General features: G+C 56.0%; 46 protein-coding genes (2 of these 46 cut by a window edge). 24 read left to right on the forward strand and 22 right to left on the reverse strand.

The window, feature by feature from the left end:
* Positions 1–536, forward strand: partial view of a TerC family protein gene (locus H6F46_RS04455; protein ID WP_190353725.1) — the 3' portion only. The gene continues 253 nt to the left of window position 1, outside the view; 536 of the gene's 789 nt are visible here — the last part of the coding sequence; the start codon falls outside the window, past its left edge; the stop codon is at positions 534–536.
* Positions 537–862: 326 nt separating this feature from the next.
* Here H6F46_RS04455 and H6F46_RS04460 read toward each other — a convergent pair whose 3' ends face one another.
* Together H6F46_RS04460 and H6F46_RS04465 are read right to left on the reverse strand one after the other, a co-directional pair.
* A complete protein-coding gene (locus H6F46_RS04460) occupies positions 863–1,024 on the reverse strand; it encodes a hypothetical protein (RefSeq protein WP_190353726.1) in 162 nt (53 codons plus the stop codon).
* Positions 1,025–1,965: 941 nt separating this feature from the next.
* Positions 1,966–2,115, reverse strand: coding sequence for a hypothetical protein (locus H6F46_RS04465; protein ID WP_158234537.1), 150 nt, complete (start codon positions 2,113–2,115; stop codon positions 1,966–1,968).
* Positions 2,116–2,560: 445 nt separating this feature from the next.
* Here H6F46_RS04465 and H6F46_RS04470 point away from each other — a divergent pair, with 445 nt between their 5' ends.
* From H6F46_RS04470 to H6F46_RS04480, 3 genes are all read left to right on the forward strand, one after another.
* Positions 2,561–3,328 (forward strand): Crp/Fnr family transcriptional regulator, encoded by a 768-nt coding sequence (locus H6F46_RS04470; protein ID WP_190353727.1) that lies wholly within the window; start codon positions 2,561–2,563, stop codon positions 3,326–3,328.
* 368 nt (positions 3,329–3,696) lie between these two features.
* Positions 3,697–4,797: a hypothetical protein gene (locus tag H6F46_RS04475; RefSeq protein WP_190353728.1), complete on the forward strand. Its 1,101-nt coding sequence runs from the start codon at positions 3,697–3,699 to the stop codon at positions 4,795–4,797.
* 134 nt (positions 4,798–4,931) lie between these two features.
* Positions 4,932–6,863 (forward strand): ABC transporter ATP-binding protein, encoded by a 1,932-nt coding sequence (locus H6F46_RS04480; protein WP_190353729.1) that lies wholly within the window; start codon positions 4,932–4,934, stop codon positions 6,861–6,863.
* Between the two features lie 60 nt (positions 6,864–6,923).
* On the opposite strand, the gene H6F46_RS04485 is transcribed toward H6F46_RS04480, so the two are convergent.
* A complete protein-coding gene (locus H6F46_RS04485) occupies positions 6,924–8,798 on the reverse strand; it encodes a hypothetical protein (RefSeq protein ID WP_190353730.1) in 1,875 nt (624 codons plus the stop codon).
* 491 nt (positions 8,799–9,289) lie between these two features.
* Entirely contained in the window at positions 9,290–10,225 is a 936-nt protein-coding gene (locus tag H6F46_RS04490) for a hypothetical protein (RefSeq protein WP_190353731.1), read from the reverse strand.
* A gap of 718 nt (positions 10,226–10,943) precedes the next feature.
* Here H6F46_RS04490 and pap point away from each other — a divergent pair.
* Together pap and H6F46_RS04500 are read left to right on the forward strand one after the other, a co-directional pair.
* Positions 10,944–12,431 carry a polyphosphate:AMP phosphotransferase gene (gene pap / locus H6F46_RS04495; RefSeq protein ID WP_099535018.1) on the forward strand — a complete coding sequence of 496 codons (1,488 nt, stop codon included), beginning with the start codon at positions 10,944–10,946 and terminating at the stop codon, positions 12,429–12,431.
* A 372-nt stretch (positions 12,432–12,803) separates the two neighbouring features.
* Positions 12,804–13,202, forward strand: a complete 399-nt coding sequence (locus tag H6F46_RS04500; RefSeq protein WP_099535019.1) for a hypothetical protein — start codon at positions 12,804–12,806, stop codon at positions 13,200–13,202.
* A 342-nt stretch (positions 13,203–13,544) separates the two neighbouring features.
* Here the strand turns inward: H6F46_RS04500 and H6F46_RS04505 are convergent, their stop codons facing one another.
* Positions 13,545–14,531 (reverse strand): Sll0314/Alr1548 family TPR repeat-containing protein, encoded by a 987-nt coding sequence (locus H6F46_RS04505; RefSeq protein ID WP_190353732.1) that lies wholly within the window; start codon positions 14,529–14,531, stop codon positions 13,545–13,547.
* Between the two features lie 126 nt (positions 14,532–14,657).
* Between H6F46_RS04505 and H6F46_RS04510 the strand changes: the two genes are divergently transcribed.
* Entirely contained in the window at positions 14,658–15,293 is a 636-nt protein-coding gene (locus H6F46_RS04510; protein ID WP_099535021.1) for an ABC transporter ATP-binding protein, read from the forward strand.
* Positions 15,294–15,369: 76 nt separating this feature from the next.
* Here the strand turns inward: H6F46_RS04510 and H6F46_RS04515 are convergent, their stop codons facing one another.
* Positions 15,370–17,133: an ATP-binding protein gene (locus H6F46_RS04515; RefSeq protein ID WP_190353733.1), complete on the reverse strand. Its 1,764-nt coding sequence runs from the start codon at positions 17,131–17,133 to the stop codon at positions 15,370–15,372.
* 1,021 nt (positions 17,134–18,154) lie between these two features.
* On the opposite strand from H6F46_RS04515, the gene deoC reads away from it, so the two are divergent.
* From deoC to H6F46_RS04545, 6 genes are all read left to right on the forward strand, one after another.
* Positions 18,155–18,892, forward strand: coding sequence for a deoxyribose-phosphate aldolase (gene deoC / locus H6F46_RS04520; RefSeq protein ID WP_190353734.1), 738 nt, complete (start codon positions 18,155–18,157; stop codon positions 18,890–18,892).
* Positions 18,889–19,791, forward strand: a complete 903-nt coding sequence (gene recO, locus H6F46_RS04525) for a DNA repair protein RecO (RefSeq protein WP_190353735.1) — start codon at positions 18,889–18,891, stop codon at positions 19,789–19,791. Before deoC ends, recO begins: the two co-directional genes overlap by 4 nt.
* 74 nt (positions 19,792–19,865) lie before the next feature.
* Positions 19,866–21,374: an MFS transporter gene (locus H6F46_RS04530; RefSeq protein ID WP_190353736.1), complete on the forward strand. Its 1,509-nt coding sequence runs from the start codon at positions 19,866–19,868 to the stop codon at positions 21,372–21,374.
* A gap of 256 nt (positions 21,375–21,630) precedes the next feature.
* Entirely contained in the window at positions 21,631–22,776 is a 1,146-nt protein-coding gene (locus H6F46_RS04535; protein ID WP_190353737.1) for a glycosyltransferase family 4 protein, read from the forward strand.
* Positions 22,777–22,917: 141 nt separating this feature from the next.
* Positions 22,918–23,826, forward strand: coding sequence for a carbohydrate ABC transporter permease (locus tag H6F46_RS04540; protein ID WP_190353738.1), 909 nt, complete (start codon positions 22,918–22,920; stop codon positions 23,824–23,826).
* 28 nt (positions 23,827–23,854) lie between these two features.
* Positions 23,855–24,358 (forward strand): hypothetical protein, encoded by a 504-nt coding sequence (locus H6F46_RS04545; protein ID WP_190353739.1) that lies wholly within the window; start codon positions 23,855–23,857, stop codon positions 24,356–24,358.
* A 63-nt stretch (positions 24,359–24,421) separates the two neighbouring features.
* On the opposite strand, the gene H6F46_RS04550 is transcribed toward H6F46_RS04545, so the two are convergent.
* The 7 genes from H6F46_RS04550 to H6F46_RS04575 form a co-directional block, all read right to left on the reverse strand.
* Positions 24,422–25,645, reverse strand: a complete 1,224-nt coding sequence (locus H6F46_RS04550; protein ID WP_099535028.1) for a Coenzyme F420 hydrogenase/dehydrogenase, beta subunit C-terminal domain — start codon at positions 25,643–25,645, stop codon at positions 24,422–24,424.
* Positions 25,646–25,847: 202 nt separating this feature from the next.
* Positions 25,848–27,503, reverse strand: a complete 1,656-nt coding sequence (locus H6F46_RS04555; protein WP_190353740.1) for a radical SAM protein — start codon at positions 27,501–27,503, stop codon at positions 25,848–25,850.
* A gap of 100 nt (positions 27,504–27,603) precedes the next feature.
* Positions 27,604–28,572, reverse strand: coding sequence for a DUF362 domain-containing protein (locus tag H6F46_RS04560; RefSeq protein WP_190353741.1), 969 nt, complete (start codon positions 28,570–28,572; stop codon positions 27,604–27,606).
* A 79-nt stretch (positions 28,573–28,651) separates the two neighbouring features.
* Complete coding sequence (locus H6F46_RS19525; RefSeq protein ID WP_190353742.1) at positions 28,652–29,728, reverse strand: glycosyltransferase family 4 protein; 1,077 nt, start codon at positions 29,726–29,728, stop codon at positions 28,652–28,654.
* Between the two features lie 235 nt (positions 29,729–29,963).
* Positions 29,964–31,376, reverse strand: coding sequence for an aspartate ammonia-lyase (locus H6F46_RS04570; protein WP_190353743.1), 1,413 nt, complete (start codon positions 31,374–31,376; stop codon positions 29,964–29,966).
* Positions 31,377–31,525: 149 nt separating this feature from the next.
* A complete protein-coding gene (locus tag H6F46_RS19530) occupies positions 31,526–31,654 on the reverse strand; it encodes a hypothetical protein (RefSeq protein ID WP_255508890.1) in 129 nt (42 codons plus the stop codon).
* A gap of 56 nt (positions 31,655–31,710) precedes the next feature.
* Positions 31,711–32,322 carry a DUF3611 family protein gene (locus H6F46_RS04575; RefSeq protein ID WP_190353744.1) on the reverse strand — a complete coding sequence of 204 codons (612 nt, stop codon included), beginning with the start codon at positions 32,320–32,322 and terminating at the stop codon, positions 31,711–31,713.
* A gap of 414 nt (positions 32,323–32,736) precedes the next feature.
* Between H6F46_RS04575 and dxr the strand changes: the two genes are divergently transcribed.
* Complete coding sequence (gene dxr, locus H6F46_RS04580) at positions 32,737–33,909, forward strand: 1-deoxy-D-xylulose-5-phosphate reductoisomerase (protein ID WP_190353958.1); 1,173 nt, start codon at positions 32,737–32,739, stop codon at positions 33,907–33,909.
* 147 nt (positions 33,910–34,056) lie between these two features.
* Here the strand turns inward: dxr and sppA are convergent, their stop codons facing one another.
* Positions 34,057–34,899, reverse strand: coding sequence for a signal peptide peptidase SppA (sppA, locus tag H6F46_RS04585; RefSeq protein ID WP_190353745.1), 843 nt, complete (start codon positions 34,897–34,899; stop codon positions 34,057–34,059).
* Between the two features lie 93 nt (positions 34,900–34,992).
* Here sppA and H6F46_RS04590 point away from each other — a divergent pair, with 93 nt between their 5' ends.
* From H6F46_RS04590 to H6F46_RS04605, 4 genes are all read left to right on the forward strand, one after another.
* On the forward strand, positions 34,993–36,069 hold the full coding sequence (locus H6F46_RS04590; protein WP_190353746.1) for a DMT family transporter: 1,077 nt from the start codon (positions 34,993–34,995) through the stop codon (positions 36,067–36,069).
* A 212-nt stretch (positions 36,070–36,281) separates the two neighbouring features.
* Positions 36,282–37,256 (forward strand): hypothetical protein, encoded by a 975-nt coding sequence (locus tag H6F46_RS04595; protein ID WP_190353747.1) that lies wholly within the window; start codon positions 36,282–36,284, stop codon positions 37,254–37,256.
* Positions 37,257–37,311: 55 nt separating this feature from the next.
* Complete coding sequence (locus H6F46_RS04600; RefSeq protein ID WP_190353748.1) at positions 37,312–38,088, forward strand: hypothetical protein; 777 nt, start codon at positions 37,312–37,314, stop codon at positions 38,086–38,088.
* Positions 38,085–39,932: a hypothetical protein gene (locus H6F46_RS04605; protein ID WP_190353749.1), complete on the forward strand. Its 1,848-nt coding sequence runs from the start codon at positions 38,085–38,087 to the stop codon at positions 39,930–39,932. The genes H6F46_RS04600 and H6F46_RS04605 overlap by 4 nt, the downstream gene beginning before the upstream one ends.
* A 110-nt stretch (positions 39,933–40,042) precedes the next feature.
* Here the strand turns inward: H6F46_RS04605 and H6F46_RS04610 are convergent, their stop codons facing one another.
* The 3 genes from H6F46_RS04610 to H6F46_RS04620 all read right to left on the reverse strand — a co-directional run bounded on the left by H6F46_RS04610 (position 40,043) and on the right by H6F46_RS04620 (position 42,649).
* Positions 40,043–41,221 (reverse strand): bifunctional sterol desaturase/short chain dehydrogenase, encoded by a 1,179-nt coding sequence (locus H6F46_RS04610; RefSeq protein WP_099532761.1) that lies wholly within the window; start codon positions 41,219–41,221, stop codon positions 40,043–40,045.
* Positions 41,222–41,453: 232 nt separating this feature from the next.
* The gene (locus tag H6F46_RS04615; protein WP_190353750.1) at positions 41,454–42,134 is read right to left on the reverse strand and encodes a hypothetical protein; all 681 of its coding nucleotides are present in this window, start codon (positions 42,132–42,134) and stop codon (positions 41,454–41,456) included.
* Positions 42,131–42,649 carry an Npun_F5560 family protein gene (locus tag H6F46_RS04620; protein WP_099532763.1) on the reverse strand — a complete coding sequence of 173 codons (519 nt, stop codon included), beginning with the start codon at positions 42,647–42,649 and terminating at the stop codon, positions 42,131–42,133. Before H6F46_RS04620 ends, H6F46_RS04615 begins: the two co-directional genes overlap by 4 nt.
* 177 nt (positions 42,650–42,826) lie before the next feature.
* On the opposite strand from H6F46_RS04620, the gene H6F46_RS04625 reads away from it, so the two are divergent.
* Positions 42,827–43,606, forward strand: a complete 780-nt coding sequence (locus H6F46_RS04625; protein WP_099532766.1) for a photosystem II S4 domain protein — start codon at positions 42,827–42,829, stop codon at positions 43,604–43,606.
* A gap of 61 nt (positions 43,607–43,667) precedes the next feature.
* Here the strand turns inward: H6F46_RS04625 and H6F46_RS19535 are convergent, their stop codons facing one another.
* Positions 43,668–45,989 carry a hypothetical protein gene (locus H6F46_RS19535; protein WP_190353751.1) on the reverse strand — a complete coding sequence of 774 codons (2,322 nt, stop codon included), beginning with the start codon at positions 45,987–45,989 and terminating at the stop codon, positions 43,668–43,670.
* A gap of 370 nt (positions 45,990–46,359) precedes the next feature.
* Between H6F46_RS19535 and H6F46_RS04635 the strand changes: the two genes are divergently transcribed.
* Both H6F46_RS04635 and H6F46_RS04640 read left to right on the forward strand, forming a co-directional pair.
* On the forward strand, positions 46,360–47,154 hold the full coding sequence (locus H6F46_RS04635) for a ComF family protein (protein ID WP_190353752.1): 795 nt from the start codon (positions 46,360–46,362) through the stop codon (positions 47,152–47,154).
* A 114-nt stretch (positions 47,155–47,268) separates the two neighbouring features.
* On the forward strand, positions 47,269–48,735 hold the full coding sequence (locus H6F46_RS04640; protein ID WP_190353753.1) for a DUF697 domain-containing protein: 1,467 nt from the start codon (positions 47,269–47,271) through the stop codon (positions 48,733–48,735).
* Positions 48,736–49,068: 333 nt separating this feature from the next.
* On the opposite strand, the gene H6F46_RS04645 is transcribed toward H6F46_RS04640, so the two are convergent.
* A complete protein-coding gene (locus H6F46_RS04645) occupies positions 49,069–49,386 on the reverse strand; it encodes a DUF6679 family protein (protein ID WP_099532785.1) in 318 nt (105 codons plus the stop codon).
* Between the two features lie 331 nt (positions 49,387–49,717).
* Positions 49,718–50,755 (reverse strand): histone deacetylase, encoded by a 1,038-nt coding sequence (locus H6F46_RS04650; protein ID WP_190353754.1) that lies wholly within the window; start codon positions 50,753–50,755, stop codon positions 49,718–49,720.
* 1,224 nt (positions 50,756–51,979) lie between these two features.
* On the opposite strand from H6F46_RS04650, the gene H6F46_RS04655 reads away from it, so the two are divergent.
* Positions 51,980–54,508, forward strand: a complete 2,529-nt coding sequence (locus H6F46_RS04655; protein ID WP_190353755.1) for an amino acid permease — start codon at positions 51,980–51,982, stop codon at positions 54,506–54,508.
* Positions 54,509–54,588: 80 nt separating this feature from the next.
* Here H6F46_RS04655 and H6F46_RS04660 read toward each other — a convergent pair whose 3' ends face one another.
* Together H6F46_RS04660 and H6F46_RS04665 are read right to left on the reverse strand one after the other, a co-directional pair.
* Positions 54,589–56,337 (reverse strand): succinate dehydrogenase/fumarate reductase flavoprotein subunit, encoded by a 1,749-nt coding sequence (locus tag H6F46_RS04660; RefSeq protein WP_190353756.1) that lies wholly within the window; start codon positions 56,335–56,337, stop codon positions 54,589–54,591.
* A gap of 20 nt (positions 56,338–56,357) precedes the next feature.
* The gene (locus tag H6F46_RS04665; RefSeq protein ID WP_099532790.1) at positions 56,358–56,660 is read right to left on the reverse strand and encodes a hypothetical protein; all 303 of its coding nucleotides are present in this window, start codon (positions 56,658–56,660) and stop codon (positions 56,358–56,360) included.
* Positions 56,661–56,747: 87 nt separating this feature from the next.
* Between H6F46_RS04665 and H6F46_RS04670 the strand changes: the two genes are divergently transcribed.
* Together H6F46_RS04670 and H6F46_RS04675 are read left to right on the forward strand one after the other, a co-directional pair.
* Positions 56,748–57,047, forward strand: coding sequence for a hypothetical protein (locus H6F46_RS04670; RefSeq protein WP_099532791.1), 300 nt, complete (start codon positions 56,748–56,750; stop codon positions 57,045–57,047).
* Between the two features lie 36 nt (positions 57,048–57,083).
* Positions 57,084–57,671, forward strand: partial view of a transglycosylase domain-containing protein gene (locus H6F46_RS04675; protein WP_190353758.1) — the 5' end (the start) only. It continues 1,674 nt past the right edge of the window; 588 of the gene's 2,262 nt are visible here — the first part of the coding sequence; the start codon lies at positions 57,084–57,086; its stop codon lies beyond the right edge, outside the window.

Raw genomic sequence — 57,671 nt, forward strand, 5'->3', positions numbered from 1 at the left:
TGGGGGCCCTCTATCTCCTGTGGCTCAGCTTCAAGTTTTTCACGGGGGAAAATGACGACGACGGCGAGGGCCACAAGGCATTTCGGTTCCAAAATCTTTGGCAAGCCGTTCCCACCATTGCCTTCACCGACCTGGCCTTTTCCCTGGATAGCGTCACCACCGCGATCGCCATTTCTGACCACACCTGGCTGGTGCTGACGGGGGGAACCCTAGGAATCATCACCCTGCGCTTCATGGCAGGGCTGTTTATCCGTTGGTTGGATGAGTATGAAAACCTGGCGGCCGCTGGCTATGTCACCGTTGGGTTTGTCGGTGCACGTCTGTTTTTGAAGGCGATCGAGGGAGCCTTGGGGGTCGATCTTTGGGTTCCGCCCGATTGGATGACGATCAGTTTCATCGCCATCACCTTCATTTGGGGATTCTCGGTGCGCAAGGAGTCCGTGCAAACGGAAACGGTTACCGCAGAGTCGATCGCCCCCAACCCCAACTCCGAAGCCCAAGACCAACCAGCGCCAGAGCCGATCGACCAGCGCTAGGGCTTCTGGCTCAGAAATTCTCAGTAGAGCCAGGCAAATCTAAATAGATCCAAATAGATCCAAATAGAGATCTAAACAGATCCAAAATCATTCCCAAAATCCGAAGGATTCCGAGCTGCTCCGCCGGATCTTTCGGATTTGCTGTTTGGAGGTGGACTCCAATTTGCGTAGGTGAAAAAATAAACCGCCTAGCACAGTATTCCAGGGCGATCACTCAAGCGTTGAGCAGGCATGGCAGACCCACAGTTGGGTATTGAACGAACCAAAGCCGCGATCGCAGGATGGACTGAACTAGGCGGATAACCAACCTAACGGAGCAAAGAACCTTAGGAGTCGAGACGCTGCCGCGAAAGGGCTTGCAACTGTTGCAACAGGGACTCGATATCCGCTTGCAGGTGCAGGAACTCAATTTGTTGCTTGACATCGAAGGGCAACTGCACTGCCTCTGCCGCCGCCGGTTTACTTACCACAGAAGACGCACTAGCCATAGGTTTATTGAAGAAAAATGAAGATCGTGGTGGTTTGAAGCAAGTATTTTGGCGCAATTCTAACGCGAAGTTTACAATTGTCCACCCCTCGTTACGAATTAACCCCGTCTGAGACAGACCCCGATCGAGACTCTATGACCCACAGTGCGGGCCGATCGCCCCATTTCCCGTGCTTCGGGTGTGGGTTTCCGATCCGGAACCTCACCCCCACCAAGTCCCCGGGGGATCGTTAACCTGTTGCCAGGGGCCGCGGTCATTTTGCACAGGCCGGTTTCTCATTCTGTGGCTCAACTCCACGTCCTCAACCCATTGCTTAATTTGATCAACTAATCGAATAGTCAAGATCAGCTAATCGCTAGACCAATTGCCTAATTAAATTCACCAGACCTCGTTCACGAAACCCCCTTTCCTCCAGATCGACTGATCAACGATCATCTTGTAGGTTGGATTGAGGCACGAAACTCAACAACAGCAAGGGTTGTAGTGATCTAAACCAATTGCCTGATTAAGCCGATCGCCCCGTTGAAAGATCGCCACAGAAAACCGCCGAAGCCTCCAGGCATTCAGCGTTTTCAGGACATTATTCGCAGGAAAAGTACGCTCAGGAAAATTGTTTGCGGGAAATCAATCTTCAGAGACTGAATCAAGATGGATCAGTCGCAAAGGTGTTCTGTCGCAAGCCGCCTTTCTCTTGAAGTGCTGAAGGCTGGGACGACAAAATCAGCATTATTGATTTTTCTCGATTAATTTTGTCTCGATCGACTGCATCTCGATCGGATCTGGTGGCCGGCTTCGGTGGGTTGAACATACCCCTTGATCAGAAAGAGTGCCGACGACTGTCCGTGTTTCGTCTCGGCACTCTTACTGGTTCGCTCCTCACACACCACCAGAATGATAGCCGAGGAATTTGAATCTGTCACCCCATCGCCACCCAAAATCCATCAGAAATTCACGTCCTTGTCATGGAAACCCATCCCCATCAAGGGTTGGGGCATTTGAGAAATTTTTTCGCGCGTCATGATTTTGGGGCTGAGTCGGCGCAAATCCTGTGGATCGCCCCCCGATCGCGTTGTATCGATCCAAGGAACCAAAGGAACCAACTGAACTAAGGCGGTTTTCTCAAAATATCACCCAAAACATCTACTCATCGATATAAACCGATGAAATAAATCGAGATCAAATGGGCCAAGTCAATGTCAAATCAGCAAACCCAACCGGCCGATCGAGCAGTTCATGCCACCCAGATCAGGGATTGTGGCTTGTTTGACTAAGCCCAGGAAAACTGTGAAAAAATTGGGCAGATATCTACCCGAGTTTTTCCCGAGTTTTGAATATACTGGGCAGCAATGGAACTTTGATACATCCTCCATCCCAAATCAAAACCAGCAGCCCGAAACTAGAACCCATGAGATTTTGGGTGCAATGTAAACGAGCTGTTTCAGGAATGGGGCCTCCGTATTTTCACGGTTATGATACGGGTGATCCCTTGGGCTATCTACGTTCGATCGCTGTCCCTTTTGCACTGGGTTTCCTGTCATGTATTCGCCTCTGACGCAGTCCGAATTTGATCGCCCCTTCCTGACTTGGCAGCGTGTGCTGGATTGGGCCCAGGATCACTACCGCTGCCGCACTTTCGGCAAAGATGAAAAGATTCCCACTCGCCCGGGCCTCTTGTATCTCGTAGAGCGCGGTGCGGTGCGACTGGTTGGCTCGTCGGTCATGACCGCCACGGCTGCCATTCAAGATCAAGATGAAGACGAGGACGGACTCGATCCCGCAATGGATGAGGCTTTTCTGGGGTTTGTGGGGCCTGGGCAGCCCTTTGAAATCATTGCCCAGTCGCCCTTCGCGCTCCAAAGCTACGCCCATGTGGATCGCACCAGTGTGCTGTGGATGTATTGGAACGACTTGGAAAACTGGCCCCACTTCCGCCGCGAAGTGCTGGATGCGTTCCGTCAACAGCACCAACGGAAGCTGCTTTGGTTGAGCACCTTGGGCCAACGCCGCACGATCGATCGCCTGTTGGGTTATCTGACCCTCCTGATTGAGGAGTTTGGTCAAACCTGTGACGATGGCTATTACTTGCCCTGGACACTGACCCATGCCCAAATTGGCAGTGCGATCGGCTCAACGCGAGTGACCGTGACCCGCCTGATGGGGAAACTGCGGAAGCGCGGTCTGATTAGCACCCACGGCGATGGTTTGATTTGCTTGCCAGCGGAAGTGATGGGTAAATCCTTGCGAGATGTCAGCCCCAAAGCAACCCTGATTACCGAGTCTCTGCCCCTGGCTGCGGCTGTGTAGGCGAGATGACCCGATCGGGACGATAGCGGGGCTATGGCGAGGCCATGTGGGCATTTTCGCTGTTCTTATCACTGTCCTATTCACTGCCCCAATTGTTGGTCATTCCCAAGGATCCTCGGCTGAGGGAGCAGCAGCCTACGGCAAACCTGCACCGCTGAAGCAAAATAGAGACGGTTCTGGTTGAAAGTGACGGAAACGAAAATCAATGGGCCGGATTCTGAAGCATGGATTCAGAGTCCGGTTTCGATCGCTTTCCCGTGAGTTCGCTTTCGGTTTAGAACTTTGGTTCGCATCGTCGCTGGGAGGGGGAAAATGCCAAACCAGGACGATTGCTGTTGCTCTTTTTTGGTACTGCTGCACCAGGGCCTATGACGGCGCAATCTTCGGTTCTTGATCTTGCTCGCCAGGGAGATCCCATGGCGATCGCCCGGTTGATGAATCAATCCCTTGAGCCTGCCGGGGTACAAGTCCGCACGGATCTGATCCAGGATTGCCTGACGGTGATGGCGGTGGGCGAGTTGGGGCCGCCGGATCAGGACTTTTTGGTGGATTTTGTGCGGCGGGGAATGCTGGGGCTGGCTGCGCCCGTGGTGCGGCGGGTGGTGGTGCAGGGCTATGCGCCCGGAGCGGCGGCTCCCAGTTGGCAGATGGGCATTGATCTGCAAGAGGCCGGGACGATCGCGCCTCGCCCATTGGTGACCCAGCCTTCGAGTCGATCGCGCCGGGCCGGAGGGGCACGTTCTGGGCAACCCTCGGAGCGATCGGTTGTTCATACCGTGGCCGCCACGGATGCCACCCTGTCCACACCACGGGTCATCGGCTGGGTGAGCATTCTGGCCTTGGCGATCGGGGCCACGGCGGCGGCCCGCTGGGCCATCGCTTGGCTCGGAGAAACCAACATTTACGAAGTGGCCTACGTGGGCCATTTCCTCCGCAGTTTGGAAATTTTGGAACTGCTGAATCTATTGGTGTTTGCCGTGTTGGGCATGGGCGCAGGCATCGCGGCCGGTGTGTTGCCGCCTCCTCGGGGCCAACAACTCACCGCACTCGTGTTGGCCGTGGCCGTGCCCGGTCTGTTTGCCATTGCTCCGGCCGTGCGGCAACAGGCCTGGATTAACCGCGCCGCCGACCATCAACGGATCACGCCCGAGCAAGCCAAAATTCAAGTTGAGCGCTTTTTGAGCAAGCAGGTGGGACAAAGCGGCCTTTGGGGGTTTTATACCTACTCAGCTCGCTATCCAGAATTGCCCTTGGCTCCGGATGCCATGCGGGAAATTCCCACCATCGATCGACAGGTGAAAGCCACCTTGGCCAATTTGCTGCGCTGGCAAACCAAATCCATTGAGCAACTGTTGGAAGGTTGCACTTGGGGCGTGCGGGGTTTTTATCTCCTGTTGGCCGTGCTCACCACCTTGACCCACTTCCAACAGGGCTTGCGCTACGGGTGGCGTTGGTTTGGCTGGCGCTAGGCCGATCAGCCGATCAATCGTTCGGAAAGAGATTCAGAAATTCAGTTGGTAGAATCAGGGCAAATTTCCTGGGTGGATAGTTTCACTGTCGCCCGCTCGATCGCACCCTTTGGCAACGCACCCTTTGGCAACCTATGACCCTCTCCCCCGTCCTTGACATTCGCAATTTGCAAGTGGAATTTGGTGCCGGTGAGTCGGCCATGCGAGCGGTGGATGGGTTGTCCTTGCAGTTACAGCCCGGTCAAACCCTGGGACTGGTGGGGGAATCTGGCTCGGGAAAATCCGTCACGGCCTTGGCGATCGCGGGGTTGCTGCCCGAATTGGGTCGCGTCAGGGGGGATGGCATTTGGTATCGAGAACCCAATGCCGAGGAGGCGGTGAATTTGCTGAAGCTTTCACCGGAAGCTCTGCGGCGTTACCGAGGGCGACGGATTGGCATGATTTTTCAGGAACCCATGAGCGCCCTGAATCCGGTCTATACCTGTGGGTTTCAGATCATTGAGGCGATTCGATTGCACCGGGGCCTTTCGGAGGCGGCGGCTCGACAACAGGCGATCGCCCTGTTGCAGGAGGTGAAGTTATTGCCGCCGGAGCTGGAACTGCGGGCCCAAATTCGCGATCAGTGGCGCAACGGCAACCCCAGCGATCGGGAATTGCAACAGGCCGTGACCCAACGGCAACAGGCCATGCTCGATCGCTACCCCCACCAAATGTCCGGTGGTCAGCTCCAGCGGGTAACGATCGCGATCGCCCTGGCCGGCGACCCGGCGATTTTGATTGCCGACGAACCCACCACCGCCTTGGATGTGACCGTGCAGGCGCGGATCTTGGAACTGCTGCGGGAGTTGCAACGCCACCGCGCCATGTCCATCCTGTTCATCACCCACGATTTGGGGCTAATTGCCGAACTGGCGGACGATGTGGCGGTCATGTACCAGGGGCAGTTGGTGGAGCAGGGATCCGTGGAGCAAATTTTTACCGCCCCCCAACATCCCTATACCCAAGGGCTGCTGGCCTGCCGGCCGCGGCCAGAATTGCGGCTGCGCTATTTGCCCACGGTGGCGGACTTTTTGAGTGCAGCAGCGCGAGATTCAGCCCCGATCGAACCGGGTTCATCTGCCGGCTCATCTGCCACATCCCTTGCGCCCCAGGCCCCGATCACCCTGGCCATTCCACCGGACGAAACGAGCGATCGACTCACCAAACTCCAAGCATTGCCGCCCCTGCTGTCCGTGCGGGATTTGCGCGTGGCCTACGCGGTCAAGGGCTGGCTGGGCATGGCCCAACGGCACGCCTTGGCTGTGAATGGTGTGTCCTTTGAGGTGTTTCCTGGGGAGACCTTGGGCCTGGTGGGTGAAAGTGGTTGCGGCAAAAGCACCCTGGCGCGATCGCTCCTGCGGTTGATTGAACCCATGGGTGGCCAAATTCGCTTTGATGACCAAAATATTTTGCAGCTCAAGGGCAAAGCGCTACGGGCCCTGCGGCGCGAAATGCAAATTATTTTCCAAGATCCCTTCAGTTCCCTGAATCCGCGAATGACCATCGGGGCCGCGGTCATGGAACCGATGCTGATCCATGCCCAAGGCAAAACCAACCACCCCCTACCCGCCCGCAAAATGTATCGCGAGCAGGCGGCCTACCTCCTGGAGCGGGTGGGTCTCAAGCCCGACTGGATGAACCGCTATCCCCACGAGTTCTCTGGCGGTCAGCGCCAACGGATTTGCATTGCCCGGGCGCTGGCCTTGAATCCCAAGTTTCTCATCTGTGATGAGTCCGTGTCGGCGTTGGATGTGTCAGTGCAAGCGCAGGTGCTGAATTTGCTGAAGGAATTGCAGAGCGAATTTAGTTTGACTTACATTTTCATCTCCCATGATTTGGGCGTGGTGAAGTTCATGAGCGATCGCATCGCCGTGATGAACCAAGGCCGGTTTGAGGAATTGGGCCCCGCTGACCAGGTCTATGACCACCCTCGGGAAGATTACACGCGCCAACTGATCGCGGCCATTCCCAAGGGCCGGTTCGATCGCGCCATGGCGCAACCCCAACCCGATCGCCAGGCTTCTTGAGCCGATGCCAAACAAAACCAGTCTGAAAAACCAGCAAGGCGGCCAGCGCCTAACAAACCGCTAGATCGATCGCCAGTTGCCCAACCGCTCAATTAACCGCTGCACCACTCCCATCAGTTGCGTCAACTCCTGCGATCGGGGGTTGAAGTCTTGAGACAGGGAAGCCCGCACCTGCATCTCCGCCAGCTTCTTTTGCAGTTGGCGGGTCAGGTCGATCGCGTCTTGGCTCAGTTTCGAGAGCTGTTGGCGCTGATGAAACTTCAAGGCCGCTCCTCGCAAAACCTGCAACGTGGCCTCCTCGCCCAACCGGCCCGGCGCAATTCGCAACCGCAGGAGCAATAACTCACTGCGATAGATGCGCTCGATCTCGACCTGGCGAGGTTTCCCCACGGGAGGCAACAGGGGCAAATTAGCCAGCAACTTTAGCTCATCGATCACCCCCTGAAAGGTGGAAGGGAGCAACGGATCCAGGGCCGCTTGCATAATCCCATCGCGGCTACAGAGAATTCGGGTGCGATCGATCTCAGGGCGATCAAAATATAGCCGGCCAATCCCTCCTTCAATCGCCCGTTGCAACAACTCCTGCATCAGGGCCCGAGGCGGCAAATCTCCCAACTCCGACAGCGGGCGATCGGCATAGCGAGTGTGCAACACCAGAGGACTGGGATTTAAGTCGGCCCACTCGATCGGGACGGACACCGTGGGATGAATCCAAGCGGCCTCCACCTCCGAAGCACTCGGAACAGCGGTTTGGGCCGGCGGAGTCGATCGCTCCAACGCCTGCACCAAAGCTTGCTCCAACTCCGCCAACTCCGCCGGTAAATCTACGGGGCCATTGGTCGGTCGCTCAGTTGATAAATCAACGGGCAACAGGGAAGGGGCCGCGCCCTGTCCTGTGCCTCGGTCACTGGCAGTCACCACTGCATGGTTTGTAAGGGTATCCATAGGTAGATCCGGAATATCATCCGGTGTCAGCGAAGGGGAGCCGCAGGCTTCCGCTAACTCCCCCTTCCGGTGCAATTGTTGCCAATCAGGATCTGGGGTACTTTGGGCCGCCGTCACCAGGGTTTCGGTCACATCCACCGCTCCCAAATCCATTGATCCGGGATCCAATGACCCAGGATCCAGCAGCGAGGGATGTGCCGCCAGGTGATGCAACTGATGTTCCTCGGAACTGCCAGCGCTTAACCAATTCTGGGGACTGGCCCAAGGGTCAAATGGTTCGGAGTTGTCATGATTTTGAAACCGACCAACCGGTTGGGTTTCCATGTCTTCGCCTGGATCTAGCTCGCCTGGGGGCGACAGAGCACCAAGCTGATTCCAGTGCGCAAAGTCTGCGGGAGCGCTGATGGTTTCTCCCAACTCATCCAGCTCCTCATCGTCCCAATCGTCCATCAAATCATCCACAACAAAACCATGCTCGATCGGTGGCAAGGCCGGTTGCAAATCCGACAGACAATCGCTGACTTCCACCAGGGGACGCAGCTCCGGATCCAACGGCCCGGAATCCGTTCCCGCGCCCAAGGTGCCATGGCCCAACGAGGCCGCTGGCGAATCTGGAGCGGCGTTCGGTTGGGAGTTGCCCAAGGAGGGTTGCCAGGATTCAGAATGGCTGGGTTCTACATAACCCTCAGACTTTCGCTGACAGTCGTAGCTCAAAAATGCGGAAAGCAGCTCCTGTTGGGTTTCCAGGGCGATCGGGCGGTAGACCAACTGATCATTCAGGTGAGCGAGCATCCGCTGGACATAGCTCAAGTCCGCGTCGCGATTCACCACGCCCAAAATGATTTGATTGTCTTGCCGGTCTAGGGGCAAGACTTGGTGATAGAGGCAAACTTCAAACGGCAAGATGCGATCGATCAGCGCAAAGACTCGCTCAGGGTCGGGCTGAACGAGGGGATCGATCGGGGATGGTAACGACTCTTGGGCAGACACCGGCGGTGCTAACCTCAGGCAATACAAAACATCGATATTTCACGACAACCATTGACATGGATCAACGGCCTGCCACCGAATGGCGCAGGATGTCGATCGCCTTGGATGAACCCCATGGGGCCGAAAAACCCCATGGCCATTGTACGGCGGCAACTACGGCAGCAACTTCAGAACACATGGCGCGATCGCTCTGCCAGGGGGTTAGGGATACCGTACTTCCGAACGTTTGAATCGTAACGTCTGGATCGCAATGTCTGAATCGCAATGTCTGAATCGCAGCGTCTGAATTCCACTTCTCAGTCCATGGCTGTGATCTTCAGGCGCGAGGGTCTTCAGGCGCGAGGGTCTTCAGGCGCGATCGGCCTCCATCAAAAAAGGCCCACCGTAAAATCCACTATTCCTCAAGGCAGTGAACAATCCGGGAAATATTCGGTTCAAACGGCGAATTAAGAACACCTTGAGCGCTTTTGTGCCCATCATATCGCAGCGAACTATCCAACCGAGTAGCCAGTAGCAAAGGATACATCTTCATAGGGGAGGGTTGGCCCTAAAGGCGGACTCTCCCCAAAGGTCTGAGGGGCGATCGACTCTGAAATGGGCCAGAGACCTGGCGGAGCAGCAAGGGCCACGGAGCGATCAGATTCCGCAGGGTGACCGGAATTCGCGGCTCCTTGGGCGTTGTCCAGTCGATCGGCGCGATCGACCTTGGCCAATCCATCATCCCCCGTTGTTCCGGCCGTTACCCAGGGCGACAGGGTACGCAATGCCTCAGCCGGTGCGGGCGATTGCAGATCGATCGCCCACCGGTCTATCAGTTGAGCCATCGCTTGATGCGTAGCCGTTTGCTGACTCACCAGAGCTTGCAACACATCGCAAAGGGCAAACACCTGATATTCCTGCTGCTTAATTTGCTGTCCTTGCTGTTGCAAATGTTGATTCTGTTGGGCCAATAACTGCCCCTGCTGTTCCCAATGTTGCGCCTGTTGTTCAAGATTGCGTTGGCAGAATTGCTCTAGAACCTGTTGCAATTGTTGCCCCTGTTGTTGAATTTGCTGAATTTGCTGATTTTGCAGCACAATTTGCTGCTGAGTTTGTCGCTCAATTTGCTGGCTAATCTGCTGTTCGATTTGCTTTCCAATTTGCTGATTAACTTGCTGATTCACCTGTTGATGAATCTCTTTCGATTGTTGCTGAATTTGCCAATTTTGCAATTCAAGTTGTTGTTCGATTTGGCGCTCGATCTTTTCTTCAATTTGTTGTCCCTGTTGCTGCAAAGTTTTTTGCAAGAACTCACCCTGCTGCTCCAAGCATTGACTCAGCCGATCGAGCTGACTGGAGAGGCATTGAACCGCTTCTGCCGTCCTTAGCGAGATCTGCCCTAGCTCCAAAACCACCGATTGCATCTGATCGCGCCAAGAATCAGTCATACCCATTACCAACTCAGGGAGTAATAATCGCAATGAGCACCCCCCTAGCCCTGAATTTCGATTTGGAAATCCTTGACCTCAAGTCCAAGCAATGAATAACCAAAGGCAGCGGCTTTGATTCAATTAGCCAGGAATGAGTTGGATGGTCTGAGTTGTCCGGCTAAGAAATTCCAATCAAGGTTTCAAGGCGTAGATAGAGCATAGATTACAGGCAAAACTATTGAACCCTAATCAACATCAAGCATTCATAGGACATTGATCAAAACCGAAATCGAAAATGATCAAATTCCTAACAATCAAAAACATTGATCAAGATTTAATAATTTTTGAATCGCAACTCAACGAAACTCCTTTAAAACTTGATTGAAACTTAATGGAACTTGCGGGCAAGACCTCCAAGTTTCGTCAATCACACCCTGCCAAGTGGCCCGATCGACAAGAGTTCGATCAGGCTGTTTTCGGCAAATTGCGGCCGTTTTCGCGGCAATTTGGATGGATGACGATCAGGCTGAGGAGTTGCTCGACTAAAGTCTTCTTTACGTTTTGCAGCAGACCGGAACAGCAATCGCTAAGGTTGTGGCAATTGATGGCCGCAAGCGCAAGGCCGCGCTGCTGGGGTTGGCGATGACGGTGATTGCGCATCAGGCTCTGTCACTGCCCGCCATGCACCGTGATTGCTGCCGTTGCTTCGTGCCACTGCTCGCCTGGAGGACAAGCCATGCTGGACATGTTGGATCTCAGCCTGAAGCTGGATAAGGCCACCTATGTCGCAGAGCGCGATCGCTTGGCTCTTCAGTTGCGATCGCTCCAAGCGGACTGTCGGGAAGCCCAATTACCGGTGATCATTGCCCTGGAAGGCTGGGCGGCGGCGGGCAAGGGGGCGATCGTCAAGGAATTGCGCGACTCCTTAGATCCACGCGGCTTTCAAGTACATCCAATTTTTCCGCCAGAACCCCATGAGCTGGGATTTCCCTGGTTGCGGCGTTTTTGGTTGCGGTTGCCGGAAGCGGGCACGATCGGGCTGTTCTATCACAGTTGGTATAGTCACCTGCTGGAAGATCGCCTGTTTGGCCGGCTGCCGGATCCACAGTTTCCCGAAGCCACCCGGGAAGTGAATGCCTTTGAGCGACAGTTGGCGGATGAAGGCGCGGCGATCGCCAAATTTTTTATTCATCTCGGCCGTGATGAGCTGAAAAAGCGCCTGAAAAAATACCAAGCGGATCCTTTTCAGGCTTGGCGGGTGCGACCGGAAGATTGGCAACAGGCCAAGCACTATCGCCAATATCGGGACTTGGCGGAAGCGATGCTGGCGGAAACCAGCACGGGAGCAGCTCCTTGGACTTTGGTGGAAGGCAACAGCCGCCGCTGGGCGGTGATCAAAGTGTTGAGCGAAACCATTGCCACCATTGCCGGAGCACTCGATCGCCAACGCAGCCAGGCTTCTCCCCCGCCCGCCCTGCCGGCCCAAGCGGAGTTGCATCCCGGTGAACCGGACTTGCTGGCACGGGTGAACCTCAGTCAAGCCCTGTCTCGCAGTAAATATGAACGGAAACTGGCGGAACAGCAGGCCCGGCTGCGATCGCTGCAAATGCAAATCCATCGCCAACGGTTACCCGTGTTGGTGTTGTTTGAAGGTTGGGACGCGGCGGGCAAGGGGGGAGCCATCTCGCGGTTAACGGGCATGTTGGATCCCCGCAGCTATGGGGTTCATGCCTTTGCGGCCCCCACGGCGGAGGAACGCGCGCACCACTACCTATGGCGATTTTGGCGCTGGTTACCGGCGGCGGGCACGATCGGGATTTTTGATCGATCGTGGTACGGGCGGGTTTTGGTGGAACGAATTGAAGGATTTGCCACCGAAACGGAGTGGCGACGGGCCTATCAGGAAATTAATGAATTTGAAAGCCAACTAATGTCCAGTGGCATGGTGCTGGTGAAAGTTTGGTTGCACATCAGCCCAGAAGAACAACTGCGCCGGTTCCAGGAACGCAAAGACAATCCCTTCAAGCAATACAAACTCACTGACGAGGATTGGCGCAATCGGGAGCGGTGGCCCCTGTATTCGGTGGCAGTGAACCAAATGGTGCAACGAACCCACACGCCCTTGGCCCCTTGGACTTTGATTGCCGCAGAGGATAAGTACTTTGCGCGGGTTGCGGTGGCCACGGCGGTGGCCGACGCGATCGAACGTCGCCTCACTCGCTAGCGACGCTCCGTGAACGTCGAGATCCCAAAAATCCAAAAGATCCGAAACGTAAAAACACCAGCGATCAAAACATCAATTCCAGACAATCATCCACGGCCCCTCGTCGATCGAACCGAGGACAGATACAATGCTGAGAACAAGTGTTGCGAAACATTGCATTTTGTAAGCAATTGTACCTAGTCTGTAAAGACCGCCTTTACAGGTGAATGAGCAGCCGGCCCAATTGCTGTCTTGGCGATCGACCCCAAACCTTGCCCCAGAGCCACTTCCTGTGTGGAGCGTCAGGGCGAGGTCTCACTTGAGATCGCCTCATCAATCCCGCAACGGTTCTCGCAACGGCTAAAACCCCACCACTCACCTGACGACGAAACCATGCCGATCGGCCCCCTGAAGAACCTCTTCGGTTCCCAAAAAGACGCTTTCTTCTTGGAAATTGGTGATGCACAAGGTACGGGGGACAGCACCCCGGCCGCCCCGGCTCCCCAAGCCCCCGCTGTGGTTGCGGAACCGGCAGCCCCCGTGGCCGCCGCTCCGGAAGCTCCGGCCCCAGCTCCCAAGAGCACCAAAACCAGCATTAAAGCAGCCAAGGCCGCAGCCCCCGCAGCCCCGGCCAAGCCGCCCGAGCCACCCAAGCCCGCTCCGGCCCCGGTGACCCTGCCGCCGGAAACGGCTTTTGCATCGAAGTTTGTGCCCAGCAACACGCCGCGTCGTCGTCCGGGCCCCAGCCTGAATGGCTTCAAAGATATGGCCAGGGATATGGGTCGCCGCTAAGGCTGATTCGATCGCCCAAACAGGTCGATCGATCTGGTGCAAATCATCAATTCAGCAAGATTTCAGCAAGATTCAGGCTTCAGTACCCATTCAGCAGGGGGCTTCGGCCCCTTCTTTTTTTGACATCCTCCCTAAAGGCATGGGGATTCCAGCCCTAACCGAACCACCGAAGTTCTCCAGTAGGTTGGGTTGAGCTTTGCGAAACCCAACTCGATCACTGCAAGCCTTGTTGCTGTTGGGTTTCGTGCCTCAACTCAACCTACAAGATGATCGTTGATCAGCCGATCTGGAAGAAAGGGGTTTTCGTGAAAGAGGTTTACTGATTCCAATCAGGGGTCTAAATTAGCCGCGCAGGTTGCGAATTTCCCGCTGCACTCGCCGCAACTCGTTTTTTTCCAAGTGCCGAATCACAGCGCGGGGCATTTGCTCCCGCTGGGCCAACACCTGCAAAAACAGGGCTTCCGATTGCTTCAGCAAATCAAGATTTTGGCTGCTGCGTCCTTGTTCGTAGAGAATTTGCCCTTTTAAATGCCAAAGGTCGGGATTTTGGGGACTCTTGGCCAAGGCGCGATCGACTGAGGCGATCGCCTGGGAAAAGTTTTTGCGACGGCGGTAAATGGCCGCCAACAGGCGATCGACCACATAGTCGGGGCTGCCCCGCTGGAGGGAGTTCACAGCCCCATCCACATTGCCAAAGGGCAAATTATCCGCCAACAACACATCCAGCGATCCCCGAATCAAGTTCAGTTCCGGATCGTTGGGGCTGATGGCCGCCGCTGCATCCAAGGCTTCGTTAACCTGGGACAGTTTGGCCAAGGCTTCTGGTGCGCCCTGAAGGGGGCCGCGACCACCTTCGGACACAATAAACGCCCCTTCCAAGAAATGTCCCACGCCGATGTAGAGATTACCGCGCAGGGCATCAGTGGTTTTGAGGGTGTTGGCGGCGGCAAGGGTCTGATTGGCGGCGGTTTGCACCTGATCCCACTGGCCATCAAGATAGGCCAATGCACCGGCCAATGCATAGCCCAAAGGCTCTTGGGGTTCTTGGGCGATCGCCTCTTGGGCTAAACGGCGAGCGGCGGGGTAATTGCCATTTTTGAACAGCATGACGAAGGCCGCCTCAGCCCGATCGCCCACGGGGCGAGGATTCTGGGATCGGAACGGATCCGCCCCGGCCGGCCAAGCCCCCCAGCCCCAGAACAGCCCGATCGCTCCAGCCAGCCAAGTCATTGATCTTGATCGGGACAGGCGGGGCCGAGTCGATCGCTTTCGAGCGCGATCGGCCACCACAGGAGATCGCCCTTGAGCAACAAAGCGGCCGAGATCCATAACCATCACTCCTGAACGTATCGAAATATCGGATCGAACAATCGAACATGCGTTGAATCATTCATTCGAGCCGTTGAGTAGCCCCCTACAATAGGGCCCGATCCACCTCCGCGCCCCCTTTCTTCCATGCTGCGTTTGGACTCCGTTAGCTATCACCCCGCCGCCGCCGCCAAGGCCATTTTGCACCAAGTGAATCTGGAATTGGTTCCCCAACAACTGACCTTGGTGATTGGCCCCAGCGGTTCCGGTAAAAGCACCCTGTTGGAAATCTTGGCCGGCTTGGCCAGCCAAACCAGCGGACAAGTGCTGTGGCGCGATCGCCCCCTATTTCCCGAGTCCCTGCAACAGTTAGCGGGGTTGGTGTTTCAATTTCCTGAGCGGCATTTTTGCGGCTCCACCGTGCTCGAAGAGTTGCGGCTGGGCCACCCGGAAATTAGTTCAGAGCAAATTCACGAGGCTCTGGCCGCTGTGGGGTTGGAACAGTTAGCCCTGAATATTTCGCCCTACACCCTCAGCGGTGGCCAGCAACGGCGCTTGGCTCTGGCGGTGCAACTGATTCGCCAACCCAGCATTTTGCTGTTGGACGAACCCACCGCCGGGTTAGATTGGTCCATGCGGCAACAGTTGGCCGGTCTGCTGTCGCGATTGAAGGCTCACTGGACATTATTGGTGGTCACCCATGATCCCAGTGATCTTTTGGATGTGGCCGATCGCTGTTGGCAGCTTCAGCAAGGGCAACTCACGCCCACCCCTGCGGCGTAGCCTCTGCCGATCGCCCCAAAGCTCAGACCCACTCAGACATCCTCTCCGGTTCTCGATCGAGCCTTTCGCCCGGCCTTCAACAGGGCAAAGTGAGCGTGAATGTGCTGCCTTCACCCACTTGGGATTGCAAATCGATCGTCCCACCATGGGTTTCCACCACAATTTGATGGGCAATGGCCAACCCTAAGCCGGTTCCTTTGCCCACTTCTTTGGTGGTGAACATATAGTCAAAAATTCGCCGCTGTACCTCAGGGGGCATCCCCGGCCCATCATCCGCAATCGTAATTTGAATCCCCGACTCGATCGCCCTTGTGCTAATCGTAATTTGGTGCGGCGATTGGGCTAGTTCTTGAAAACTTTTGCCTTCGCTCAATTCATCGATCGCGTCGATCGCGTTGGCCAAAATATTCATGAAAACCTGGTTGAGTTGCCCCGGAAAACAGTTAATTTCCGGCAGTTGGTCATAGTGGGTCACCACTTCAATTTTCGGTCGTTGCTCATTGGCCTTGAGCCGATGTCGCAAGATCAAAACCGTACTATCAAGCCCATCACACACATTAAAGAGTTGCTTTTCAGCCCCATCTGTTCGCGAAAATGTTCTCAGACTCTGGCTAATGGCGGCAATTCGATCGCCTGAATCCTTAATGGCTTGCATCACATCCGGCACATCTTGCCGCAAATAGTCCAGGTCGATCGCATCTAATTGCTGTTCAATAGTGATGCCCGGCTCAGGGAAATTCGCTTGATAGAGATCCAAGGTTTCCATCAAGTCGATGACGTAATTCTGCATAACGCTAACATTGCCCACAATGCACCCGATCGGGTTATTAATTTCGTGGGCTACCCCTGCCACCAAGTTTCCCAAAACCGACATTTTTTCAATTTGCACCAGTTGCAATTGTGTCTTTTGCAGTTGCAAGAGTGCCTGTTCCAGTTCTGCAGATTTTTGGCGAATGGCCGCCTCCACGGCCTTTCGATCGCTAATATCCCGGACGATCGCTTGCAAAATTGCCTGATCATCTATTTCCATTCGGCAGAGCTGCACTTCGGCAATAAATTCCGAGCCATCCCAGCGGCAATGTTGCCACTCAAAACGGTCATAGCCCCGGGTGAGTGCCGTCACAATATGATCAGTCGCAGCCTCGCTCGATAAGCGCCCGTTGGGTTGATATTCCGGAGAAATTTGCGAAGGATGCTTACCACAAAATTCTGATTTTGCTGGGCACTTAAAGATAGCCAATGTTGCCGAATTACAATCCACAAAGCACTTTTCGCTCAAGAGCATAATTGCATCATTATTAGACTCATATACGGCACGCAAACGAGCTTCATTGCGTTGCACGGTTTGGTAAAGCCTTGCATGATCTAGGGCGATCGCGGCTTGGTTCGCCAAGCAATCCAAAACCATGAGCCGATCGTCCGTAAAGAGTCCCTGAGCCGATCGATGTTCCAGATATAAAATGCCCAACAGAGTCTCTTGGTTCAGCAATGGCAAGCAAAGCAAACTTTGAGGGCGATGAATTTTTAAATAATTGCCAATTACAGGCAAATCAGTGCAAAGGTTTTCAATGGCAATTGGTTTTAGGTGCGTTTCTGCGTATTGAATGAGCTTACTGGGCACATCTTGGCTATATGTAAGAGGCAGCGTTGTTAGCTGCACCCCTCGAAAATCTGCCAAGGCTCGCAGTTCCCACTCGCCGTCTTGCAATAGAAGGAGGGCGCATTTTTCTGCTCCTGAATATTCCAGAACATGGCTGGATAACACTTGCAGCAGCTCGTTGATTTCAATGGTGCGAGCGATCGCCTGGGAAACTCGAAAAAGCGTTGACAGATGAATCATGGTTAGGGGCTTGATTCTGTCGGTAGGGGCTTAAACAATCAACGTCCGTAGCCAATTCACTTCAACAGGCAGCAAAGATTTGTCAGTCAATATTCAAAACGAGAAGCGATGCAGATCACAAACTGTACATGGAAACATACTCAACATACAAGAATACACGGACAATGTATAAAAATCGACCTTCTTGCACAAAAAGCGAAGCAAGAAAAATCTACAAGAAAATTTTTAAAATATTTATCTCGAATTAAACCTAGGCTAATATTTTGGCAATCATTAGAGGATATTTGAAAAGTATCTTTTGACCCGTACCAAACACCAATAGTTGTGGGGGCAAGGGGCTTAAGCCCCTTGTTTCCATCGATCACTGGAGCGTACGGAGTAGCAATTTTGGCTTTTCAGACATTCTCTTAGAATTGCTGTTGTTAATGATTTGAATTCTGGGTTCAAATTATTTTTTGGCAACGCTAACTTGAGTGATCATTCAGCAGCCAGCCAGGGCTGTGATCGAAAGCTACCTTGGGTTTCTTGGTTGTTCATCAGCTAGCATGAGAATTCAGGATGATCCGTGGCGATTGATCCGTGAATTGCTGATCTATGAATGATTGATCAGTCAGTCTTGGACTGATCTGGCCAAGAGGATAAGCGCGATCGAGCAGTTGACAAGGCTGATTAGTGAACGGTCAAGTCATTGTCAGTGTTGATATTTTTGAGTGCCGATTAACGCATCAACTTCGAGTTTTAATGAGGTCTGAGAAGTATAGGGAATTGCGACCACCTGGGATATTGATCGAGATCACTAGGAATTGTGACCTTATCGATTGGGATTTAACCCCTTGCTGAGGAGCAAACCAACTGAATCCGAAATGTAGGTTGAATGATCGCCCGATCGGGATGAGGCCAGCGGGTGATGGGGCTGGGGCGGCCCGATCGCACCAAATCTGCGACAAAATAGGGAAATCCTGACCGTTGTGGCCCTGCCTTTGGATCGGTGGATCCAGTGGATTAACGTGGATTAACCTTGATGACCCTTGCTTTTGACGAACAGACGAATCAGCGTCTGGCTGAAACCATTGACCTGGCCCAATACATTGACCATGCGCTGTTGCACCCGGCGGCGGGGCCGCAGCATGTGGAGCAGTGGTGCGCAGAGGCCGATCGCTTCGGTTTTGCGGGCGTTTGTGTGATGCCCACCCACGTGCGCCAGGCGGTGTCGTTGTTGCACAATCGGCGACCGGTGGTGATTTGCCCGATCGGGTTTCCATCCGGAGCCACCACCACCCGAACCAAATGCACAGAGGCGGAAGAAGCCCTGGAGCAAGGGGCGCGGGAGTTGGAGGTGATGCTGAATTTGGGTTGGCTGAAGGCCGGTGCGGCTGACGCGGTGCATCGGGAAATTGCGGAAATTGTGGAGATGGCCAGCGCCAGCGCGTTGGTGAAGGTAATTTTGGAGTGGTCGCTGCTGGAGTCGGCAGAGCGACAATTGGCGGTGGAAATTGCCATGGATGCGGGGGCGGCATTCCTGAAAACCCACACGGGCTGGAATGGGGGCGTGTCGATCGAGGATGTGCGGTTGCTGAAGGATTGGACCCGGGGCCAGATTGGGATTAAGGCGGCCGGCGGCATCCACACCACGGATCAGGCGATCGCCCTAATTGAAGCCGGGGCCACCCGTTTGGGCACATCACGCGGGGTGGACTTCTTGCGACGCGATCACTCGGCCGGTTGGGCTGCTGAAACGGAGGAGCCGCCCACCGCATGAACCATTCCCGCACCTACCAGGCGACGGGCATTAACCTCAAGGGCGTGCCTTTGGGGGAGTCGGATCTGTTGCTCACAATTTTGACCTTGGAATTTGGGTTAATTCGGGCGGTGGCCCCCGGCGCACGCAAGCCAAAATCGAAAATTGGGGGCCGCAGCAATTTGTTTGTGGTGAATGAGCTGTTGGTGGGCCGAGGGCGCAGTCTCGATCGCATTGCCCAAGCCCAATCGATCACGGCCTATGCGGGCCTAACAAGGGATTTGGGGAAGCTGATGACGGCTCAATATTGGGCCGAGTTGGCCTTGGCTCAGGCGTTGGATGGTCATCCTCAACCGGATCTGTTCACCACCCTGAATGAGGATCTCCATGCATTGGAGGTGCTGCCTTTACCGAGCGATCGGGTGGCGGCCTTGGGTCAGTTGTTGCCAATCCTCTGCGCCGGGATTGGTCGCCTGTTGGCGGTGGCGGGGGTGGCTCCGCAGTTGGGCCAATGCAATCTAACGGAACGCCCGATCGCCCCCGATTGGACAGATCCCCATTGGCGGGTGGGATTCAGTGCCGCTGCGGGCGGGGCGATCGACCTGGCAGCCCTGGACAATCCGGAGGCGATGGCCTGGTTGACGGCGCGGCAACCCACACGAGTGCTGCCCAGTTCGGGAGTCTCGGTCAAGTTTTCGCCCTTGCGCTTAACGGCCACCGAGTGGCAAAGCCTAAATGATTTATTTGCAGCGTCACCACCGGGCGATCGGGCAACCTTGGCCGATCCCCTGCGCCATTGGCAGCGGCTGGAGCGTCTGTTACGGCACTATGCCCAATATCATTTTGGACAGGGGATTCGATCGGCCAAATCCCTGGAAACCTACCTGAACACGGCCCTGGCCCCGCCTGCTTTGGTGTAACTCTCCACAAACCACCGGTTTAGGGCCCGTTGCCGACTCGATTCCATCGCTTGCCATCTTTTCCCCGATCGCCCATGTCCCCCACTTCGTCCCAACCCGACACGCCCCCAGCGGAACTGCACAAGAGCCAGCCGGCCCCCCAACCGTTGCCCCTGAAAAAACGGCTCACGGAAGAGGTGGACGAGTTGGCTGAACTGGTGCTGCATGGGGCGGGCCATGACCAGGCAGCAATCGAGGCAGCTCGCCTGGCCAAGGAAAAAGGACTCGAACCCGCCCCCGCCGATCCCGAAGAAACGGGATTCTTGCCGGTGCTGAAAAATCGCAACTTCCTGGCCCTGTGGAGTGGGCAGGTGTTTTCGCAACTGGCGGATAAGGTTTATCTGATCATGGCGATCGCGATCGTGGCTGCCCGGTTCCAAGAACCCGGCCAAACCATCAGCGGCTGGGTTTCCGCCATCACGATCGCCTTCACCATTCCGGCGGTGTTGTTCGGTTCCCTGGCGGGAATTTATGTCGATCGATGGCAAAAACAAACCGTGCTGGTGGTCACCAATGTGGTGCGCGGGCTGTTGGTGTTGGCCTTGCCGGTGGTGTTGGCCCTGACGGCCGACGGCCCGGAGGTGATGGGCATCCCGATCGGCTTTGGGGCCCTGTTGGCCATGACCTTTTGCGTTTCCACCCTCACCCAATACTTTGCCCCCGCCGAGCAAGCCACCATTCCCCTGATCGTGCCGCCGCAACACCTGCTGTCGGCCAACTCCCTCTACACCACCACCATGATGGCCTCCACGATCGTGGGGTTTGCCGTGGGGGAACCGCTGCTGGCCCTGGCTAATCATCTGGTTGCCCGTTGGGGGCTGGGGGAAAACCTGGGCCAAGAACTGCTAATTGGCGGCAGCTACGCGATCGCGGGCGCTCTGTTGCTGTGGATGAAAACCGGCGAAGCTCCCGAAGACAAAACGATCGAACGCCCCCACGTCCTGGAAGATTTGCGCGACGGGTTTCGCTATCTGCTCGATCGCCCCGTGATCCGCAACGCCCTGATTCAACTCACGATCCTGTTTTCGATCTTCGCGGCCCTGGCGGTTTTGGCCGTGCGGATGGCGGAAGTGATCCCCAACATCAAAGCCTCCCAATTTGGGTTGCTGTTGGCGGCCGGGAGTGCGGGCTTGGGGGTGGGAGCCTTGCTGCTGGGTCAATTTGGCAGCCGCTGGCCCTACACCCGATCGGCCCTCTTTGGTTCCTTTGGCATGGGAGCGGCCCTCGTGGCCCTCGCCAGCACCACCACCCACCTCTGGGGCGCAGTGACCGCGATCGTCTGTTTGGGAGCCGCCGCCGCCTTCGTGGGCATCCCCATGCAAACCACCATCCAGCACGAAACCCCCGAAGAAATGCGCGGCAAAGTCTTTGGCTTACAAAACAACGCTGTGAACGTGGCCCTCAGTTTGCCCCTGGCCCTCTCCAGCGTGGCCGAAGCCTATTGGGGGTTGCCTGCGGTGCTGCTGTTGTTGGCCGTTTTGGCAATCGCAGGCGGCGTAGCAACCTGGTATATTTCCGTTACGAGTTTGCCGCGATCAACCTAAGCATTCTCCCGGTATGCATCTTGTTTTTGAATTTGTGTTGCTGAGTTTGTGTTGCTGAGTTTGTGTTGTTAAATTTCCGTTGCTGAATTTCTGCTGCCGAGTTTGTGTTGTTGAACTTGTGTTACTGAATTCTTGTTGTTGAATTCTTGTTTTTAAATCTCTGCTGTTAAATTTCCGCTGTTGAGTTCCTCTTGATTGGGTGAATTCACCAATTCATTAGCCCAATCATTCTCGCTAATTCAGGTTTTCGGATTCCATGCACGTCGCTTGGTTGGGTAAACGATCTCCATTTTGCGGCAACGTCACCTACAGCCGAGAGATCACGAACGCATTACGCGATCGGGGCCATGAGGTGAGCTTTTTACACTTTGCCCAAGAAGAAGAAACCGAAGACGAAGCGCAGCGGGATGTGAAAGAAGTCCCGCTTCCCTATCTCTATAAATCCCAAATTTATACGTTGCCCACCTTTGGGGCCAGCAAAGTTTTGACGCAATCTCTCAGCCGGTTGCGTCCCCATTTGCTCCATGCATCCTTGACCCTTTCGCCGTTGGATTTTGTGTTGCCAGAAATTTGCGACGAATTACAATTGCCGCTAATTTCCACCTTTCACCCTGCTTTCGATCAAAAACTGCGTAATTTCACCTCCGGCACTCAACAATTAACCTATCAACTCTATGCACCCTTTTTAGCCAGTTATGACTGCACGATCGTCTTCTCCCAAATTCAGCGCGACATGCTGATTAAGTTGGGGGTTGAGGGCGATCGAGTGGCGGTGATTCCCAATGGGGTTGATGTGCTCAAATATGCCCCCGGCCCCTCGCCTGTGAAACGGGAATTGGGGTGCGATCGCCTGTTTGTTTATGTGGGCCGTCTGGCGCAAGAGAAAAACGTTGAACCCCTGCTGAAGGCTTGGAAAAAAGCGAAAATGCCCAGCCATTGCAAACTGGCGATCGTTGGCAGCGGCCCCCTGAAAACCTCCCTCCAAACGTTCTATGGCCCCGAGCATGGGGTGGAATGGATGGGCTATGTGGCTAACGAAAGTCGCCGGATCGACATCTTGCGGGCCGCCGATGTGTTTGTGCTGCCCTCATTAGTTGAAGGGTTGTCCCTCTCGTTGCTGGAGGCGATGGCCTGCGGGGTTGCTTGCATGGCAACGGAGGTGGGGGCCGATGGCGAGGCGATCGAACAGGGAGCCGGAATTCGCCTCAATCCGCAAAAAGTCTATGGACAATTGCGAACCTTGCTGCCCATGCTGGCAGAACATGAGGAAATCACCGCCTTGCTGGGCCAGCGGGCCCGGGAGCGTGTTTTGGAACGCTACACCCTCGATCGCAACCTCAACCAACTCGAAGCCCTCTATGGGGAAATTTTGAAACGGAAGCGATCGCCTCTGGTGCGTTAATTAACAAGCGAAGAGCACAAGGCAAAAAGTAAAAAGCAAAGGGTAAAAGGTAAAAAGCAAAAGGAAAGCAGCCGGTAAAAACGAAAAGTTAGAAGTTCAATTCAGTGCAATTCAACAGTCCACATACTGGGAACCTTGCCCATGTTCCAGTTACCCCGCAAATCCCTGAGCGATCGCCAATGGGCCCTGCTCACGCCCTATCTATTCCTGCTGCCGGCCTTGGTCGTCCTGACCATCACCACCTTCTACCCGGCCTTGCAAGCCTTTTACCTCAGCTTCACGCGCTATGACTACGACCTGACCGAAGCGCCGCGCTGGGTGGGCGGGGCCAACTTCCTGCGCCTGTGGAGCGATCGGCTGTTTTGGAAAACCCTGGGCCAAACGATCGTCTACCTATTAACCGTCGTCCCCATCCTGACGATCGCCCCCTTGGGTTTGGCCATTTTGGTGAACCAAAAATTAGCGGGGATCCGTTGGTTTCGCGCCGCCTATTATGTGCCCGTGATTGTGTCGAGTGTGGTGGCCGGCATTGCCTGGAATTGGATGTATGCGGAAAATGGCCTGCTGAACCAACTGCTCACCGGCCTTGGCCTTGTTTCTCGTCCCATTCCCTGGCTGACCAGTCCCCAATGGGCCCTTTGGAGCGTCATGGCCGTCACGGTCTGGAAAGGCCTCGGCTATTACATGGTGGTTTATTTAGCCGGACTGCAAGCCATTCCCGCCGACCTTTACGAAGCTGCCGCCCTCGATGGCTCCGATGGTTGGCGCAAACATTGGGATATTACGGTTCCGTTGATGCGCCCTTACTGGCTGTTGGTGGCCACCATTTCCGCCATTTCCGCCACCAAGGTCTTTGAAGAAGTGTTCATCATGACCCAAGGCGGCCCCCGCAGCAGCTCCAAAACCGTGGTCTATTACCTCTATGAACAGGCCTTTGAAAACCTAGAAATGAGCTATGCCTGCGCGATCGGGCTAGTGTTATTCCTACTGGTTTTGGGCTTTTCAACCCTGCGGCTGTTGATTCCGAACCAAGCACCCACCAACCCCTGAGCCAGTTCCCCTCACTCTGGGATTAACCATGATCGCCTGGCTGACTGACCATCCCTTCATTCGCAAATATGGGCGCGGCATGATCGCGCTTGTCCTGCTCAGTGTGCTGCTGGGGGGGTTACAGTTCAGCTATTTCACGCTGGCTGGGGAAACCATCCCGATCGCCGTGGTGGCCAAAGAACGATTGCTGAAGCGGTATCGCACCTCGAAGCAGGAAACCGTTGAAGAAAACGGCAAAACCGTGAAGCGATCGCGCCGGGTGACTGAATACCGATATCGATATCGGGTGACGATCGAGACGGGCGAAAAGCTGTGGGTTGAGGGGCCCAAGCGCGGGGATTGGCTGCCGCTCGAAACCCCGTTCGATCGGCTGAAGGTGGGCAATCGCTATCGGGTGTTGGTGGCTCCCAAGTGGCGCTGGTTCAGGCGATCGATCCACCGCATCGAAGCAGAACTACCCACAACCCAGAAACCCACGGGTTCGCCGTCTCCATCCCCCAAGTTGGATGGAAATTTGCGCACCGGCTCTTAAGTCCCTCATTCCCGCGATCGCGTCAGGGTGGAATCAAGATTTCAAACTATCCGACGATCGGTTCTAGTCCGGTAATTGGTATTGCTCCACAATTTTTTGGGCATAGGCGGGCACATGCTCCGCGAGCTTTTCGGGATAGTGGCGCTTGACGTAGAGATAGTTGCGCGTGAAGTGGGAGTCGATCGAGAAACGAGCATATTCCAGACCCTTGGGCCCCACCCGCTCAATCACCAAACCCATCAACTTAGCCGCCCACATGGGAATCGTGACCCCCTTGTCATAGGCGGGAATGCTGTTTTGGACGGCGGCCCGACGCTCCCCTTGGGACATCACCGGTTGGGTTTCGATTTGGTCGCGCACCATTTCCAACAGTTCGCGGCCCGTTTCATTGCGCACCACCAGCCACTGCCAACCAAAGGGCGCACCCATATAGCCCACCACCAAATCCGCGAGGGAGTTGACGTAATCAAAACAGGTCATGCAGGAGGGGGCAAACACGTCCTTTAATTGATCGGTTTTCAGGCCAAAAAAGGGCACTGTTTCCGTGGAACCGTCTTCGTGCTTGAAATGCACTCGGAAATCCTGCATGAACTCGTAATAGACCACGGTGTCGGGCGATCGACTGGTGGTGTCGAGAAATTTTTGCAGGCCGGCCCGGGTCACGTTGTCCACGCAGGGCGTGCCGAGCACATAGAGCTTTTCGAGGCCTAGCTTGTCTTGGACAGCTCGCAGGGCTTGAATTTGGCAGCCCACCCCAATCACCAACAACCGCTTCATGCCCGATTGTTCAATCTGTTCCAAAACAGACAGGTTGGGCGAAAGGGTGGGTTTGTTCACCCGGGCAGCCAAGATTTCTTCGGGGGTGGTGGCAATCACCGGTTGGGGTTGGAAGCGGTCTTCCGGGGTGTTTTGCACACAGACGACCCCTTCCACTTTGCCGCTGGTGAGCATGGCGATCGCGATCGAGCTAACAATGCCGGTCCATTGGGCCCCCTCGATCGGCTCGGTTTTGCGCGCGGCCATCATTTCCTGATGCACGCCGAAGTAGATGTCATCTTCGACTTCCAGATTGCGGCTGCGGCCGTGGGCCTGGGTTTCCAGCTCGGCAATCTGTTGATTAATGAAGGCGCAGGCCTCTTTGACGTAATGCACATAGTAGGTGTCGCACAGACCGCATTCACTGCACAAATCCTTGGCGGGGCGACGGCTACCGGGCTTGAGGGCGCGAGCTTTTTTGTGGCCGAGGGGTGCTTGACCGGATTCGGAGGGTGATGAGGCGAGGGTCATGGCAACAGGCGGGCGTTGAGCATTGACGTGCGGTTTTTATTGTTTCATGGGCGATCGCTCCCGGTAACGGAAAATCAACAACCCGCAATGTTCGGCAACGAAGCAGCAAGGGAGTCGTGATCCCATCGCTGATTGATCGCTAGTCCAAACAAAATCCAGGCAAGGGCGATCACGGCGAAATCACGGCGAAATCACGGCGAAATCACGGCGAAATCACGGCAGCATCGGGCATTAGGGCCACGGCTTCCGCTCGGTGTTTTTTCAGGGTGGCGGCGGGCAAAGGCCCATGGAGATGTTCCCAGGGCAGCACTTCCCCTAAATCCCAGTTGCGAAACACATAATGATCCAGCGGGGGCACTCGATCGCGCAGTTCCTTGAAGGCTCGCCGGTAACTGCCCAGGGATACCCGATCGGGGTTGTCCGTGTCGCCCGCCCCATAGGCTCGCACCAGTTCCAACAGGGGGGTTAACCGGCGATCGCCCCGGGAAATCAGCGTCTGAATAATTGACCAGTTATAGCTCTCGGGGCGGAAGTCAATGCCATTGGAACGCAGGCGCTTTTGCAGCAATTTCAATCGCTTTTCCGCATCCCGATTCACCCCAAACCACTGAAAAGGGGTATGGGCTTTGGGCACGAAGGTACTGCAACCAAGGGTTAATTTCAGGCCCGGGGCGGCTTTTTTGAGCCGTAGCATCATGGCCGCGGTGGCTTCGATGTCGTCGGGGGTTTCTCCGGGAATGCCGGCCATGCCATAAAGCTTGAGGGCGCTGAGGCCGCCCGCTTTGGCGTTCACGGCGGCCTGTTCGATCGCTTCGGTGGCCAACTTTTTGTTGATGATTTGCCGCACCGTTTCCGAACCGCTTTCCACGGCCACGGTGATCGATTTGCAATCGCGGCTGGCCAAAACGCGGGCCAGCTTTTCCGTGACCGTGTTGGTGCGCACCGAAGCCACACTGAGCCGCACCTGTTCGTAGGCGGTTCCGGCCAGGCGATCGAGCAGACTGTCAAATTCAGGATGTTGGGTCACCGAAGCGCCGAGCAGGCCGATTCGGTTGGTGGCTTGCAGTCCCCGATCGATGGCCGGCAGCAAGGAGCCTTCCAAGTCCGCCGTCCGAAAGGGCAGGGTGAGATAGCTGGCCAAGCAAAACCGGCACAGTTCCGGGCAACTGCGCACCGTTTCCACCATGAAGATGTTTTCCCAGGCGGCGCGCGGAGTCACCACCGTGGACACCGAAAGGGCGTTGCCACGATAGGTTTGCTTGCTGACGGTGGCGGGAATCCGATCGCTCAGAGGCCGAATGGCGGCGATCGGGCCCGTGGGGTCGTGATACTCCACGGCGTACAGTTGCGGCACATACAGACCCGGCACTTGGGCCAGGGCTTCCAATCGATCGGCCCGGGGGCGATCGCGCTGTTCTAGCAGCTTATTCACCAGGGCATCGATCAAAATTTCCCCATCACCCAACAGCACCACGTCAAAATAGGCCGCGAAGGGTTCGGGATTCGCCGTCAGTACCGGCCCGCCCCCAAACACGATCGGGTGCTCATCGGTGCGATCGACCGCATGGAGCGGCAAGTCCAAATCCTCCAGCAACGCCATCACATTGACGTAATCCAGTTCCCAGGACATGGAAAACCCCACCAGGGCGGGCGATCGGGGCAATGGCTCCCGTGCATCCGTAAACAACCGTGCCACGGCCAACTCTGGCCGCGCCGCCAACATCGCCCAGACCACCTGATAGCCCAAGCTGGTGATGCCGACGGAATAGGTGTTCGGAAAGGCAAACACCGTGGGCAGGGCCTGGGGCAACGGCTCAGCGGGTTCAAACAGCAGGGTTTCGTCAGCAAAAGGAGCCATGCAACAACTGGAAAAGGCCAGAGAAAAACCAGAAAATAACCGGAAAGCAACCGGAAAATAACCAAAAACTAGCGGCAGTTAAGGAGCAGCTAGGAATAGCTCAAGATCGCACCGAAGTTTCCGCCGGGGCAAAGCGTTCCTTAAACAGCTTGATGTAAAGGTGCTTGAAGGTGGAACGAATCACCCGAGGCAACCCAAAATCGATCGGCATCAGGAAGCTGGATAAGCGCCAATCTTCGATCGCCAAGTCCGCCGGCCGCTGCAAAGGATAGGTCACCTGTTCCGGGGCCGGACAAACGCCCAAGGCTCCCGCCGCCGCCAAGGTGGGCACGGTTGCCGGATCCACCTGCAAGATGTCCGCCAAGGATCGATCGAGCGCAAACACATTAGCCGACGCACCCAACACCCCCAACAGGCGCGGTTCACCGTTGCTGGGGCCGTCGCCCTCATGGCCAATGATTCCATCCACGATCGTCAAGTCGGGGTCGATCGTCCGCGCCGTTTCCACCAACATGCGCCCAAACCGAGCCACATCTTTTCCCGCATCCAAATGCCACCAGGCCTTCAGCTTGCCCGGCACGCAGCCAAACAGATTCTTCACCCCCAGCGTAATCGTCAATTGGCAGTGGGATTTCACCTTGGGCAAATTAATCACCACATCTGCATCCATGGCTTCCTTGCTCAAGCGCAAGTGACCAAATTCGCCGCTGAGGCTGTCGTAGCGCTGGCCCCGAAATTCCACGATTGGGATGTTCAAGCGTTGGGCGATCGAAGCCAGGCCGTTGGCCTTGGCCACGCCAGCCGCGCTGCCAAAGGCGGGACTGTCGCCCAGAAAGGGTTGCCCACCGGCCGCCAACACCAACTCCGCCACCACCTGCACCAGCTCGGGGCGGGTCGTGCATTCTTTGGCGGGTCGCGATCCGGTCAGGAGGTTGGGTTTCAACAGCACCCGATCGCCCGGCTGTACAAAGGCCGCCATCCCGCCCAAGGGTTCCAACAGGGCCACAACTTTTTCGCGCAACAGATCCAAATCATAGCTAGTGGCACTGAGCAAGCTAACGGGAACCATCGGCATTTCTCCTGGTGTTTTGGGGGGCAATGGTTGAAAAGAGGGATCGAAATGATCGAAATTAAGGGTCGAAATGGGGTTAGAAAATAATCGAGGGCGGAGCAATCGCCTGATTTAAATCATAGGTTGGTTGACTGGAATCCTGGGTTGGTTGACTGACATTAGGGGGCTTGGGTAAAGATTGCCCCGGAAAACGCCCTAGGATGGCTGACCAAGCTGCCACCACATCATCCGTTTGATTAGCCAAAGAATAGGTGTTGCGAATATAGGCCGATGCTTGTTTGACCTTGGCGATCGTGGCCTCGGGACGGTTAACCCAATCATCGATCGCCTGTTCAACCGCCTGGACAAATCCTAAAATATCGCCCCGCTCGATCGGGTAAGAAAACTCCGGCTTGAAAAATTCCCGCCCGCCGCGGCCGTGGTAACCCACCGTGAGACAGCCCGCCGCCATCGCTTCCGCCGCCGGTAAGCCGAACCCTTCGGGATCACCAAAACTCATAAAAATTGCCGAATTTCGCATCATTTCTGCTAATTTCGCCTGCGGCAAATCCAACACTCGCACCAAGTGAAATCCCTGGAGCCGGTCGCGATGGCGCAAGATTTGGCAAACCTGCTGAACATCTTTGAGGTTTTTGCGCGCCAAGAAGCAAATTTGATTGCTCTTTCGTTCAGGAAAATAAAATAACTCCGGATCAACGCTACACCGAACCCGGTGAACCTTAACTTGCGGGAAAGCCGTTTGAATATAGTTTTTGCTGTCTTCAGAAACAACAATCACGCCTAATAAATTTGGATCAGCATAGGGCAAATATTCGTCTTTAAAATTCACTGAAAATTTTTCAAATGTGTAATAGACATTTTGATTAAAAATCACAAAGGGAATATCTTTGGGCAGCTTGGCATATTCCGCCTGTTCATAGACCTCGGGCACAACCACAATGCTGCGATCGGGGTTAATGGTCAAAATTCCCCCGAGGATGCGTGTTTTATTGGGAAACCACTGACAACGAAATTCCGCTTCTCTGTGCAAAACCGCTGCGGAAAATCCCGACTGATTCAACAAATCCACCTGGCGATAGATCATCTGTACGCCGCCGGTTGGTTTTGTAAATTGTCGGCAGGGAAAATAAATCTCGATCGCCTTTGGATCCACGGTTAATCTACCTAATTTTAGAAACTAGAAGCATGACTCAAGACCTACATTGATCACTGAAGTTGATCACCAGAATCACCAGAATTTGTCAATCAAGGCCGAGGTAAATTAGCCTTGGCAATCATCCAGGATAATCATCTAAACGGCTCGATCGCACCGTTAGCAACTTCGCTCAAAACTGGGCTGCCAACTGCACCATCCAAAGCACAATTCGGGCGATCGAGCCGTTCAAACCCTAGGCCGTTGGATTCGGCATTTGGCTCATGGTTTCCAAATCCAATACTTCTGCCAACTGGGCCTCATCCATTAGCCCTTTTTCCAAAACCAATTGGCGCAGAGATTTACCCGTTTCTAGGGATTCTTTAGCGATCGCAGCGGCATTCAAATAGCCAATGTGCGTATTCAGCGCCGTCACCAGGGCCAAGCTTCCTTCAGCATAGTGCAAACAGCGATCGGGATTGGCTTCAATGCCCACCAAACAGCGATCGCTCAAAGCGGCGATCGTGTTGCCCAAAATCTCAATACTTTGAATCAGATTGTAGGCAATCAACGGCATCATCACATTCAATTCCAGTTGCCCCGCCTGGGCTGCCAGAGCGATCGCCTGGTCATAGCCCATCACTTGGAAACAAACCATTGAAGTCATCTCCGCCATCACCGGATTATATTTACCCGGCATGATTGACGATCCTGGCTGCACAGGCGGCAATTGAATTTCCTTAAATCCGGTTTTGGGCCCCGAATCCATCAAGCGCAAATCATGGGAAATCTTGGCCAAATCCTGAGCCAAATTCCGAATCGAACCGGACACATTCACAAAAGGAGCCATACTTTGCATGGCCGCCATCAAATGGGGAGCCGATCGTAAGGGTTGCCCAATCAATTCTGAGAGTAATTCAGCGACTCGGAAGCGATATTGCGGATGGGTGTTCATCCCGGTTCCCGCAGCGCTGCCGCCCAATCCCAAGACGCGCAAATCTTCCGCTGCTGTGGTAATTCGTCGCTCATGATCGCGCAAAATATAAGCCCAAGCCCGGAAGCTTTCGCCCAATCGCACGGGCACTGCGTCCTGCAAGTGGGTGCGACCAGATTTAACAATTTCTTGGAAAGCGATCGCCTTGGCTTCCATGGCAGCGATCGCCTTTTTGAGGGCTGGAAACAGGGTACGATCGAGCGCCAACAGCCCCCCAATCCGAATGGCCGTCGGAATCACATCATTGGTTGACTGCCCATAATTCACGTGATCATTAGGACTGACGCGGCCATAGTTGCCCTTGCGATCGCCCAACAGTTCCAAGGCTCGATTGGCCAAAACTTCATTCACATTCATGTGATGGGAAGTGCCGGCCCCCGCTTGGTAAACATCCACCACAAATTGATCGCGCAATTGACCTCGCAAAATTTCATCGGCCGCTTGCACGATCGCTTGGCCTAATTCTTCCGAAATACAGCCCAACTCTGCATTGGCGATCGCGGTGGCTTTTTTGATCAGCAAACAGGCATCAACATAGGTGGGTAACGGTTTAAGGCCGCTAATGGGGAAATTCTCGATCGCCCGGCAAGTTTGAATCCCGTAATAGACCGTATCGGGGATTTGCCATTCCCCCATCGAATCCTTCTCAATCCGAAAGTTGTCAGCGTTGCTCATGGTTTTGGGTTGTTGATTGTCAGTGTTAATTTTACTGAGATTGATGACTAGAGTGAATGATTGATTGAAATGGATACTTTTCAGCAATTTCTCAGAATTGCTGTTCTCAACCGTTCCTCTTAATCACTCTTCTTGATCACTCTTTTTGATTATTTGGATTTTTTATTTTGCTCATCATTCATCGCTTGCATTCCACTGGCCAACATCCAAAGCCCACCCAAAACAATTCCACCGGCCAAAGCACCCAACAGCCAATCCAAATTCATGCCACTTTCCATAAAAATCTTCTCAATGAGATCAGTGTTTTTGTCCGTCTAATCGATGCATCAGTTTCTTAACTGGAAGGGCGATCAATTCGGTCATAGAGCCACAGGGAAATCACCATGCCCATAAAGTTGGCAGAAATTCCCGCCAAATTAGCTACCACCACAAACACATCCAAGGGCCGGACAATTTTAGTGGGGTCGGTAATGGCTACCCCGGCCGGCTGGGATACTGCTTTCGAAACCAAAACATAGACCGCCACACCGGAGCCAATCAGGGTTAAAACCACCCCAATCATGCCCGCATAAACGCCCATTCTCAACAATTGAACGGTTTCGGTTTTGCGTGGTTGCGGTTCGTTGGTTTTATGAATTAATCCCTTGGCAATTCGGGTATATCGAAAGGATAAAACCGTGTTGAATGCCGCCACAATCACGCCGCAGGTGGCCCAAAAAATGCCGATGCTGACCCCTTGGGCCGCCCCTTGGCCCGCCAGCCCCGGCACGGCAATCAGCAACAACAAAATGGCGGCTAACCCGAGGGCTAATTGCACCCAAAACCCAATCCAACCGCCCAGTTGCAGGGTGGCGGCAATGCGCTGGAGGGATGGCCGCGGCCCCCCATTTTTCTTTTTAAATGGTGGGGGTGGGGGCGTGGGGTTGGAATCGGGACGGCTCAACATGGCAACAAGGGCAGGGTTGTGAAGATGCGGAGTTTGACAAAACGATCGGCAAGGCGGGCAATGGCACAAAAACAGCAAGGCCCAGCATCGAGGTCACGGGTTGGGCTTGCCCCTAAAGCGTGGCATATTGCCGAGCCTCTCGCGCCGTTGAGGATGAATCGCAGAGGGATGAATTTTGCGATCGATTCCCCCCTTTTTTGACATAGATCGGGGACATATATCGGGCGTGAGAACACGAACGATCGCCCCTGGCGCACACCATCCTAATATTGGGAGGAATCTGCTCAACGCCACAGCAGCTCCCACAGTAACCCACCCGCAGCCATTCAAAATAACAGCCATCCACCGCAACGGGCCATTCCAAAATCAATGAGTTTCAAAGAAATGAGTTTCAAAGAAATGGGTTTAGAAACCGTGAAAGCAATTACTCTTCTGGGTTCCACCGGCTCGATTGGAACCCAAACCCTGGATATTGTGTCCCAATATCCCGATCGATTCCGGGTGGTGGGTCTGGCAGCGGGCAGCAATGTGACCCTATTGGCGGAACAGGTGCGACAGTTTCGGCCCGAAATTGTGGCGTTGCGGGATGGGAGCAAGCTGGCGGAACTGCAAGAGGCGATCGCAGATTTAGATCCCCAACCCCAACTGGTGACCGGAGAAGCGGGCATCGTGGAGGTGGCAGGCTACGGGGATTCGGAGGTGGTGGTCACGGGGATTGTGGGCTGTGCCGGGTTGTTGCCCACGATCGCGGCGATCGAAGCGGGGAAAGATATCGCCTTGGCGAATAAGGAAACCCTGATTGCGGGTGGCCCGGTGGTGTTGCCCCTGGTGCAAAAGCACGGGGTGAAGTTGTTGCCGGCCGATTCTGAGCATTCCGCCATTTTCCAATGCCTGCAAGGTGTGCCTCAGGGGGGCCTCCGTCGCATTTTGCTGACGGCTTCGGGTGGGGCCTTCCGGGATTGGCCGGTGGAGCGGCTGGCGCAAGTGACGGTGGCCGATGCGCTGAAGCATCCCAACTGGTCGATGGGCCGCAAGATCACGGTGGATTCAGCCACCCTGATGAACAAGGGGTTGGAGGTGATTGAGGCCCATTTCCTGTTTGGGATGGACTATGACGGCATTGATATCGTGATTCATCCCCAAAGCATTATTCACTCGCTGATTGAGCTGCAAGATACATCGGTGTTGGCTCAGTTGGGTTGGCCAGATATGCGGCTGCCGTTGCTCTATGCCTTGTCCTACCCGGAGCGGATTTATACGAATTGGGAAACGTTGGATTTGGTGAAGGCGGGCGATTTAACGTTCCGTGCGCCCGATCGCGCAAAATATCCCTGCATGGATTTGGCCTATGCGGCGGGTCGAGCCGGGGGATCCATGCCAGCGGTGTTGAATGCGGCCAATGAGCAGGCGGTGGCCCTGTTCCTGGAGGAAAAGGTGCATTTCCTGGATATTCCGAAGCTGATTGAAAAGGCTTGCGATCGCCACCGGGCGGACAATCGAACCCAGCCGACCTTGGAAGACATCCTGGAGGCCGATCGCTGGGCCCGCCAAACGGTGTTGGATTTGCAAACGGCGGCGATCGCCTAACCCGCTTTTTTCGGTAATGACTTTCGGTAATGACTTGGGGCGTAATTGGGACGTAACCGGAGGGCGCAAGGCGGTGCGGGTGCGCCCATACCCGGATTGCGATTTGGCATGGAGGATGCACGATTGTGCGCCCAGGATGCCGTGCGTCTAGGGGCGATAGAGCCAGAGGGGAACACCGTTCGTGGCCAACTCAAAGTCCAGGGTGCTGAGGGCCCGATCGACCTGAGACCCCATCCAAGGGCCGATCAGCCCCTGGGCCCGGCCATCGGAATTCAGCAACCGGGCTAAGGGGGGTTTGCGCTCCTCGATCGTTTGCACCACCACCTTCTCCGGATCCAGCTTGGTCAAGTCTGCCAACCAGCGGCGGGCATCCTCTTCCGTGCCCAGGCGATCAATTAAGCCCAATTCCTTCGCCTGCTCTCCGGTAAAAATTCGCCCATCGGCAAAGCTGCGCACCGTTTCCGGCGGCAAATTGCGCGATTGGGCCACGGTCTGCACAAACTGGTGATAGCTGCTGTCAATCAGGGATTGCAGGATTTGGCGTTCTTCGTCGCTCATGGGGCGATCGAACGCCAGGATGTCCTTATAGGGCCCGGACTTAATCACCTTGAAGGAAACCCCCACCTTATCCAGCAAGGATTCAATGTTGTTGCCTCGGATAATTACGCCGATGCTGCCGGTAATAGTGCCGGGGTTCGCCACAATCTGGTGCGCCCCCATGCCAATGTAGACCCCACCGGACGCGGAAATATTGCCAAAACTGGCCACGATCTTGGTGGTTTCGCCCAATTCTTTCAGAGCGCTGTAGATTTCCTGAGAATCTCCCACCGTACCGCCAGGGCTATCGATCCGCAGCAACAAACCGGGATATTTGCGCTCTTTCACCACCTTCAGGGCCTTCAGCACCCGTTGACGAGTGCCCCCGGCGATCGCCCCGGAGATTTCAATGCGCGCGAGTTGTTTACGAGTATTGGGCTTGAAAGGCCACATGGGAATTGCCGTCTCGACACCAAAGGAGTGGATACAATTCTAGGGTTTAGTTAATATTTCTTAAAGTTATTGATCAAGTGATTGATCCCAGCCATGACCGCCCAACCCGTCAATCCCCAATCATCGCTGCAATCCTGGTGGGGGTGGCTGCTGCTGATTTCGCCCTTTTTCTTTTGGGGCACAGCCATGGTGGCCATGAAAGGCACCCTTGACCACACCACACCCTTCTTCTTGGCGGGGTTGCGGCTGGTGCCAGCGGGGTTGTTGATTTTGGGGGTGGCGGCCCTGACCGATCGCCTCAAACCGATCAGTTGGGTCGGGTGGGCCTGGGTGGCGGCCTTTGCCCTGGTGGATGGGGCCCTGTTCCAAGGCTTTTTGGCCCAAGGCTTGGCCCGCACGGGAGCCGGGTTAGGCTCCGTGACCATTGACTCACAGCCCCTGGCGGTGGCCCTAATGGCCCGCTGGCTCTATCGGGAGCAGATCGGGCCCCTCGGTTGGTTGGGGCTGCTGTTGGGGGTGGTGGGCATTGCCGGTGTGGGGCTGCCCGATGAATGGATTTTGCAGTTGTTGAACGGCACGGCCTGGCAAGCGCTCTGGCAAAACGGGGCGATCGGCTGGGATTCCGGGGCGATCGGGCAGGGGCTAGCGGCCTTGCTGAATAACCTCTGGGGCAGTGGCTTTTGGTGGATGCTGTTGGCGGCCCTGTCCATGGCGATCGGGACGGTGATGGTGCGGCGAGTGAGCCAGTATGTGGATCCGGTGGTGGCCACGGGTTGGCACATGGTCTTTGGCGGAATGCCCCTGTTTGGGCTGTCGGCAGCATTTGAGGTGAGCCAATGGCAAGGCTTGACCCTGGCCGATTGGGGATCGATCGGCTATTCCACACTCTTTGGCAGCGCGGTTTCCTATGGGGTCTTTTTCTTTTTTGCCTCCAAGGGGAACCTCACCAGCCTCAGCGCTTTGACCTTTCTCACGCCGGTGTTTGCCCTCCTGTTTGGCAATTGGTTTTTGGGGGAAGTGCTCAGCACGGTGCAAACGGCGAGTGTTTTGTTGACGCTGGTTAGCATTTACCTGGTGAATCAGCGGGCGGTGATTGCCCAGAAATTGCGATCGATTCATCCCAAGTTGGCTCCCATCCCGATCGAGGTTTCGTCCAAAGAGTCCCCTTGATCGCCTCGATCCTCCAACAAGAATCAAAAAGAGAATCAACAACACGAATGAGTAGGGAATAGCAAGCCACCGGAACCGCCGACCGTTCCTTGAAGTCGGTTGCTATGGTGGAAACGGGTTTCAGAGTCGTGCCCATCCCCGCCGTTGAGATCGAAATCTCGCGCCCTGACTTCAAATCATTCCAATCAAAATTTCACACCAGGAAAAACACCATGGCTCGATCGCGCTGGCAAGGACGTGCGCTGGGATTGTTGATGGCGATCGCGCCGATCACCGCCCCCGCCGCCTGGGCAAACACCCCCACCGCCCCAGGGAGCACCGGCTCCGCTCGCCCGGAAATGACGCTGCAAACACAAATTGCCCCACCGCAAATCACCCTGCTAGAAACGGGTCAGGGCGATCGGCAGTCCTTGCGATTGCGCCTTCAGCAGGGCGATCAGCAGCGATCGTTATTGGTGATGAAAAGCCAAATGCAACTGACCCTGGCGGGCCAACAGCCGATGCCGATGCCCGTGCCGGAAATGCGCCTGCTGACGGAAATCACCATCAATCAGGTGGCCAGCGATGGCCAAGTGAGCTACACCCTGCGCTATCCCAAGATCGAAATGATTGCGCCGCCGGAAATGTCCTTCGTGCAGCAGGCCATGGACAGCACCGCCCGAGAACTGGAGCGAATTCAAATTCAGGTGGAGGGGGACGATCGGGGAAAACTGTCGAAGGTGAATGTGCTGGCGGACGGTGAGCTTTCGGCCCCTTTGCAGGCCAGCCTTGGCCAAATGACCGAATCGATTCGCAACAGCAACATCGAATTTCCCGCCGAGCCGATTGGGGTGGGAGGGCGCTGGCAAAGTGTCACGGAAATTGAATCCGGGGGGCTGCGAATTCAGCAGCGGGCGGTTTATCAGGTGGTGGAAATCACGCCCGATCGGGTGGTGTTGAACGTGACCGCCGAGCAGACGGCTCCACCCCAAAAACTCACCATTCCCGGTCTGGCCCCGGAGCAAGCCCCTTCCCTACGGTCGTATCAGGCCAATGGTTCGGGTCAAATTCAGATGAACTTCAACCGTGTGGTTCCCACCCAATCGAATCTGTCCCTGAAGGTGCGATCGGAAATGGAAGGGTTACCCGGCGTGGGCACGGCCCTGATGACCGGTAACTTAGAAATGACCCTGGAGCCGCAACCATAGCGCACTTGCCTATAATTGGGGGCCCTCTCTGGTCGCGATCGGGCGATGCGCAGTAATGGAGTTGAAAGTTGCCCTGTCGGCGCGGCGGGTGCTGGGTTGGTTGTTGGTCGCGGTGGTGCTGTTGACCCTAGCGGGAACGGCGGTGCAGGTGGCGAAATATGCCTTTGGCTATCGCGAAGGCTGGACAAGGCTGTTTAACCTCGATCGGGAATACAACCTGCCCTCGTTGTTTTCCACGGGTTTGTTAGGGGGCTGTGCTCTGTTGCTCCGGGCGATCGGCCAGCGAGCGGCCGCCTTGGGCGATCGCTGGGCCCCCTCCTGGCGGCTGTTGGGTGGCATTTTCACCTTTTTGGCCCTGGATGAGTGGTTCAGCATCCATGAAATTTTGATCTTGCCCGATTTGGCGAAATGGGCAGGGTTGCCGGGCTTTTTGAAGCAAATTTGGGTGATTCCAGCGGCGATTGCCGTGGGTTGGGGGGCTTGGCGATTTTGGCCCTTTTGGCGACAGCTCCCCCCCAAGTTACGCGGTCGATCGCTGTTGGCGGGCTGTTTGTATGTTTCGGGGGCGTTGCTGATGGAGATGGTGGGCGGAGCCTATTCCGCCGATCAGGGGCAACAAAACCTGACCTATGCCCTGCTGACGGTGGTGGAAGAGGTGGCGGAAATGCTGGGAACCACCCTGTTTTTGTGGGCGTTGTTGGTGCATTTGGGATCCTGGTCGGGGAAATTTTCCTTGCTGCTCGATTTGGGCGATCGAACCCTGGGCGATCGAACCCTGAGCAATCAAAACTTGAGCGATCGACGGGATCCCCAGGATCCTCAGCAGCCATGATTGGCAAATGGCGCGGCCCGCAAGGCTTCTCAACCAGGCTCGGGGCGATCGGACAGGTTGCTTTTTGGCGATCGGGTTGGGCCGTCCTGGGATGGACATTGCTGGGGGCCCTGGTGCGGTTTTGGAATTTGGGGGGCAAACCGCCATCCAGCATTGAAGTGGCCTCGATCGGGTTCGGGCTGGGCAACGGGTTTGATCATTTGCCACTCGATCGGCTGGTCAGCTTGGCGGAACTCTTGGAACCATTACGAGTACAACCCACCGTGGGGCTGGATGAAACGATCGCCCGTTTAGCGGCCCAAAGCACCCATCCGCCCCTCTTTTTTGGGTTGATGCATGGCTGGCTGAGGGCGCTCACCCCAGCAGGTGGGTTGGTGGACTTGGCCACGGCGCGATCGCTCAGTGCCCTGTTGGGTTGTTTGGCAATTCCCGCCGGATTCTGGCTTGCCCAATGGCTGGCGGGTCACCTGGCTCCCCCCCAAGACGGCGCAGCAACCCCACAGCCCACCGATCGGCCTGTGGCGGCCCTTTGGATGGCCCACGGAGTGGCGGCCCTGTTAGCCCTGTCGCCCTATGGGGTGGCCATGGCCCAAGAAGCCCGACACTACACCCTAGCCATTCTGTGGGCGATCGGCACTTGGGCCGCCACCTTCGGAGCCGTTCATCGGTTGCAGCAGGGGCGATCGCCCGGTTGGGGCTTGGGAATGGCTTGGGTGCTGGGGAATGGCCTCAGCCTGGCCACTCACTATTTTTGTCTGTTGGGGATTGCGGCCCAGGGGCTGGCGATCAGTTGGTTAGCTTGGAGCCAAGGGCGATCACAGGGGTGGTCAATCCTTCGGGGACGGCCCTGGCGGGTGATGGGGGTGATTGCGCTGGCCCAAATCGCCCTGGCGGCCGCTTGGTTGCCGGCCATGGCGGGAGCCTCCGAAAGTGAACTCACCGCTTGGATTCGGGAGGATCTGAGTCCGGCGGAATGGTTCTTGCCGCCCCTGCGGTTGCTGGCTTGGTTGGCAATCATGGTGGTGTTACTGCCAGTGGAACAGCAGCCCCTGCCGGTAATCCTGGGCAGCGCGATCGCCCTGTTGGCCGTTTTGGGATTGCTGCTGCGGATGATTGGGCCCGTTTGGCGATCGGGTTTGGCCCGTCCTGCGCCGCTGTGGTGGGCAATCAGCATTGGGATCGTGGGGCCGTTGGTGCTCATGCTGCTGTCGATTTACAGCGATCGGGGTGACCTCAGCGTTGCTCCCCGATACCAGTTTGTGCATTTCCCACTGGTGGTTTTGGGGGTGGGGTTGGCCCTGGGTCAGCGATCGGCCGATCGCGCTCCCCTTTCGATCGGGCGGTGGCAGGGGTCGGGGCGATCGGCCATGGTCGCGATCCTGGTCGTCAGTCTGTTGGGGAGCTTGGCGGTGGCCAACAATTGGGGATTTTTGAAGTCGCGGCAGGTCGATCGGCTGTGGGATCAAATCGAAGGGCGATCGACCCATACCCCCTTGCTCGTCAGTCACATTGAAACCTATGCCGAAATTCGCGGCACGGTGGCGATCGCCTACGAGTGGCAACGGCGACAAGCGCCACCAACCCATCAGCGCCCGGCCCAGTCCCCAAATTCGCCCCAATTCGCCCCGCAATTTTTAATGCTGCAAGAGGCGAGCGATCGGGCCGATGCCCAGGCTCCCTTAGCCCAAGTGATTCAGCAGCAGGCCCGCCCCTTTGACCTGTGGACAGTTGACCTGTCGCCCGCCTTGGACTTGGAAGCCTATGGGTGCAAGCGAGCGAAGGAACGCCGCCGACCCACAGGCTATCGTTTACGCCACTACCAATGCACCGAAGCGGCTTCTTGATTTACCCTTTAGCCCCAATCATGCCGATTGGGTGAACGGGGTCGATCGACCCGGCCAGCATTTGGCCATCAGTTGGCCATCAGGCTGGATGGGGGTTTTTAAGCAGCAACCTAGGCGCGATCGGGCTTGGCGAAGGCACGGAAGTAGAGCGATTTTGCCAACTCTTTGATCGGAAAGAGCAGATAGGTCAAGGGATTGATCGTCACGATGATGTTGCGCACATCCCGTTCCGCCAAGGCCACAATCGCCCGTGCAACCCACCCCGCCGACATAATCCCGATCGGGTTGAGATCGCTCTTGAACGGGCCAAGAATCAGCTTCCGCACCACACAGGGCGCATCCAAGCGCCGCAGGGTGATCAAATCCCCGATCGCCCGTTTCGATAGCTCATACAGGGGGCTAAACGCCGGGTTCACTTCCGCTTCGGAGGTGTTGACCCAAACTTCCTTCAGGGCCCGGTGTTCCGACTTGGTGACCGTCTCAAAAAATAGTTCCATCAACCGCCAAGCGGACAGGGTGTTTACCTCCAGCGCTTGGGCCACGGCCGCCGCCGAGCGATCGCCCTGATTTACCCCATGGTTGATGATCAAAATATCCACATTGGCCAGGGTTTCGCGCAGGGCCGCCTCTTCGCCCGATCGCCAAGTGACCACCCGCACATTGCCCTCAAAGGTGGTTCCCTCGCGCGTTGTCAGGGCCACCAACCTCGCCCCTCGGCTTTGCAACACGGCAATCAGGGCCCGGCCCATGCTGCCCGATGCCCCGGTAATCGCGATTGTTTTGCCCTTCAGGGACAGGGCTGTACCCAGCAGCTTATCCACAAACGTCAAAGACCCACAGTAATAGGCATTGCCCGAATCAAAATGGTGTCGCCAATGGTAAGTACGATTCACCGTCCAGACGGAGGGGTTGCTATCCAGATCGCCTGCCTTGTGGGTTAGGTCGGTTTCCATCAGGTAGCCGCGCGATCGGGCGATCGCCGTGGCTAAAAAGCCCAGGGAATAGATGCAACCCAGCCACATTCCCCACTGACCCGACACCGCCGCCGTCAGTCCCACCACCGAAGCCATGGTGGCCGCTTCGGGCGCATCGTTGGCCAATTGAGCTTTGTAATAGGCATCAAGGCTGCTGATGGTTAGGTCACGGCGATAGACCTTGTGGTGCATGTTGTGGGCCCGTTGGAGCGGTTCCCAATAGTGGCCGGCCACATGATAAAAATCGCGCACGATTTCGGCCAGGACGATCGAGCCGATCGCCCAACTCAGTTGTACGAATCCCTCTGCGTTCATGATTTGTTTCTACTTAGCCCAGCTACAGATGCTCAAAACGGTTCAAAGTTGAATTGCCATGGGATCAGGTTCAACCTGGCGATCGATTGCCCAGAATTGGGAAGGACTCGATCACCCAGTTCGCGGGGCTAGGAGGCAGTGTGTTGAATTGAGTTGAATTGAGCTGCATTGAATTGAACTGAATTGCACCAATCGTCAATCAGCCCAAGCGTCAATCAGCTAAAGACAATGGCTATAGAATAGCGACTTCCCGGAGCGGCTGATGCAGCAAACAACGGAGATGGCACTCAAACAGGTCGGGCGTTTGGACTCCAATGCTGGCGATCGCGGGGGCCGCCGGGAAAGGTAACAGCCGATCGAAATAGACGGGATTTGGATCTTTGTCCGGGCGATCGAACCCGAATTGCATCAAATACAAACCGGGGGGAAGCCGGAGCCAATTCATTAGCTCAAAGCCCAGCCGATAGGCCGCCTGTCGATCGCGATCGGACAGGTGATGGGGCTGAAGGAACTGACCCGTTGAGCCAGATTCCGCATCGAGGGCGATCGCTTCACCATACAGAGGCCCCTTGGCGGTCACGATCAGGGGTAGCCACAACTGACCCTCGCCGTTGGGCCAATCTAATTCCGCCGTCACCCGCGATCGCAAGCTCTCGGCCGCCGCGCAGGTCACCCAGGTGGAACGGTGAACCCAGTCCGCCGGAAAGCGATCATCCTCCAGGATTCGTAACGTTAGGGGACAGTCGATCGCCCCCGGGCCGCCGGGCAAAGGAGTTTCATCACCCACCACAACGATCTGCGGGTCAAGCCGTAGGTCAACCGCCACGGACTTCAATCGATCGAGCGCCACCGACAGCCAATCCCCAGCGGCCAGCAAATCCGCCCGACCGATCCAAACTCTTAGACAGGTCATGGAGTTTCGCCAGCAAATTCGGGGAGGTCAAGACTGCCGGGGCGACGACTGCTGACCGCGAGTCGATAGCTGACGCTTTGCAATTCTGCCTGTAGGTTGCGGTTTTCCTGTTGCAGTTGGCTCACGCGCTCTTTGATGGCGCTCAGGCGGTCTTCAAACTTGGAGCGATAGACGTTGGGCAATTCCTGAATCGTTTGCTCCAACATCCGGCTGCGATCGCCCAGTTCTTGCACTGACTGGCGTAATTGGTAGATTTCCGCATCTCGATCGGCCAATTGATCTTGATAAAAACCCACCTGTTCTTCCACTTCCCGCACCCGATCGCGCAGGGCCTGCAATTCCGCCTGATGGCGCTCTGGCTGGTCGGAGGTGGGCACCAGGCCCGCATTGCCCTTCACCAAGCGGAACAGTTCCTGCGAAAGCTGCTGTACCAAGCGATCGCGCATTTGCAGTTCATCACGCAAGCGGGCAATTTCCGCTGGGGCTGCTTGACCGTTCAATCCGTCGGCTTGCATCACGGCAATGGGATGGGGTTAATAATCGTATGGACAACGCTACCGTATTTTTTAACCCAAGATTGGCTTGAACAGCTAGGGCTAATCAACAGGCGGTCTTGGCTGCGCTGGTTTTGATTCGCTGTTTTTGCTGTTTTGGCCGCATCCGCTGACTCCAACGCTGACTTCAAAAAGACCGTGCTACCTCGCGAAACCCTGCTGAAACGTGCAACCCACCGAGAAACGATCGCCCGGGCGATCGACCTGGCAGACCAGAGCCTAAAAACCTGGGAACCGGCCGTGAGCGATTTTCTGTCACCGCCGGAAATTGCCGATATCCAAACCGTCTTCAGTGGCTTGGCGGAAGTGGTGTTCATGCCTTGGGGGGGCTATCCCCAAGCGGAACGGCAGCGGGTGGCCTTTGCCCGATCGGAACTGCCGCTGATCACAGACGCGATCGAGGTGGCGGCCTTGGAAATTGCCGGGAATTTTTTGTTTGACCCGGCCACCCATCGGGACTTTTTGGGGGCCCTGTTGGGGACGGGGCTGGTGCGCGACAAGGTGGGCGATTTGTTGGTGCAGGGGGAACGCGGGGCCCAAGCCCTGGTTGCGCCGGAGGTGGTGGAGTTTTTGGAACTGAACCTCACCCAGGTGCGATCAGTGCCGGTGAAAACCCGCGCCATTCCCCTCAGTGAACTGAAGGTTCGTGAACCCAAGAAAAAGGAAATGACGACGGTGGAGGCTTCTTTGCGCCTAGACGCGATCGCCTCCGCCGGGTTTGGCATCTCCCGCAGCAAAATGGCGGAGGCAATTTCCGGGGGCGATGTGCGGGTGAACTGGAAAGACATCACCAGCCCCAGCCATTTGCTGAAATCGGGGGATTTGGTGGTGTTGGCGGGCAAGGGCCGCCTCTCGATCGGGGAAATTGCCACCACCAAGAAAGATCGCTATCGGGTGCAGCTCACGCGATTTGTTTAGGGGGGTATCGCGATCGCTGCCGTCCCGATTGCATATTTTTAGGGCATCTTCCAAACATCCGTTAGCGGGCGGGAGCGCGTTTTTTCCATTGGGCGATCGCCTGTTGGGCGCTGGCATAGGCCGCCGTGTTGGGCGGCACTAGGCTGGCCGTTTGGATGGCGGCGGTCAGTTGGTTGGCATTGGCGCGACCTTGGGCAATTTTGAGAATTTCTTGGCTCCAAAGATTGATTTGGTCGCGGGCGGCGGGATATCCCGGTTGGTTCACGGGCACGCTGCGGGCCAGGTCGATCGCCCGGTTATAGCTGGAGGCTTGATTAAGCTGAATTTGGCCGGCGGCTTTTTGCAAAATGGCGCGGTTGTTGGCCTGTTGCTGCTGGAGGGTTTGCCATTGGGCGATCGAGCTGCGCGCCTCTTGGTACACCTCACCCCGATCGGGCGCAACAATTTTGGCCGCCGCGATCGCCCCGCCAAAGTCGCCATTGAGGGCCCGCCCCTTGGCCAAATCCAAAATGACCCGGCTCCAGCGGTCGATCGCCTGCTGGGCTTGACGGTAGCCCGGATCTCCCGGTTTGATTTCTCGGGCCCGCAAAATTGCTTTGCCAAATTCCGAAGCCTGATTCGTCCCGATCGGGATCCGTGCCAAGTTCAATTGGTTCACCCCGGCAGGGCTGGCGGCCGGCGGCGCGGGGCTGGGGTTAGGACTGACTGGGGGGCTGGGTTTGGGGCTAGGCAACCCCGACTGAGCAACGGGAGCAGGCTGAGGACTCGCCAAAGGGCTAGGTTCCGGCGGCGGCAACGTCCGGGAGCCGGTGGGGGGCGATGCCCCATTGGCCGGCGCAGGCAGCGGGGTAGCGGGGGGCAATGTATTCGCGCCAAAAGGGGCGGCCGGGCTGGGCGTTGGGGCCGTGATGCTGGCTCCAAACAGGGCTGCATAGTTGCGGGCCACCACGGTCGCCAACAGCACAATTCCCAAAATTCCCAACCAAGTCACCAACTGGCGCGCAAAGGCCAAGTCGCTGGCGCTGAGACCAGCCGTGAGCGGGCCAACCAGGGCCAAATCTCGCTGGGACTCGGGAATCGGTTCCGGCGGCAGGGCGTTGGGCGAGGGGGAACTGGAGGAACTGTTGGAATGCGTCGTCTCGATCGGGAGCACGGGCGCGATCGCACTTGGGGGCCGCAAGTTGGCCGACTCCGCCGGGCGATCGCCCACAGCCGATGTGAAGGAATTCGGCGTGGCCAGTCCCGGTTGTGCCTCTTCCGTTGGAACCCAATCATTGGCAAACAGCGCCTCAAAGGCACTGGGTTCCGTGGCCCAAGCATCGGGCAAATTGGCGGCGGACGCGAATCGATCGAGCGCCTCATCATCCAAAGCCGGACTTTGCACCTGATCTGACCCAAACACGCCCAGTTCTGGCGGTTGGTCGGGTTGTGAATTAGGTTGCAAATTGGGCTGTGAGTTGGGTTGATTGACTGGGTAATCGGGCTGGGGATCAAGCGGTGGATCGCTGGGCAACCCATTTCCCAAGGGGGCGATCGGAGGTTCCACAGCCAAGGCCGGCGCACTGGCCGGAAACACCACAAAGGACTCGATCGGAAGTGGCGGCTCTGGCACCATCCGCCCCACCACCGTTTCGTAAAGCCGCTCGTGGGGGTGGGCAAACACCTGCACCTGGGGCGCAACCTGGCCCTGCTCCTGGGCTAAGGCGCGGGTCGTTTCCCGCAAAAACCGCGAAAGGGCATAGAGATTCATCCCCTGGGATTGGCCCAGGGCCGCCGCCAGGGCCGGAGCCAACAGGCCGCTGCTTTGGCGACCCGCCCCCGGTTCTGCCAACAAAATCGACAACCCCATTTCTTGGGCCAAGAGGGGAATTTCACCGCCCACCGGAGCCAGGTTTTCGGTGGGTGGCCGGCTCAAGTCCAAAACCAGCAGCACTTGCCCACCAGGGCCAACCCGATCGCTGGCCAATTTCAAATATTCACAAACTCGCCGCAGAGGAATCCCCGCCGTTGCCGTCCGATCAAGGCTGGCTTCGATGGGTAGCAAATAATCCCGATCGCGATGGCTCACCCCATAGCCACTGAAAAAACACCAAAGGGTATCACCGGGGTTCACCAATTCCGTGGCGGCAAAATCCAGCCAATATTCCAGATTTTCGCGATTGGGATAGGTGGGGCGATCGAGCAGGGGCAAGGAGCGATCGCTCAAGATCACGGTTCGATATTGGGTTCCCGCCGAGCCGCTCGTTTGGCTCTGCCAAGCCTGGGCCACGGTGACCACACGGGTCTCCGCTTCGGGCAGCGGCGGCAACAGAGGATATTGACCAATCCCGATCGCGATCGCCCAGTGGGTTTTGCCCTGGGTTGCACTGGAACTCGTCACCATCAAAACCCCTTCGTGCAATGCGTTTGTCTACTGTGCTTGGGTTGGGCTGGTTGTTGTGGCCCTGCTCGATCATCTTGAATTGTCTTCAATTTTGCCGCCCCGAATTCCGTTGCCCCGGATGTTGAGCACATCTTGAGAGCATTTTGCTCGAGGGCAGAACCCAAGCCAAGCGATCGAACCCATCGAAAAAGTTGCCCAAACCATATCACGGCCGTCCGGCGCTCTGGAAAACGATCGAAATCGCTACGGGATGGCTATCGATTCAAGGGCTGGGATCGTCATGAAATTAACGCTTTTCATGTTTATGCGAGATGATGAATTCATTAACTGATTTCAAAACCGATTTCAAGGGTAACGTTTGGGGTGGTCTGTGGCGAAATCTTGGGTGAGCCGATCGATTGAAGCCCTGTCGGATTTGGTTTGGCAGCAATCCTGTGAGCTATGCGATCGCCCGGCCAAGCATCAAGGCCTCTGTCTCGCCTGCGATCGTCGCCTGCTCACCAGTCAACTGCCCCTTGAGCAACGGTGGGGCCGCTTGCCCTCTGCCCTTGTTTCGTCGGCTCCCCTGTTCCTGGCTTGGGGGCTTTATGACGGCTCCCTAAAACGGGCGATCGCGGCCCTGAAATACGAAGGTCATCCCAAGCTGGCCGCAACCTTGGGCCAGGGTTTGGGTCGTCTGTGGTTGGAACCAGGAACCGATCGGGCAATGGCAACCCCTTGGCAACAGCTCGATCGAGCGGCCCCTTGGGTGATCCCGATTCCGCTCCATGAAGCTCGACTGCAAAAACGCGGCTTTAATCAGGCGGAATTGTTGGCCAAGCACTTTTGTGATGTAACCGGCCATCGTCTGATCCCCAATGGCCTGCAACGGATTCGGGATACCCAAGCGCAATTTGGCTTAGGCCAGGGCGATCGGGCAGCCAATGTGCAGGGGGCCTTTGCCTTGGGGCCGGGTTTGGGGCAACAACGCCCCCGATCGGTGATTTTGCTGGATGATATCTACACCTCCGGGGCCACGGTTCAAGCGGCCAGCAACAGCCTGCGGGCGGGCGGCTGGACGGTGGCGGCGGTGGTGGTGGTGGCCCGATCGGCCCAGCGTCCCGCTCCCGGAACCCACCCACCGACCCGATCGGCCCCAACGCGCCCGAAACGTAGAGATTCTTAATTGATCGCAACGACCGGAAAACTCGTCCGCTAAAATTCGGTTGCACGGCCGCCGCGCGATCGCCATGGCCGCCGTCCTTCCCCCCTTGCCTACTTCTTCAAAGGAGCCAGATTCATGGCGCTGCCCCTCTCCAAATCCCTGACTGATAAACCCCTTTGGCTGCTGGGTGCGGGGGTTGCCGGGGTGTGGTTGGCGCTGGAGGTGCTGAACCAAGCGCTCCATGGGCTGGGCAGTTGGCTGCCGGCCGGAGCCGTGGCCGTGGGCGCGGGCCTGTGGTTAACGCGACGACGACCGCTCCCGGTGGCCCCGGTGACGGAGCCGAGCACCCTTGATCGAGCTGCTGCGGAACGGGCGATCGCGCGGGCCCAGGGTCTATTGAATTTGGTGGCGGCAGAACTACCCACTTTTGCAGCTCAAGATTGGCAAGCCCAACTCGATCGCCTGACCCAAGATTTAGATCGATCGCGCCTGGCCCTGGCGATTCTGGGGGGCCCCGCCGTTGGCAAATCGGCGTTGGCCAACAGCTTGGGCGCGGCGGCCCTGGCGATCGACTACCGAGAACTGCCCAGCCTGTTTGTGGGGGGCGAAACCCAAGATCCGATCACGCTGGACTTGGCCCTCCAGGCCGATCGGGCCCTGTTTGTGACAGCGGGCGACATTACCGAAACGGAATACGAAATTTTGGAATGGCTGTTGGCCCACGAGCAGGCCCCGATCGTGGTCTTCAACAAGGCCGATCGCTACCTGCCCGCCGATCGCGACACCGTGTTAACCACGATTCAACATCGGCTCCATGGGCAACTAGCCCCCACCGCCATCATCCCCACCGCCGCCGCGCCAGCCGCGATCAAAGTCCGGAAACATGCGGCCGATGGCACGGTGCGAGAATTCTTGGAGCAGCCGGAGCCGGACTTGGGAGCCTTGGTCACCGGCTTGCAAAACACGCTCATGGCAGAGGGCGATCGCTGGCGGTGGCGCACCACCCTGCGGCGAACTCGGCAAATGACGCAGCAGTGGCAAACCACCCTCAAAGCCGATCGACGCGATCGCGCCATCGGAGCGATCGAGCAAAGTCAATGGATTGCCGCTGCCACGGCCTTTGCCAATCCGCTGCCCGGCCTGGACTTGCTGGCCACGGCGGCAATTAATGGCCAATTGGTGATGGACTTGGGCCAGATCTATCAGCAACGGTTTTCCCTCGATCGGGCCCAGGCGATCGCCCAAACCCTCGGAGAAGTCATGCTCAAGCTCGGGTTGGTGGAACTGGGCAGCCAGGCGATCGCCACCGCCCTCAAAACCAGCGCCCTCACCTACCTGGCCGGCGGCGCAATTCAGGGTCTCAGTGCGGCCTACCTAACCCGAGTGGCGGGCCTGAGCCTGGTGGAACTGTTCCAAGCCCATGTGGAAGCGGAATGGGCCGGCCAACCGGAGGGCGAAAACTGGCTCAGTCCCGATCGCCTGAGCACCATTCTGCGGCGCGTCTTCGAGCAAACCCGCCAAAGCACCATCATCCAAACCCTGATCGACCAAGGGCGCGATCGACTGTTTCCCAATGCTGCAACCAGCGCTGCTCCCAACTAACACCTAGGCCGATGGCCTTTACTTGGAGTCTTTTTGAGCGCACGACCCGGAAACTGAGCAGACCAGAAACCAGCACTCAGAAACCAGCATTCAAAGACACCGGCTGAAACCCGCCCGACCCACTAGGCCCCCATTTGCTGACCAATTGAGAGGCCCAAAAAATGAGGCCCAAACAATGGGAACGACTGGTTAGCAGCCGTTCCCATTTCGTTATTCAGCTTGATACTCAGCTTGATTGGGCTGGATTCAATTACCGGAATCGAACCCCATTGTTAGGGCTAGCTGTGGACAGAAAAACCGGGAAAATTCCCAGAAAATTCCCTCCTCGCCCTGCTACTTGTCCGCGTCCTTCTTATCCGAGTGATTGCGAATTTGCTCCGCTTCCGGGCATTCTTCCGCTACGGGCAGATCTAAGACACTGCGCCGAGACACCGAAGCAAGCTTGCGCGTCACCGAACCGATACTTTCGAGGCGCACCATTTCTTCCCAAGCACAGGTTTCGTCGTCCTCTTCGGTTTCGTAGCGCAGGGTCACGAGGTCGCCTTCAATGTCAAGGATTTGTGCGCGCTCGATCCAGCGCTGCTGATCGCGCAGGAATATGCACACTTCCTGTCCGTCACAGCAGAGCTGATAAATCTTGCGGTGTAGCATAGCTTGCCTCTTCTAAGGTGGTGAACTGGCCCCTGCAATTGAGTGGAGTTGCAGTTTCAAAGTTTGATTGGGGGGCAGTGGCTTCACTGGCGCTGCCAAGCAACCATTCAGCGCTAATGACAACCACAGGATCGGGGGAATTTGGCCCAGTCGATCCCCAATCCAACTTCCATGCTGGCCATGATGGCAATTTGCTTGAGTTGTCGGCTGACGATCGAGCAAGCGGGTCAAGATTGCTCGACTGCTTCCCCCATTCTAGGCTACGGGGTTAGCTTTCAGCGCTCCGGGTGGCCAAGCATCCCTACGCCATATCCTAGCGCTTGGCTGTTCGTTAGGACGAGAGACAGGCCAGGATCGTTTCATAGACCGATCGCGCCAGACTGTTGAGATCGTAGCCACCCTCCAACCCCAGCACCGTTCGGCGGCTAATGCCCAGGAGCGATCGCGTCAGCCATCCATAATCCTCCGGTTGGAGATGAATTTGCGCCAACGGATCGTCTCGATTGGCATCGTACCCCGCGCTAATGATCAACAAATCGGGATCAAAGTTCCGCAAGAACGGCAACAATTGCGCCTCAACCAAGGCCTGATAGGTGCTGCCGTCGGCTCCCGGAGGCACGGGCAAATTCAACAGTTGATGATCTTGATCGGCAACTCCGGGGCGACCCGTGCCCGGATAGGCCGGTGATTGGTGAATGGAACAGTAGGCAATTTGGGGATGATCCCGCACGATCGCCTCAGTGCCGTTGCCGTGATGCACATCCCAATCCACGATCGCCACTCGCTGTGTCTGGCCCGCCTCCAGGGCCGTCAAGGCCGCGATCGCCGCATTCGCAAACAAGCAAAACCCCATCCCCCGATGGCGCAGAGCATGGTGGCCCGGTGGTCGCGCCGCCACAAACACGGGTTGTCCCGTTGCGATCGCCTCGTCCATGCCGTCCAACCAAGCCTGCACAGCCAAGCGAGCCACCTCGTAGCTCCGGGCAGAAATGGGCGTGTCAACCTCCAGTTGCCCACCCCCCCGATTGGCCAGCAATCGCACGTGATTGATATAGTCCGGTTCGTGGGCCCGGCGCAGGGCTTGGGTGAGCGGGTCGATCGGAGCATCGCTGGCGGGCACCAACTGGGGGCTATGCCAACGGAGCCGATCGGCAAAGGGAGCCGTTTGCAAGGCCGCCACAATTGCCCTCAGGCGATCGGGCCGTTCCGGGTGGCCCCAGCCCGTGTCGTGCAGCAAAAACTCATCGCTGTACACGATCGTGACCGTCCCATTGTCGATCGGCCCTGCTGTCACCGGTTGTGCCTCCGCGCCTGCTTCTGTGCGCCCCTCGGCCCGAACCTCAGTATTTGGGGTTTGCTCATTCAGCATTCACCATCTCCCCATAACCCAGTAATTTCACGGCAACCTTTTGGTTTTCCATGCCTATTTTTCTCACAGCCTAGCCAACGCAATTGGTCACGGCTCAAACACCATTCACTCGCTACGTTAACTTGACTTAAAAATACCCAAAACAAGGTCAGATCGATCAGATTTTCAATACCCTATTTCACCATTAACTAATTTCACAGCTCCATTTCTCATATCAAAGTTTCAACATCTCAGCCACACAACTCGCTCCAGCAGGTTGATACTCAATATTTATTTTCTATTTATTTTCTAATGGACTCGATCAGACAATCATTTTGACGTTACCCAGTCAAAGCCACTGAGTTTTCAAGATGATTGATCCATAGAAATTTTCAAAATTTATCAAAAACTCAACAAATTCAGAGATTTTTAGGAATATTCAATCCAAATCACGAATTAGTGATCAATTTTCGATCGATTACAAGGTCTTAAGCTGATTAACTCCCTTGGCAGGTCAAGTTGCCCCCCATTTAGCTCTTTCTTTAATCAATCTTTGTTTTGATAGCGAGTCTCAAGACATCAATCAGCTTAAGCATCAATCAAAATGAATTTTGACTAATCTTAAGATCATGTTCAGCTCACTAATCATTTTTCAGAAAACAACTTCTAATCATATTTATATCTAAAATAATTGAGATTTTACAGATTGCGATTAGCTCCAAAACATCAACGTAGAGAATTGGTGATTTTGATATTCATCCTCATTTTTCATGTTGACATCTAGCGCCCTTGCATTTATCCATCACTACCACTGAATCATTAATCAGTCTTTCAACCAATGCTTCATTTCAAATTCAGTTCTCTGATTCGGGTGCGTTTTACCACCAAACAGGTCTCAAAAAATACGGAGATTCAAAGCAAGCTCTTGAAGGCTGAGGATTTCAATCAACTTAAGGCCTGATTTTGGAGCTTTGTTTAAACTTTGATTGTCAGTAAATCATCTATTAGCGTTAAACTAAGGAGTAGTTAAATTATTTTATGAACTGTTGGATAAACCTTTTTGGTTACCATAGTCACAATTTTTTAGCCACTTTTAATTTTTAATCACCATTAAAGGGACATCACAAGGCTCACATTAGTTCATAAACTATTCTTCATTTAGGGCATTAAAAATCGCCTTTTATTCACTTTTGTCAGTTTTTGCAATGGCGAAAACTTTCAGTGTCTACGGAATTTTTGTGATCCATGTCTCAGTCCTCTCGGTTTGCATTTAAATTGCCCCGCACTTTGGGTTCCATTGAAACTTGGGGTTTTGGTTTCAGCGGTTTGTTGCTTTGGCTGGGAACCGCACCGGCAATGAATGCGGCCTTGGGGATTGGCTCCCTGTGGGTTTGGATTCCGGGAGCCGTGATTGGTACTTTGCTGAATTTGCAAGTCAGGCAACTCGGAGTTCATGACCAAGATCGATCGGGCGGAACGCCAAACTATGCCACTCAGTTACTCCATAAGTTCCCATTTTTAGCCCGCTACAGCGCGATCGGCTATTGGCTGGGTTGGGTCTCGGTTCCGCCCATGAATGCCATCATTTTGACCGACCTAATTCAGGTCAGCTTGGAACCGTTGGGGGTGGATTGTCCAGTCACCGCTTTCCGGATTTTATTCACCCTGCTGCCTTATATTGTCACCTTCAGCAACTCCCGAACCGTCGGAATTTTACATGCCTTTTTTGTCATTCCTGCTATTAGCTGCTTATTAGTTTTTTGCCTTCAAGGCTTTAGTTGGTTGAGCTTTTCGCCTCAAAGTCCAGGGCTGTTTGCACCGATTCCTTTCAACCTGGATTTCACAGATTGGGCCAAGTGGTTTTTTGTGGCCATTTATGCGGTCTATGGCTGTGAAACGGCTTCCTCTTTTGTGGCTGACAGTCGCAAACCCCGCCGCACTCTGGATTGCTTGGTGGCCGCTGCGATCGCGCTACCCATTGTTTATGTCCTGGGGTCGTGGTTGTTGGCGCGGTTGGCCATTTCTCCCCGGCTAGGTGACAGCGCCTATTTGCACCTAATGGCGGCGGCGGGGCCGTTTTGGGGCAGCCTCACGCCCGGGCTGGTGACGTTTTTGATTGCTTCCGGTTGCCTGCTGAGTTCCGCCACGGCCGTTTCCAACTGCCCCCGGGTGCTTTACCAGTTAGCCCAAGACCGCCATCTCCCAGCCCTGTTTTCGGTGGTTTCGCCGCGCGGAGTTTTGGAGCCGGGCCTGTTGTTCACCTTGGGGGTGAGTTTGCTCTGTTTGGCTTGGGGCAATGTGTCGCGGGTGGTGATGGTTACCGGGACGGGTTACCTCAGCGCCATGATGGGCATCCACTTGGGGCTGTGGTTGCAACGGAAACGCCCGGAAGTGCGCTGGCCCCGATGGTCGCTGCTGTTTTTGGTCATGGAGGCGATCGTGTTTGTGGTGGGTGGCTTGGCTTGGGGCTGGCAAGATTGGCTGATTGGCTTGCTGTTGCCCATGGCGGTCGGCGTGGCGGCCCAGGGGGTGGGAAATTGCCCGATCGCCCTCTGTCAGCCGGCCTGGTGGAGTCACCGCTACCGCCCAAGGCCCATCAACATCCAACGCGATTGGGTGGTGTTTCAGGTCACGGTGCTGATTCTGCTGCTTTGTGGCGCGGTCAGCATTGGTTGGTTCGCGCGGGCTGGGTTGGATCGATTTTCCTTCGGCAGCCACGGAGCCGTGTTCAGCATTGTGTTAATTACGGTGGCATTTTTGGGGGTGGCGATCGCCTGTTGGACGAGCCTGTCCCAAATGGCCGCCATGACAGAAGCCCGCGATCGACTGGAACGCACTCTGAGTGAATTACAAAGAACCCAATTGCAACTGGTGCAGTCCGAAAAAATGTCCAGTTTGGGTCAATTAGTGGCGGGGGTTGCCCATGAAATTAATAACCCGGTGAATTTTATCTACGGCAATCTGGAACATGTACGTACCTACGCTCAGGATTTGTTGAGACTATTGCAGTTATACGCGAAGTACTATCCCGAGCCAGTCGCAGAAATTCAGGAGGAACAAGAGGCGATCGAGCTAGATTTTTTAGAGGAAGATTTGACGAAAATCTTGGCTTCCATGAAGGTGGGGAGCGATCGCATTCGCGAGATTGTGTTATCACTGCGCAATTTTTCACGGTTGGATGAAGCGGAATTAAAGGCCGTAGATTTGCACGAAGGCATTGACAGCACAATCACAATCCTTAAGCACCGTTTAAAAGCCAAGGCTAATCGCCCCGCGATCGATATCCTTCGCGAATATGGCAACCTGCCCCCAATCGAGTGCTATCCCGGTCAATTCAATCAAGTGATCATGAACATTCTGAGCAATGCCATTGATGCCCTTGAGGAAGCCACCGCTAACCGCGATTATCAAGACTTGCAAGTCCAGCGTCAGTGGATTCGGATTCGGACTCGAATTCAAGAAATAGAACTGCCCTCCACCAATCCCACCGGATCTTCGCTAAGTGATAGCAAGTCCAGCACTCGATCTAAATGGCTAGTGGTAGGCATTGCTGATAATGGCCCCGGCATTCCCCTAGACATCCAACGGCGCATTTTTGACCCCTTTTTCACCACCAAGCCGATCGGGAAAGGAACCGGGATGGGCATGTCCATCAGTTACCAAATTGTTGTGGAAAAACACCAGGGCAGACTGGAATGCTTTTCGCAGGTGGGTGAAGGAACTGAGTTTTTGATTCAAATTCCCCTCAACCTAGGAGCCAAATGTAAATCCTAGGGGCGAATTCCAACCCAAAACCAGATGATTTCAAGGCCGCTGAATCCAGCAGGGGTTGAGTTGGGAGATGAATTGGGAGATTAATACTGGCGAGCCTGGGGTTCAAACAGGCCTAAGGTCACCGGCATATATTGCAAATCAATGCCCGAGGGCGACCAATAGGCCAGCGTATGTTTGAGATAGGCCTGATCATTGCGATCGGGGTAGTCCTCACGGCAGTGGGCCCCACGACTTTCTTGGCGACGTTCAGCAGCGGTCAAAATAGTTTGCCCCACCGTAAAGAGCGATCGCAGCTCCAACGCCTCAATCAGTTCCGTATTCCAACAGGTTCCCCGATCGTCCAGCCTCGTATTTTCGATGCGCTGGGCAATTTCCCGCAGCTTTTCCAGCCCCGTTTGCATCAAGTCCGCTGTCCGAAACACCCCGCAATATTGGGTCATGGTGTCTTGGAAATCTTGGCGCACTTGGGCGATCCGCTCTGGCCCTGAATGGCCCAACAGAGCCTGGAGTTGGGCCCGGGCCTCCGCCAGGTAGCGCGATCCGTCCAAGGATGGCAACTTGCGCCCGCTGTCTAAATATTGGGCGATCGCCCGGCCCGTGCGCCGGCCAAACACAATGCATTCCAATAGGGAATTACTGCCCAGGCGATTGGCCCCATGCACCGACACACAGGCCGCCTCGCCCGCCGCAAAACAAGCTTCCACAAACCCGGTGCTACTGCTGCGAACCCGCCCATTCACATCGGTGGGAATGCCGCCCATGGAGTAATGAATCGTTGGGCGCACCGGAATTGGTTCCTCCACCGCATTCACCCCCAGCAGGCGATGGGCCTCTTCCCAACAAAAGGGAACGCGGCTCATGATCGTTGCTTCGCCCAAATGCCGCAAGTCCAGATGCACAAAGGGGCCGCCCGCGCTGCCATCGAGATGAATGCCTCGCCCCGCTAGCAGTTCCTTAACGATCGCCCGGGAAGTGATATCCCGAGGAGCCAACTCCATGCGACTGGGGGCATAGTCCGCCATGAATCGATCGCCCGCCGCATTGCGCAGGTAAGCCCCCTCACCCCGCACCGCCTCCGACACCAACACCCCCACTGGATAAAGCCCCGTGGGGTGAAACTGCACAAACTCCATATCCTCCAGGGGAATGCCCGCCCGAGCAGCCATGGCCAGCCCGTCTCCCGTGGAGGCGTAATCGTTAGAGGTGGTGTTGAAGGCGCGGCCATAGCCCCCCGTGGCCAACATCACAGCCCGGGCCCGGGCCAGCACTGGCTGGGAATCCCGCAGATTAAACATCACCAGGCCCTTGGCCTCGCCCTCTTCCACGATCAGGCGCATCACATACCACTCTTCGTAGAGCGTGACCCCCATTCGCTTCAGATTCATCACCAGCTCATGCAAGATGGCATGGCCCGTTTTGTCGGCCGCGTAGCAAGTGCGCCGGTGGGAATGGCCCCCGAAGGCCCGCTGGGCAACGCGCCCATCTTCCAGGCGCGAGAACAACACCCCCAAACGTTCCAAGTCCACCACCACTTCCGGGGCTTCTTGGGTGAGGATGGCCACCGCGTCTTGATCCGCGAGGTAGTCGGATCCCTTTACCGTATCGAAGGCGTGGGCTTGCCAGGTGTCTTCGGGATCCACGTTGTTCAACACGGCGGCCATTCCCCCTTGGGCGGCCACCGAGTGCGATCGAATCGGGTGGGTTTTGGCCACCAATCCGATGCTGAGTTTGGGATTTTGGCGGGCAATTTCCAGGGCTGCCCGACAGCCGGCCAGCCCGCCCCCCACGATCAGAACATCGTGAATTAACTCGTTTAGCGGCTCATTCATGGGCAGGCCCCCAAATTGTCCTAAAGAGCCTGGGCCGGTTGGGTGGGTTCGTAGCCGCCACCAGTGGCCAAGTCCGCCGCCGCGTCCACCGCTACAAATTCAATGTGGTTCAGCAGGGTGGTGACAAAGGCGAACAACAGGAAAGGCAAGGATAGCACCAAAATCAACCCAACCATGGACAGGGCATACAGGGGCTTGCTGGCTCCCAACAGGGCGAGCGCGCTGGCCAGGCTCAGGAAAATCACGATCAACCAAGCCATGATCTGGCCGTAGATGTCCCCAAAGGTCAGGGTGCAGCGAAACTGATAGCGTTGTGGGTTCATGGTTCGATTCGATGGCCTGCGGATTGCCAGATTGAACACTATCTCCCCAGCCTAAGGGGGGCTAAATCGGAGCGTCCATAGTTGTCGATGTTTCTCAACAATTTTTCTCGAATTCGTTTCAAATCCTTGCGTTTCTCAAGTTCTCTTGACAAGATTTCGGCAACTCTAGAAACCCTTGAATTTCTCGAAAAGCTGAAAATTCCGAATGTTCTGAAAACTTTGGAAGTTTTTGAGAGTTTCCGAAATGTTTGGGATCTGGCGTTTGGGATCTGGCGTTTGGGATCGGGTGTTGGGACGTTGGTGCTGGGAATGATCTCGATCGACCCGAGGATGGGTGAACAGTGGCCGGCGATCGCTACGCGCTTTCCTAGGATCGTGTTGAAATAATGATGGCCATTCTGTCGTTTTGATCCCGATCGCCCTATGGGCCCAAATCCTACGCCGCCTCCGCCTCAACCCGCCAAAACCATCCTGGGCCGCCTGCGCCAAACGGTGACCCAGCTTTCGCGGGTGCAATTGGCCCGGCTGAAATTGGCGGCTAATGCCAACCCGCCCCGCATTGTGATCTATGAGGCGGGCAGCGCCCCCCGAGACTATCCCCTGTTGGGGGACTATTACCTTTTGGGGCGATCGAGCAAGGCCAACGACATCCCCCTCAACAGCCCCGTGGTCAGCACCACCCACGCGGGCTTGCGGCGGGTTCCCAGTTTTTTGGGCAGCACCTTTGCCATTGAAGACCGCGATTCCACCAACGGCACATTCAGCGGCAAAAAACGGATCAATGGGCAAATTTTGCGCCACCGGGAAATGGTCGTGTTGGGGCCACCGGAGCTGGCGGACTCGGTGCGGCTGCAATATGTGGATCCGCCAACGCCGCTGGTGCAAGTCCTGCGCTATGGCCTGTCGGGGTTAGCCGGGGCGATCGGGCTGGTGAGTTTGGCGGTGATTTGGCAATGGCAGGGCATTCAGATTTTGCCCCTGCCCCAGGCCCAGCGCGGCCCGGTGATTGTG

This window comes from Limnothrix sp. FACHB-1083 (genome assembly GCF_014696485.1).
Classification (GTDB): Bacteria; Cyanobacteriota; Cyanobacteriia; order CACIAM-69d; family CACIAM-69d; genus CACIAM-69d.

Coding starts and splice junctions, on each gene's coding strand:
- H6F46_RS04595 (WP_190353747.1), top strand. CDS start 36,282: ATGGCTCGATCGCGCTGGCAAGGACGTGCGCTGGGATTGTTGATGGCG.
- H6F46_RS04665 (WP_099532790.1), bottom strand. CDS start 56,660: ATGAACCCACAACGCTATCAGTTTCGCTGCACCCTGACCTTTGGGGAC.
- H6F46_RS04550 (WP_099535028.1), bottom strand. CDS start 25,645: ATGACCCTCGCCTCATCACCCTCCGAATCCGGTCAAGCACCCCTCGGC.
- H6F46_RS04560 (WP_190353741.1), bottom strand. CDS start 28,572: ATGGTTCCCGTTAGCTTGCTCAGTGCCACTAGCTATGATTTGGATCTG.
- H6F46_RS04545 (WP_190353739.1), top strand. CDS start 23,855: ATGATCGCCTGGCTGACTGACCATCCCTTCATTCGCAAATATGGGCGC.
- H6F46_RS04590 (WP_190353746.1), top strand. CDS start 34,993: ATGACCGCCCAACCCGTCAATCCCCAATCATCGCTGCAATCCTGGTGG.
- H6F46_RS04540 (WP_190353738.1), top strand. CDS start 22,918: ATGTTCCAGTTACCCCGCAAATCCCTGAGCGATCGCCAATGGGCCCTG.
- H6F46_RS04610 (WP_099532761.1), bottom strand. CDS start 41,221: ATGAACGCAGAGGGATTCGTACAACTGAGTTGGGCGATCGGCTCGATC.
- H6F46_RS04640 (WP_190353753.1), top strand. CDS start 47,269: ATGGCGCTGCCCCTCTCCAAATCCCTGACTGATAAACCCCTTTGGCTG.
- H6F46_RS04575 (WP_190353744.1), bottom strand. CDS start 32,322: ATGTTGAGCCGTCCCGATTCCAACCCCACGCCCCCACCCCCACCATTT.
- H6F46_RS04670 (WP_099532791.1), top strand. CDS start 56,748: ATGTTTCTCAACAATTTTTCTCGAATTCGTTTCAAATCCTTGCGTTTC.
- H6F46_RS04515 (WP_190353733.1), bottom strand. CDS start 17,133: ATGATTCATCTGTCAACGCTTTTTCGAGTTTCCCAGGCGATCGCTCGC.
- H6F46_RS04615 (WP_190353750.1), bottom strand. CDS start 42,134: ATGACCTGTCTAAGAGTTTGGATCGGTCGGGCGGATTTGCTGGCCGCT.
- H6F46_RS04650 (WP_190353754.1), bottom strand. CDS start 50,755: ATGCTGAATGAGCAAACCCCAAATACTGAGGTTCGGGCCGAGGGGCGC.
- H6F46_RS04505 (WP_190353732.1), bottom strand. CDS start 14,531: ATGGATCTCGGCCGCTTTGTTGCTCAAGGGCGATCTCCTGTGGTGGCC.
- H6F46_RS04600 (WP_190353748.1), top strand. CDS start 37,312: ATGGAGTTGAAAGTTGCCCTGTCGGCGCGGCGGGTGCTGGGTTGGTTG.
- H6F46_RS04480 (WP_190353729.1), top strand. CDS start 4,932: ATGACCCTCTCCCCCGTCCTTGACATTCGCAATTTGCAAGTGGAATTT.
- H6F46_RS04535 (WP_190353737.1), top strand. CDS start 21,631: ATGCACGTCGCTTGGTTGGGTAAACGATCTCCATTTTGCGGCAACGTC.
- deoC (WP_190353734.1), top strand. CDS start 18,155: ATGACCCTTGCTTTTGACGAACAGACGAATCAGCGTCTGGCTGAAACC.
- H6F46_RS04500 (WP_099535019.1), top strand. CDS start 12,804: ATGCCGATCGGCCCCCTGAAGAACCTCTTCGGTTCCCAAAAAGACGCT.
- H6F46_RS04555 (WP_190353740.1), bottom strand. CDS start 27,503: ATGGCTCCTTTTGCTGACGAAACCCTGCTGTTTGAACCCGCTGAGCCG.
- H6F46_RS04470 (WP_190353727.1), top strand. CDS start 2,561: ATGTATTCGCCTCTGACGCAGTCCGAATTTGATCGCCCCTTCCTGACT.
- H6F46_RS04570 (WP_190353743.1), bottom strand. CDS start 31,376: ATGAGCAACGCTGACAACTTTCGGATTGAGAAGGATTCGATGGGGGAA.
- H6F46_RS04655 (WP_190353755.1), top strand. CDS start 51,980: ATGTCTCAGTCCTCTCGGTTTGCATTTAAATTGCCCCGCACTTTGGGT.
- pap (WP_099535018.1), top strand. CDS start 10,944: ATGCTGGACATGTTGGATCTCAGCCTGAAGCTGGATAAGGCCACCTAT.
- recO (WP_190353735.1), top strand. CDS start 18,889: ATGAACCATTCCCGCACCTACCAGGCGACGGGCATTAACCTCAAGGGC.
- H6F46_RS04460 (WP_190353726.1), bottom strand. CDS start 1,024: ATGGCTAGTGCGTCTTCTGTGGTAAGTAAACCGGCGGCGGCAGAGGCA.
- H6F46_RS04660 (WP_190353756.1), bottom strand. CDS start 56,337: ATGAATGAGCCGCTAAACGAGTTAATTCACGATGTTCTGATCGTGGGG.
- H6F46_RS04510 (WP_099535021.1), top strand. CDS start 14,658: ATGCTGCGTTTGGACTCCGTTAGCTATCACCCCGCCGCCGCCGCCAAG.
- H6F46_RS04645 (WP_099532785.1), bottom strand. CDS start 49,386: ATGCTACACCGCAAGATTTATCAGCTCTGCTGTGACGGACAGGAAGTG.
- H6F46_RS04530 (WP_190353736.1), top strand. CDS start 19,866: ATGTCCCCCACTTCGTCCCAACCCGACACGCCCCCAGCGGAACTGCAC.
- H6F46_RS19530 (WP_255508890.1), bottom strand. CDS start 31,654: ATGGAAAGTGGCATGAATTTGGATTGGCTGTTGGGTGCTTTGGCCGGT.
- H6F46_RS04490 (WP_190353731.1), bottom strand. CDS start 10,225: ATGACTGATTCTTGGCGCGATCAGATGCAATCGGTGGTTTTGGAGCTA.
- H6F46_RS19535 (WP_190353751.1), bottom strand. CDS start 45,989: ATGGTGACGAGTTCCAGTGCAACCCAGGGCAAAACCCACTGGGCGATC.
- sppA (WP_190353745.1), bottom strand. CDS start 34,899: ATGTGGCCTTTCAAGCCCAATACTCGTAAACAACTCGCGCGCATTGAA.
- H6F46_RS04620 (WP_099532763.1), bottom strand. CDS start 42,649: ATGCAAGCCGACGGATTGAACGGTCAAGCAGCCCCAGCGGAAATTGCC.
- H6F46_RS04605 (WP_190353749.1), top strand. CDS start 38,085: ATGATTGGCAAATGGCGCGGCCCGCAAGGCTTCTCAACCAGGCTCGGG.
- H6F46_RS04475 (WP_190353728.1), top strand. CDS start 3,697: ATGACGGCGCAATCTTCGGTTCTTGATCTTGCTCGCCAGGGAGATCCC.